The 47,033-nt window shown below is 54.1% G+C and carries 51 protein-coding genes (1 of these 51 running past the window's edge); 46 read left to right on the top strand and 5 right to left on the bottom strand.

Features of this window, described 5'->3' with window-relative positions; translation table 11 throughout:
- Window positions 1-872 precede the first annotated feature (872 nt).
- The 21 genes from PJU76_RS13500 to PJU76_RS13405 all read left to right on the top strand — a co-directional run bounded on the left by PJU76_RS13500 (window position 873) and on the right by PJU76_RS13405 (window position 18,401).
- Window positions 873-2,933 (top strand): ribonucleoside triphosphate reductase, encoded by a 2,061-nt coding sequence (locus PJU76_RS13500; protein ID WP_334212487.1) that lies wholly within the window; start codon window positions 873-875, stop codon window positions 2,931-2,933.
- 19 nt (window positions 2,934-2,952) lie between these two features.
- The gene (gene nrdD / locus PJU76_RS13495) at window positions 2,953-3,165 is read left to right on the top strand and encodes an anaerobic ribonucleoside-triphosphate reductase (protein WP_271779937.1); all 213 of its coding nucleotides are present in this window, start codon (window positions 2,953-2,955) and stop codon (window positions 3,163-3,165) included.
- The gene (locus tag PJU76_RS13490; RefSeq protein ID WP_334212468.1) at window positions 3,131-3,862 is read left to right on the top strand and encodes an anaerobic ribonucleoside-triphosphate reductase activating protein; all 732 of its coding nucleotides are present in this window, start codon (window positions 3,131-3,133) and stop codon (window positions 3,860-3,862) included. Before nrdD ends, PJU76_RS13490 begins: the two co-directional genes overlap by 35 nt.
- Before the next feature lie 17 nt (window positions 3,863-3,879).
- Window positions 3,880-5,061, top strand: a complete 1,182-nt coding sequence (locus PJU76_RS13485; protein ID WP_271779935.1) for an NAD(P)H-dependent flavin oxidoreductase — start codon at window positions 3,880-3,882, stop codon at window positions 5,059-5,061.
- Between the two features lie 473 nt (window positions 5,062-5,534).
- A complete protein-coding gene (locus tag PJU76_RS13480; RefSeq protein ID WP_271779934.1) occupies window positions 5,535-6,218 on the top strand; it encodes a c-type cytochrome in 684 nt (227 codons plus the stop codon).
- 5 nt (window positions 6,219-6,223) lie between these two features.
- Window positions 6,224-7,045: an SDR family NAD(P)-dependent oxidoreductase gene (locus tag PJU76_RS13475; protein ID WP_271779933.1), complete on the top strand. Its 822-nt coding sequence runs from the start codon at window positions 6,224-6,226 to the stop codon at window positions 7,043-7,045.
- Between the two features lie 18 nt (window positions 7,046-7,063).
- A complete protein-coding gene (gene petA, locus PJU76_RS13470; protein ID WP_215848758.1) occupies window positions 7,064-7,684 on the top strand; it encodes a ubiquinol-cytochrome c reductase iron-sulfur subunit in 621 nt (206 codons plus the stop codon).
- 27 nt (window positions 7,685-7,711) lie between these two features.
- Window positions 7,712-8,926 (top strand): cytochrome b, encoded by a 1,215-nt coding sequence (locus PJU76_RS13465; protein WP_271779932.1) that lies wholly within the window; start codon window positions 7,712-7,714, stop codon window positions 8,924-8,926.
- Between the two features lie 22 nt (window positions 8,927-8,948).
- Complete coding sequence (locus PJU76_RS13460; protein WP_064220210.1) at window positions 8,949-9,647, top strand: cytochrome c1; 699 nt, start codon at window positions 8,949-8,951, stop codon at window positions 9,645-9,647.
- Window positions 9,648-9,706: 59 nt separating this feature from the next.
- Complete coding sequence (gene iro, locus PJU76_RS13455; protein ID WP_271779931.1) at window positions 9,707-10,021, top strand: iron oxidase; 315 nt, start codon at window positions 9,707-9,709, stop codon at window positions 10,019-10,021.
- A 275-nt stretch (window positions 10,022-10,296) separates the two neighbouring features.
- Entirely contained in the window at window positions 10,297-10,731 is a 435-nt protein-coding gene (locus tag PJU76_RS13770) for a hypothetical protein (protein WP_408629740.1), read from the top strand.
- A 244-nt stretch (window positions 10,732-10,975) separates the two neighbouring features.
- Window positions 10,976-11,431, top strand: coding sequence for a PH domain-containing protein (locus PJU76_RS13450; protein ID WP_271779930.1), 456 nt, complete (start codon window positions 10,976-10,978; stop codon window positions 11,429-11,431).
- A gap of 9 nt (window positions 11,432-11,440) precedes the next feature.
- Window positions 11,441-12,280, top strand: coding sequence for a bifunctional hydroxymethylpyrimidine kinase/phosphomethylpyrimidine kinase (thiD, locus tag PJU76_RS13445; RefSeq protein ID WP_271779929.1), 840 nt, complete (start codon window positions 11,441-11,443; stop codon window positions 12,278-12,280).
- Between the two features lies 1 nt (window position 12,281).
- Window positions 12,282-12,935 (top strand): thiamine phosphate synthase, encoded by a 654-nt coding sequence (thiE, locus tag PJU76_RS13440; protein WP_271779928.1) that lies wholly within the window; start codon window positions 12,282-12,284, stop codon window positions 12,933-12,935.
- A 2-nt stretch (window positions 12,936-12,937) separates the two neighbouring features.
- A complete protein-coding gene (gene hemL / locus PJU76_RS13435; protein ID WP_271779927.1) occupies window positions 12,938-14,230 on the top strand; it encodes a glutamate-1-semialdehyde 2,1-aminomutase in 1,293 nt (430 codons plus the stop codon).
- Entirely contained in the window at window positions 14,227-14,622 is a 396-nt protein-coding gene (locus PJU76_RS13430; RefSeq protein WP_271779926.1) for an HIT family protein, read from the top strand. Before hemL ends, PJU76_RS13430 begins: the two co-directional genes overlap by 4 nt.
- 61 nt (window positions 14,623-14,683) lie before the next feature.
- Window positions 14,684-14,935 carry a ComEA family DNA-binding protein gene (locus PJU76_RS13425; RefSeq protein ID WP_271779925.1) on the top strand — a complete coding sequence of 84 codons (252 nt, stop codon included), beginning with the start codon at window positions 14,684-14,686 and terminating at the stop codon, window positions 14,933-14,935.
- Between the two features lie 73 nt (window positions 14,936-15,008).
- The gene (gene hemC, locus PJU76_RS13420) at window positions 15,009-15,929 is read left to right on the top strand and encodes a hydroxymethylbilane synthase (protein ID WP_271779924.1); all 921 of its coding nucleotides are present in this window, start codon (window positions 15,009-15,011) and stop codon (window positions 15,927-15,929) included.
- Window positions 15,926-16,714, top strand: a complete 789-nt coding sequence (locus PJU76_RS13415) for a uroporphyrinogen-III synthase (protein WP_271779923.1) — start codon at window positions 15,926-15,928, stop codon at window positions 16,712-16,714. Before hemC ends, PJU76_RS13415 begins: the two co-directional genes overlap by 4 nt.
- Entirely contained in the window at window positions 16,711-17,703 is a 993-nt protein-coding gene (hemB, locus tag PJU76_RS13410) for a porphobilinogen synthase (protein ID WP_271779922.1), read from the top strand. Before PJU76_RS13415 ends, hemB begins: the two co-directional genes overlap by 4 nt.
- The gene (locus PJU76_RS13405; protein ID WP_271779921.1) at window positions 17,700-18,401 is read left to right on the top strand and encodes a TonB C-terminal domain-containing protein; all 702 of its coding nucleotides are present in this window, start codon (window positions 17,700-17,702) and stop codon (window positions 18,399-18,401) included. Before hemB ends, PJU76_RS13405 begins: the two co-directional genes overlap by 4 nt.
- Before the next feature lie 13 nt (window positions 18,402-18,414).
- Here PJU76_RS13405 and PJU76_RS13400 read toward each other — a convergent pair whose 3' ends face one another.
- A complete protein-coding gene (locus PJU76_RS13400) occupies window positions 18,415-19,791 on the bottom strand; it encodes an MFS transporter (RefSeq protein ID WP_271779920.1) in 1,377 nt (458 codons plus the stop codon).
- 208 nt (window positions 19,792-19,999) lie between these two features.
- Between PJU76_RS13400 and rfbA the strand changes: the two genes are divergently transcribed.
- From rfbA to rfbB, 4 genes are read left to right on the top strand one after another with little or no spacing between them, the layout of a single operon-like run.
- On the top strand, window positions 20,000-20,884 hold the full coding sequence (gene rfbA / locus PJU76_RS13395; RefSeq protein ID WP_271779919.1) for a glucose-1-phosphate thymidylyltransferase RfbA: 885 nt from the start codon (window positions 20,000-20,002) through the stop codon (window positions 20,882-20,884).
- Complete coding sequence (gene rfbC, locus PJU76_RS13390) at window positions 20,881-21,429, top strand: dTDP-4-dehydrorhamnose 3,5-epimerase (RefSeq protein ID WP_065413268.1); 549 nt, start codon at window positions 20,881-20,883, stop codon at window positions 21,427-21,429. Before rfbA ends, rfbC begins: the two co-directional genes overlap by 4 nt.
- A gap of 5 nt (window positions 21,430-21,434) precedes the next feature.
- A complete protein-coding gene (gene rfbD / locus PJU76_RS13385) occupies window positions 21,435-22,322 on the top strand; it encodes a dTDP-4-dehydrorhamnose reductase (RefSeq protein ID WP_271779918.1) in 888 nt (295 codons plus the stop codon).
- Between the two features lie 19 nt (window positions 22,323-22,341).
- Window positions 22,342-23,490, top strand: coding sequence for a dTDP-glucose 4,6-dehydratase (gene rfbB, locus PJU76_RS13380; protein ID WP_271779917.1), 1,149 nt, complete (start codon window positions 22,342-22,344; stop codon window positions 23,488-23,490).
- Here rfbB and PJU76_RS13375 read toward each other — a convergent pair.
- The 3 genes from PJU76_RS13375 to PJU76_RS13365 all read right to left on the bottom strand — a co-directional run bounded on the left by PJU76_RS13375 (window position 23,478) and on the right by PJU76_RS13365 (window position 24,533).
- Window positions 23,478-23,921 carry a type II toxin-antitoxin system VapC family toxin gene (locus tag PJU76_RS13375; RefSeq protein ID WP_271779916.1) on the bottom strand — a complete coding sequence of 148 codons (444 nt, stop codon included), beginning with the start codon at window positions 23,919-23,921 and terminating at the stop codon, window positions 23,478-23,480. The genes rfbB and PJU76_RS13375 overlap by 13 nt on opposite strands.
- Window positions 23,918-24,151 carry a hypothetical protein gene (locus tag PJU76_RS13370; RefSeq protein WP_035192126.1) on the bottom strand — a complete coding sequence of 78 codons (234 nt, stop codon included), beginning with the start codon at window positions 24,149-24,151 and terminating at the stop codon, window positions 23,918-23,920. The genes PJU76_RS13375 and PJU76_RS13370 overlap by 4 nt, the downstream gene beginning before the upstream one ends.
- Before the next feature lie 127 nt (window positions 24,152-24,278).
- A complete protein-coding gene (locus tag PJU76_RS13365) occupies window positions 24,279-24,533 on the bottom strand; it encodes a PIN domain-containing protein (protein WP_271779915.1) in 255 nt (84 codons plus the stop codon).
- A 76-nt stretch (window positions 24,534-24,609) separates the two neighbouring features.
- On the opposite strand from PJU76_RS13365, the gene PJU76_RS13360 reads away from it, so the two are divergent.
- The 20 genes from PJU76_RS13360 (at window position 24,610) to PJU76_RS13270 (ending at window position 44,946) form a co-directional block, all read left to right on the top strand.
- Entirely contained in the window at window positions 24,610-24,939 is a 330-nt protein-coding gene (locus tag PJU76_RS13360; RefSeq protein ID WP_271779914.1) for a hypothetical protein, read from the top strand.
- Between the two features lie 150 nt (window positions 24,940-25,089).
- A complete protein-coding gene (locus PJU76_RS13355) occupies window positions 25,090-25,944 on the top strand; it encodes an ABC transporter permease (protein ID WP_271779913.1) in 855 nt (284 codons plus the stop codon).
- 9 nt (window positions 25,945-25,953) lie between these two features.
- On the top strand, window positions 25,954-26,775 hold the full coding sequence (locus PJU76_RS13350; protein ID WP_271779912.1) for an ABC transporter ATP-binding protein: 822 nt from the start codon (window positions 25,954-25,956) through the stop codon (window positions 26,773-26,775).
- Window positions 26,776-26,850: 75 nt separating this feature from the next.
- A complete protein-coding gene (locus PJU76_RS13345; protein WP_271779911.1) occupies window positions 26,851-27,684 on the top strand; it encodes an aldolase/citrate lyase family protein in 834 nt (277 codons plus the stop codon).
- 25 nt (window positions 27,685-27,709) lie between these two features.
- A complete protein-coding gene (locus PJU76_RS13340) occupies window positions 27,710-28,426 on the top strand; it encodes an SDR family NAD(P)-dependent oxidoreductase (RefSeq protein WP_271779910.1) in 717 nt (238 codons plus the stop codon).
- Window positions 28,410-29,513: a 3-dehydroquinate synthase gene (locus tag PJU76_RS13335; RefSeq protein WP_271779909.1), complete on the top strand. Its 1,104-nt coding sequence runs from the start codon at window positions 28,410-28,412 to the stop codon at window positions 29,511-29,513. Before PJU76_RS13340 ends, PJU76_RS13335 begins: the two co-directional genes overlap by 17 nt.
- Before the next feature lie 10 nt (window positions 29,514-29,523).
- Window positions 29,524-30,501: an NAD-dependent epimerase/dehydratase family protein gene (locus PJU76_RS13330; RefSeq protein ID WP_271779908.1), complete on the top strand. Its 978-nt coding sequence runs from the start codon at window positions 29,524-29,526 to the stop codon at window positions 30,499-30,501.
- Window positions 30,498-31,604, top strand: a complete 1,107-nt coding sequence (locus tag PJU76_RS13325; protein ID WP_271779907.1) for a hypothetical protein — start codon at window positions 30,498-30,500, stop codon at window positions 31,602-31,604. The genes PJU76_RS13330 and PJU76_RS13325 overlap by 4 nt, the downstream gene beginning before the upstream one ends.
- 170 nt (window positions 31,605-31,774) lie before the next feature.
- Complete coding sequence (locus PJU76_RS13320) at window positions 31,775-33,415, top strand: glycosyltransferase (RefSeq protein WP_271779906.1); 1,641 nt, start codon at window positions 31,775-31,777, stop codon at window positions 33,413-33,415.
- A gap of 40 nt (window positions 33,416-33,455) precedes the next feature.
- Window positions 33,456-34,727, top strand: coding sequence for a hypothetical protein (locus tag PJU76_RS13315; RefSeq protein WP_271779905.1), 1,272 nt, complete (start codon window positions 33,456-33,458; stop codon window positions 34,725-34,727).
- Window positions 34,728-34,840: 113 nt separating this feature from the next.
- The gene (locus PJU76_RS13310; RefSeq protein WP_408629739.1) at window positions 34,841-35,758 is read left to right on the top strand and encodes a DUF6444 domain-containing protein; all 918 of its coding nucleotides are present in this window, start codon (window positions 34,841-34,843) and stop codon (window positions 35,756-35,758) included.
- Complete coding sequence (locus PJU76_RS13765) at window positions 35,701-35,967, top strand: hypothetical protein (RefSeq protein ID WP_408629738.1); 267 nt, start codon at window positions 35,701-35,703, stop codon at window positions 35,965-35,967. Before PJU76_RS13310 ends, PJU76_RS13765 begins: the two co-directional genes overlap by 58 nt.
- Before the next feature lie 72 nt (window positions 35,968-36,039).
- The gene (gene rfbF / locus PJU76_RS13305) at window positions 36,040-36,807 is read left to right on the top strand and encodes a glucose-1-phosphate cytidylyltransferase (RefSeq protein ID WP_271779904.1); all 768 of its coding nucleotides are present in this window, start codon (window positions 36,040-36,042) and stop codon (window positions 36,805-36,807) included.
- Window positions 36,801-37,877, top strand: a complete 1,077-nt coding sequence (gene rfbG, locus PJU76_RS13300) for a CDP-glucose 4,6-dehydratase (RefSeq protein WP_271779903.1) — start codon at window positions 36,801-36,803, stop codon at window positions 37,875-37,877. The genes rfbF and rfbG overlap by 7 nt, the downstream gene beginning before the upstream one ends.
- 16 nt (window positions 37,878-37,893) lie before the next feature.
- Window positions 37,894-39,210, top strand: a complete 1,317-nt coding sequence (gene rfbH, locus PJU76_RS13295) for a lipopolysaccharide biosynthesis protein RfbH (protein WP_271779902.1) — start codon at window positions 37,894-37,896, stop codon at window positions 39,208-39,210.
- 137 nt (window positions 39,211-39,347) lie between these two features.
- The gene (locus PJU76_RS13290; protein ID WP_271779901.1) at window positions 39,348-40,247 is read left to right on the top strand and encodes a sulfotransferase domain-containing protein; all 900 of its coding nucleotides are present in this window, start codon (window positions 39,348-39,350) and stop codon (window positions 40,245-40,247) included.
- A 23-nt stretch (window positions 40,248-40,270) separates the two neighbouring features.
- Window positions 40,271-42,043 (top strand): thiamine pyrophosphate-binding protein, encoded by a 1,773-nt coding sequence (locus PJU76_RS13285; protein ID WP_271779900.1) that lies wholly within the window; start codon window positions 40,271-40,273, stop codon window positions 42,041-42,043.
- Window positions 42,000-42,479 (top strand): type II toxin-antitoxin system TacA family antitoxin, encoded by a 480-nt coding sequence (locus PJU76_RS13280; protein WP_271779899.1) that lies wholly within the window; start codon window positions 42,000-42,002, stop codon window positions 42,477-42,479. Before PJU76_RS13285 ends, PJU76_RS13280 begins: the two co-directional genes overlap by 44 nt.
- 61 nt (window positions 42,480-42,540) lie before the next feature.
- A complete protein-coding gene (locus PJU76_RS13275; protein WP_271779898.1) occupies window positions 42,541-42,879 on the top strand; it encodes a GNAT family N-acetyltransferase in 339 nt (112 codons plus the stop codon).
- Between the two features lie 3 nt (window positions 42,880-42,882).
- Window positions 42,883-44,946 carry a glycosyltransferase gene (locus PJU76_RS13270; RefSeq protein WP_271779897.1) on the top strand — a complete coding sequence of 688 codons (2,064 nt, stop codon included), beginning with the start codon at window positions 42,883-42,885 and terminating at the stop codon, window positions 44,944-44,946.
- Window positions 44,947-44,960: 14 nt separating this feature from the next.
- Here PJU76_RS13270 and PJU76_RS13265 read toward each other — a convergent pair whose 3' ends face one another.
- Window positions 44,961-45,749: an IclR family transcriptional regulator gene (locus PJU76_RS13265; protein WP_215880348.1), complete on the bottom strand. Its 789-nt coding sequence runs from the start codon at window positions 45,747-45,749 to the stop codon at window positions 44,961-44,963.
- 97 nt (window positions 45,750-45,846) lie between these two features.
- Between PJU76_RS13265 and PJU76_RS13260 the strand changes: the two genes are divergently transcribed.
- Window positions 45,847-47,033 carry the 5' portion of a phosphoketolase family protein gene (locus PJU76_RS13260; RefSeq protein WP_271779896.1) on the top strand. 1,033 nt of this gene lie beyond the right edge of the window, so the window shows 1,187 of its 2,220 coding nt (coding positions 1-1,187); it begins with the start codon at window positions 45,847-45,849; its stop codon lies beyond the right edge, outside the window.

Below are 47,033 nucleotides of genomic sequence, written 5' to 3'. Positions count from 1 at the left end.
GCTACCATATTCTGTGCCATGCGGTAGCGGAGTGGGCTCACTCCCCGCAACGGGAAGGGCATTTCATCATAATTCTCCGTCGATGGAGTATATCCAAGAGTGGCGGTGCATGCCAGCATATCCTCCGCATGGGTGATTTTTCGGCGGAGACGAATTTTTTGATGAAATAGAGACTTTATCACGCCGTAAACTTGCTATATATTTTGTAATATATTGTTTATATAACAGTTTAATTAGATTTTTTTGTTTAAAATTATTATGTAATATAATTTATTAGATGTTTTCTATATGATTTTTATGATGATTTATACGAATACGATTTTTCTATTAATGAAACGAATTTTGGGCGCGGCACCGTGCGCTAGCCGACGGCGAGACGATTGTCGGTGGACCAGGTGGCGGCAAAGATGCGGCGAGCCATGACCGGGGCGCTGCTCTGGCGGTAGGAAAAACGCACAAAACAGGCATGGACCTGGACGAATCTTAACCGCGCTGACAGCCAAGATTCTGCCGGCTTTGATAAAGTTTTCCACAAAAAGATTAAACGGCAGTTACGTGAACTTGTTCGGAATCATGTTTCAGTGGGTCATATAATATATTGTATTAAATAATATTTTGTTGTTACGCGAGGTGTTCCGTTCGGCGTTGGTACTCCACGGGCATGACGGAACGCCCTGGCCAATAAAATATCCACAAAGTTATCCACAGGCTGTTCAGGGTCCTTGTTCCAGAAAATCCCCTGCCGGGTGGGTGCTGGCAGCGGCGGATACAGGATGCTGGCATTGACAAAGGCGCAATATCTGGTAGAAGATACTAAAAAATATATACACATGCTGTTATTGTTATATATTCAGGCTAACCGTCTTTGCTGGATGGAGTTTTTCACCACATGCGGGGGTATCCTAATGCGCAATACAGACTGGTTTACAGCCGCCGGCGTGGGACCGTTGGTAATTAAGCGAAACGGTACAAGAACACCTTTCGACCCAGATCGAATTTGCGCAGCCATCACCAGGGCGGGACGTGCAGCGGGTGAATTTGATGCCAGTGTCGCTGGGCGAATTACGGAAGTGGTTTTGAACAAGTTGCAGCCCCTCGTTATCGACCGTGACCCCACGATTGAGCTGATTCAAGATCATGTCGAATTAACATTGATGGATGAAGGCTTTTACCGCACGGCCCGCGCCTATATCGCTTACCGTGAACAGCATCAACGCTTGCGCAGGGACCGCCTGACTGCGGTGAATGCCGTTTCCTCGGTAAATGAGTACCTGGATCGGGAGGATTGGCGAATCAACGCGAATGCCAATCAAGGTTATTCGTTGGGTGGCCTGATTCTGAACGTCGCGGGGAAGGTAACCGCCAATTACTGGCTGAGTCATGTTTATCCGGATGAAATTGGTGCCGCTCACCGTGAGGCGGACATTCATATCCATGATCTCGATATGCTGGCCGGTTATTGTGCCGGGTGGTCGCTGCGAACCTTGTTGCATGAGGGTTTTAACGGCGTGCCAGGGAAGGTGGAAGCGGCACCTCCCCGTCATTTGTCCAGTGCGGTGGGGCAAATGGTAAACTTTCTGGGCACCTTGCAGAATGAATGGGCAGGTGCGCAGGCTTTTAGTTCATTTGATACCTATCTGGCACCGTTTGTCCGCAAGGATGGGCTTTCCTATGACGCGGTACGCCAGAATATTCAAGAGTTTATTTATAATCTGAACGTGCCTTCCCGCTGGGGAAGCCAGACCCCCTTTACCAATGTAACGTTCGATTGGGTCTGTCCTGAAGATCTTCGGGAACAGGTTCCGGTTATCGGTGGAAAGGAGATGCCGTTTCACTATGGCGACTTGCAGGTGGAGATGGATTTGATCAACCGCGCCTATATCGAGGTGATGAGCGAAGGGGATGCCAAGGGTCGCGTTTTCACCTTCCCCATCCCAACCTACAACATAACCGCTGATTTTCCGTGGGATTCTGAAAACGCCGAAAGACTGTTTGCCATGACGGCAAAGTACGGTCTGCCCTACTTTCAGAATTTCATTAATTCTGAACTCCAGCCCAATATGGTGCGCTCTATGTGCTGTCGGCTCCAACTCGACCTGCGTGAATTGCTCAAACGCGGTAATGGGCTTTTCGGCTCAGCGGAGCAGACGGGTTCCATTGGCGTGGTGACGATTAATTGCGCCAGATTGGGTTACCTCCATAAAAACGATGGCAATGGTCTCTACCAGCGCATCGATGATCTGTTGGCGTTGGCGAAAAGCAGTCTGGAGATCAAACGTAAGGTCATCCAGCGCCACATGGACACGGGATTGTTTCCCTACTCCAAACGTTATTTGGGCACGCTGCGCAATCATTTTTCTACCATCGGGATTAACGGGGTCAATGAAATGATCCGCAACCTTACGGAGGACCGGGAGGATATCACAACGACCTGGGGCCATGCGTTCGCCTTGGAATTTTTAGATTATATCAGGAATCGCATGATCGCCTTTCAGGAGGAAACGGGTCATATGTACAATCTAGAGGCTACGCCTGCGGAGGGGACTACCTATCGTTTCGCCAAAGAAGATCGCAAGCGATTTTCCGATATTTTACAGGCCGGGACTGCGGATAAACCCTATTACACGAATTCTTCGCAACTGCCGGTTGGATTTACGGACGATCCGTTTGAGGCATTGGAACGACAGGAGGCTTTGCAAACCAAATACACGGGGGGGACCGTTCTTCACCTGTATATGGGCGAACGTCTCGCTAGTGCGGAAAGCTGCAAGCGTCTGGTGCGGCGCGCGCTGGAGCGATTCCGGTTGCCGTACATTACAGTTACCCCTATTTTTTCCATCTGTCCGGTGCATGGATACCTGGCGGGTGAGCATCCATTTTGTCCCCTCTGTGATCAGGAACGCATCACAGAAAAGCGGCGGCGTTCTGCGTAACTTATAAAAGGAGAATATTATGTATCCTGAGATGGCCAACGAAAGATCAATAGAAGTTGAATTGAGTGATGACGAAAGGCAACCCTGTGAGGTTTGGACAAGGGTTATGGGATATCATCGCCCGACCTCGTCGTTTAATATCGGTAAGCAGGGAGAGCATTTGGAACGTAAATATTTCATCGAGACCAAGCGTTTTGATGGGGGCGGCGCTCCATCGACGCATTATAATTGACAATAAATCAATGTCATTGCCGACGGTTGCTGGTCTCTCCCAGTTTAGTACGGTAGATTACCCGGGGTATTTATGTGCCGTAATATATACTCAAGGTTGTCCATGTCGCTGTCGTTATTGCCATAATACAAGCCTGCAGCCGGGGCAGGGATCGTCAGTTATGTCATGGTCTACCATCATGGGGTGGCTGACTACCCGCAAGGGATTACTGGATGCGGTAACATTTTGTGGCGGCGAACCAACGGTCCATAAATCGTTGCTATTGGCAATTAAGCAAGTAAAGGCATTGGGATTCAATGTCGCTTTGCACACGTCGGGATTGTATCCACACAACTTTGCAAATCTGCTCCCCCATCTGGATTGGGTTGGGTTTGATGTCAAGTCGCCATTTGCGCGTTATCCCGATATCACACGCATACCAGGAAGCGGTGGCAAGGTAAAAGAATCTCTCGAACGGATGCTATCCAGAAATGTTTCATACGAGATCAGAACAACGATACATAATACTATTTTAAGTAGCGCGGATCTTGTTCTTATGGCCCAGGAACTGCGAATGATTGGTGTATCTCGGTGGGTGTTGCAACGTTTTAACAAGGCAGGATGTGCAGATTTGGAGTTGATTGCCAGTCCCACCACAATAGATGGTGATCTGGTTGCTCGGTTGCGCGCCTATGTACCAAATATATTGGTTAGATAGCGAATGAGGTGGTTGACATGGATTTGCCATACCTAAAGATCAAAGGACGGTCCCTGCTCCCTGTGATACAGGGAGGTATGGGTATTGGTATTTCAGCACATAGCTTAGCCGGGGCTGTGGCGGCGGAGGGGGCTGTCGGAACCATCGCAAGCGTGGAGCTACGGCGTTTACACGAGGATCTGATGCGCCCCTTGCGGCGCCTGAGAGATCCAGCGGCTTCGGCCAAGGCAAACCTGATCGCGTTGGATCGCGAGATCCGGGAAGCGCGCCGGATCGCAGGAAAAGAGGGCTTTATCGCCGTTAATGTCATGCATGCCATTTCTGGTTATCGGGAGCATGTGCTTCAAGCTATCAAGAGCGGGGTTAACGCGGTGGTCGTGGGCGCTGGCCTGCCCATGGATTTGCCAACGTTGGCAGCGGAGTTCCCCAAGGTCGCGCTGATCCCGATTCTTTCCGAAGGTCGCGGCGTTCAACTGGTTCTGCGCCGTTGGATGCGCCAGAAACGTCTTCCAGACGCGATCGTTATCGAGAATCCCCAATTCGCTGGCGGGCACTTGGGAGCTACCAGGTTGGAGGATGTTTCAAATCCCAAGTATGGTTTTGCAAATGTCTTGCCCGCGATCCGCAAACTCTTTGCAGAATTGGGTCTGAAAGCCGACCAGATCCCGCTCGTCGCCGCTGGAGGAATCTCTTCGGTTCAGAAAATGCGCGAGATATTTTCCCTCGGCGGGAGCGGGGCCCAGTTGGGCACCCCGTTCGCTGTAACCACCGAGGGCGATGCGCACATCAATTTTAAGCGTGTCCTGGCCGATGCGACGCCTAAAGACCTCGTGACATTTATGAGTTCGGCAGGTCTGCCCGCGCGTGCAGTGCTTACTCCCTGGTTGCGCCGTTACTTGGGACGCGAGGAAAATCTGCGTGCTTGCGCGAGTCAAGATCATTCGCTGTGCCCAAGTCAGACGGAGTGCTTGGTACATTGCGGGTTCAAGGATGGTAATTCGTCCTCCGGGCAATTCTGCATTGAGGCCCAGTTGGCTGCCGCACAACGCGGTGATGTGCAGCATGGGCTGTTTTTTCGCGGCGCCGGACAGCTACCCTTTGGTCAACAAATTAGGAGCGTTCGCGACCTTGTGGCGACACTGCTATGCGAAGCGGCATGGACAAGCGCAGAGAATCGTATGCCTGCGGTGGCAGTATGACTGAATGGTCATGCCAAAAACGGCAGTGCTCTCTGGGCGCGGCACTATTTTTTGCCAAAATATATCAGAAAATCATAATGTTACTTTATACAAAAACATCTATGGTTCTGGCATAAAATTTGCTTTATCGGTGTCGGCAACCTGGCCTCCGCTGGGATTGGCGCATAAATGAAAGCGTTCGCGTTTTTGCATGGAGAGGTGACGGGATTTGAATACGGTTGCAACTTCATCATGGTTGGTGGATGCGGTACGCAACCATGGTTTTAAGAGAAGCTCTGGTATTAATTTTGTAATCGATAAAACGGATGTATGTATTCGCTAGAAATCTGAATGATACATAGGCAGACAATGTTCATACAATATGATCACGCTGGCGTATTAACATGGGGTTTTATTTATAACCGGCCGATAACTATCGAGAGTCTGCAATAGGAGCTTGGTGGTTGCTGGCCCGATCAACTAAGGTGCCATATATGCTACAAAAAAAACCGTTTTTACCAGCTATTTCCGTGCTAACGATAGCTATGGCCGTGACGTCGGTAGCCTATGGATCCACTCTTGCTAAAACGGCCTCAGTGGCTTCTCCCACCGCTGCCACTTCGTCGGTTACTTCAGGCGGTGTTCCCACGGTGGTGCAGAGCTCTTGTATGGCCTGCCATGGCCTGCAGGGTATTTCGCCAGATGGCGGTATGTTCCCCAATTTGGCGGGGCAATGGAAAACCTACATGTTGCGCGAATTAGACCATTTCAAGGCGCATACACGAGCGGATCCACAATCTCCCATTATGTGGGCCATGGTGGCGCCGTTGACTGCCGCGCAGACGCAACAGGTTGCCGAATATTTTTCTTCCCAGAAGCCCGCGTCAGGACATGTGTATGATCCCAAGCTCGTCGCCGAAGGGAAAAAACTGTACTTCGGGGGGTTGCCCAAGATGCAAATGCCGGCGTGCATGGCATGTCATGGTACAACGCTGGCAGGTCTGCCTCCTTTCTTCCCGATGCTGGCAGGACAGAAGCGCACTTATGTGATCAATCAACTAACCTATTTCAAGTCCGGACAGCGGGTCGCCACGCATAAAGGCATTATGCAGTATATAGCCACCAGATTGGATCAAAAACAAATCGTCGCGCTGGCCGCCTATATAAGGTCTCGGTGAGCGCCATGACTGAAAATGAATACACCAAAGCGAAGGGTGACGGTACTCTGGAAGGGAAAACCATACTCGTAACCGGTGCGGGGGATGGCATTGGTAAGGCAGTCTCCATTGAGTATGCCAGGCAGGGCGCCACGGTGGTTTTGTTGGGGAAAACGAAGCGTAATCTGGAGGGGGTTTACGATGAAATCACCGACTATGGGTACCCGGAGCCGGCTATTCTCGTGGTGGATCTCGCCGATCCGACAGCCGATGCATTTAAAACCATAGGCGCGGCTATTTCCAGCGAATTCAAACAGCTGCACGGCATAGTGCATAACGCGGCAGAGCTCGGGATGTTAACTCCACTGGAGAACTATGAAGGGGCCCTATGGGATCATGTATTTCAGGTCAACGTAAAGTCTCCTGTTCTCGTGACGCAGCAGTGCCTTCCATTATTGAAAGAGGCCGCGTACGCCTCCATCATTTTCACAACGGATGAGTCTGGCGTAAAGCCCAAAGGCTATTGGGGCGCCTACGGGGTGAGCAAGGCTGCCATTTTGCATATGGCGCGCATGTGGGCGATAGAGTATGCCAAAACGAATATTCGGGTGAATATCGTAGATCCCGGACCCTGTAGAACAGGGCTTCGCCTGATGACGCATCCCGGCATGCCGATGAAGCGATATGCGCCTCCCGAAGCAATCACCAGTATCTATACGAGATTAATGGATTGTGACGTGTTGGGTCATAACGGAGAGTTGTTTTATGCCCAAGATTTTATCAATCCTGATTTGGATGACAGAACTGCAAGGGATCTGGCGACCCCTACAATAGAATCCACCAAATAGCATATAGGAACCAATATCATGTCAGACGAAGCGCAAGACAACAAACAAGCTCCAAATATAACACGCCGTCGCTTTCTTACCGCGTTGGTGACGGTATCTGGTGTCGCGGTGGCGGGCACTATCGCGGTTCCCATGGTCAAGTCACTGGATCCAACCGCTGCCGCCGCCGCATTAGCCACTACGACCATTGATCTGAGCCCCATAGAACCGGGCATGCAAATGGTGGCATTGTGGCAGGAGAAGCCCGTTATTGTGGTAAATAGAACCCCGGAAATGCTGGCCTCGCTGGATGAGGCGGAGCAGAAGGGCATATTGAAGGATCCCCACTGTAATATTCCGCAGCAACCCCCCTATTGCAAAAACAAGTATAGGTCACGGGTGGCGGAATGGTATGTCGGTATAAAGATATGCAACCACCTGTGTTGCATACCGCATTACCGGCCCAAAAAAGCCAGTGTCGCGCCGTGGTGGCTCGGCGGATTTCATTGTCCTTGCCATGGATCCATGTACGATCTTTCCGCCCGCGTAATCAAAGGTTCACCCGCTCCTCACAATATGGCAGTTCCTGAATATGACATCGATGTGGAAAAGAAAAGCGTCGTTGTAACCAACATGTATCCGCTCGCGCATTTGTGCTGAGTGTGGTAGCCGATAAAGGAGGCTGAGATGAGTTTCAAAACCTGGTTTGTCAAACGTTCGCCATTGCCGGAGATGTGGCGGGAGCACATGGCTGAATACTACGCGCCAAAAAATTTCAACATCTTTTATTACGCCGGGTCCCTGCTCTTATTGATGGTGGTGCTGCAGTTCCTGTCAGGATTTTTGGTTCTGGCACACTACATACCATCTGTTCGTGATGCCTATGACTCCGTATACGGAATCATGTACGACGTGCATTATGGTTGGCTTATGCAGTATATGCATGTCGATGGCGTCTCCCTGATATTCGTGCTTCTGTATATACATATGGCAAGAGGCATGCTTTACGGCTCCTACCGTGCACCGCGAGAACTCGTATGGGTCATCGGCTATACGATCTATCTGGCTTTTATGGCGGAGGCATTTTTTGGATATATATTGCCTTATTCAAACCTGTCATATTGGGCTGGAACGGTAATTACCTCATTGTTCAAGTCTATTCCATTCATCGGAGAGTGGGTCACCACTTTGGTGCGCGGTGGCTCCGGCATGAGCGGAGACACGTTGGATCGCTTCATGGCACTGCATGTGACGGTGGTGTTTATGGTCATTGTCGGATTGATCGTGTTCCATATTCTTTATCTACACAAAGTCGGTTCTAACAATCCGGATGGTCTTGAGATAAAGGCCAACAAAGGGCCAGACGGACATCCGGTAGATGCCATTCCCTTTCACCCCTACTATTCCGTGAAAGATCTCTTTGGATTCGGTGTATGGCTATTCATTTTTGCGGCGATTATTTTCTATGCGCCGACGGTGCATCATATTTTTCTGGAGCGCACCATGTCCACGCCGGCGAACCCATTGAAAAGCCTGCCTGATGTTACCCCGCCATGGTATTTGTCGCCATTTTACGCCATGTTGCGGGCTATACCGAATAAGAATGGTGGCATTATATTAATGGTGGTGGCCGTAGTGTTCCCATTCATACTCCCATGGCTTGATAGAAATCCGGTGATATCGACGCGGTATCGCCCGATTACTCGTATTATGCTCATTATCTTTTTTGCCAACTTCTTTATGCTTGCCTATCTTGGAGAGCAACCACCGTTGCCTAAATATTTTATTCTGGAGCGAGTGGGGGCGGTTATATATGTGGCATTCTTCATTTTACTGCCATTCGTGAGCAAGTTTGAGCCGACCCGGACACCACCCGCGCGAGTCCGTTTCCATGCCCACTGATATTGCGCAGAGAGGAGGCGTTATGAAAAAGTATGTTGTGTGGGCAGGCATGGCCTTGGGGTTGCTTGCCAGTGCGCCTGGAGCATTTGCAGATAACGGGCCCAAGATGATGGCACCGCATTATACCTACAACGCAAAAACTATAATTGCAGGGGCGAAGTTGTTCGCAACCGACTGTATGGCCTGTCATTCCATTAAATTTATGCGTTACGAGTTTCTGACGAATGATCTGGGCATGTCCAAGGCGGATGTGCATAAGTACATCATGTTGCCGACCGGTTCCAACTATAAAGGGAATATGGTGTCGGCGATGCCAACCGATATGGCGCACAAATGGTTTGGCCTTCCCCCGCCGGACTTGAGTCAAATAGTTCGCTATAAGAGTCAGAACTGGGTATATACCTATTTGCTCTCGTTCTACCTTGATCCCCAGCGCCCATCCGGCTGGAATAATCATGTATTTCCCAATGTGGCAATGCCAGATGTGCTTGCACTGCATAGTGGGTTCGTGAATGAACAAGGGAAGGTGCTTCGTGCGGGTGACGAGTCTCCTCAGCAATTCAAGGAGCAGGTCTCTGACATCGTCGCTTTTTTAAGATTTGTATCTGATCCGTCCGTTGTACAACGGCACGACGCGGGGCCTTGGGTGCTCGGCTTGCTTGCGCTGTTTATTATATTTGCTTATTTCCTCAAAAAGGAGTACTGGAGAGACGTGAAATAAATCACCGTTATTTGGATCTATTACATCTTAATTTTTGTCAATATATAAGGAGTAATATCATGAGCAAGGAACAGAATGGAACCGAAAAACCCCAGAACCCGAGTCGGCGCGATGTCTTAAAAGGCATCGCCATAACGGCTGGTGTAGTGGCTGCCGGGGCAGTGGTCGGGGTAAATCCCATCGGCGCGGCGCATGCGGCTGGAAAGTGTCCAGGAATCACACCGAAGGCTTCCCTGCAATATCAGCCACATCCCAAGGGCAAGGATCAATGCTCTGTTTGCGCGAATTTTATCGCGCCGCACTGCTGCAAGGTCGTGGCTGGATCGGTGGTGCCTGAGGGGTACTGTATGGCATTTATTCTCAAGTCGGCATAAAAACTTATATTGTGTGGCTTCCTCTCCTTCCCCTCTCTGTTGAGGGGGGAGTATTCCATGCGGAGTGGATATTAGTGAGGTGCGGAGCTACACTTGGACCGGTGGGGTTTGGAGGGTGGGAGCAAGGTGCAGCGCCACCACCTGAAAGGCGCCGGAAGCCGTTATAACCGAAAAGGTAGCTCTAGAAAGAAGGAGGTGCGGGGGAGGGCAGGTATTTTGCAATACTTGCGAGCTACCCAGCCTTGGCACAGGCGCCAGGGACTCCGCGTAATATTATGACTTTACGAAAGACATCATGTATTGCGGTAGCGATGGCTGTATGCGCACTGGCTTTCACAGCCCCCGCTTTGGCGGCCGAACAGCCAATGCAAGCAGCTATTCATGAGGGGGGCCAGTTGTTCGCCGCGGCGTCCCTGGGAACTAAGGGTAATAGTTGTATGACGTGTCACCGTGGTGCCGGACGCGTAGAGGGTATGCTCCCAAATGGTAAAAAGATTCCAAGCCTTCTTGGCGCCGCGGCTACCTTCCCTAAATATAATAAACGCGCTGGGAAGGTAATCACGCTGGAGATGCAGGTCAACTCCTGTATAGCAAATGGCCTCGGCGGAATGCCGCTATCCTCCAGTGGTCCAAAGATGGTGGCGCTCGTTAGTTACTTGACATCCTTGTCGCAAGGGAAGCCCGTTGATATCCAAGGCGTGAAGGAATGATCGAAGGTCAGCCCCCCCGTTCCGGGGTGATGGGATCTGAGGGGCTGCTGACGCGGTAAGGCTTAAGGTGCGCCATCGTTGTACCATGCGATACTGCTCATGTTACTAATGGTGGCGCCACCATGGCGTGTATAAAAACGACAACGAAACATCCAAAAAGGTGAGGACGACCTCCTGCTGTTTGTAATTAATCTCTGCTCTATTTTACTTTGGAAAACCATGAGACGGGTTGAGGGAATAGCGTATGCCTGGGCAGCAGAATGGCTTGAAAAATACTTCAGCCGTGGTATTGAACGATGTGAACGTGGCGCCATCTGCTTTGTTAGGTTCGCTGCTAATATTTTTTGTCAGTGTTCCGTTTGTGGTTTTTGGTAACGGGTTCTTGGTAATGGTTGGGGCGGTAATGATTGTCTTGTCATTCATTGATGCGGCGAATATTGCGACATTGATGTTAACCACAAAATGTCTTGTTAACGATGGTAATCTGGTAATGAAATACGGTTTGTCACGGCGACTGAACGTTTCCATGCCGGCGCCGTCCATTCGAGATATAAAAATCAAGCAAACGTGGTTTGGTTCGCTATTCAAATATGGCTCAGTAATCGTTATTGGTGATGATCTGGGAGTTATGCTGCAGTATATAAAAAACCCGTTGGCGGCAATGGAAGCGATTAAAAAATCCATCGGTATATGGCCATGAAAGGCTAAAATGGGCGATGATCCGTTCCGGATGGAATTCCGTTACCCGGAGGCAGGGGGGCCGCCGCCCGTCGTCCTCAGTATCGCCGGCTCTGACCCCAGTGCGGGCGCGGGCGCCCAGGCCGACCTGCTGACCCTGGCCAGCCTGGGCGTGCATGGCTGCACGGCGGTGACGGCGCTGACCGTTCAGGATTCGGTGGACGTCCGTGCCTATACGCCGGTGAGTCCAGAGAATACCGTAGCGCAAGCCCGTGCGGTGCTCGACGATATGTCCGTACGGGTCGTCAAGATCGGGATGCTGGGAAGCGCAGCCATGGTGGCTGCGGTGAGCGCGCTGCTGGCGGATTATCCGCGGATTCCCGTGGTGCTTGATCCGGTGCTGGCGGCCGGAGGCGGTGCGGCCCTGGCCGGGGCGGGATTGCGCGAAGCCTTGGCTGCTCAATTACTGCCACAGGTGACGGTGATGACGCCCAATGGGCCTGAGGCGCTGGCCTTGTCCGGCGCCAGCGATTTGCCCACGGCGGGTGCCTGGCTCAATCGCCAGGGGGCGGAGTGGGTACTGATCAGCGGGGGGCACGGCGAGGGGCCGGAGCTGGAGAATATGCTGTTTCAAGGTGAGGTATTACAGCGGACCTTCCGGCAGCCCCGGCTGCCCCAGCACTATCACGGTTCGGGGTGTACCTTGGCCGCCGCGCTGGCGGCGGGTCTGGCGCGCGGTTTAGCCATGGAAGAGGCTGTGTCGCGGGCACTGGATTTTACCCATGCCTGCCTGCTCCATGCCCATCCGCTGGGGAAGGGACAGTATTTTCCGGACCGGTTCTTTTGGGCGCGCGGGTATCGGGAGGAATAGGATGGCCGGGCAGAAGCCCCTTATTTCCGGACTGTATGCGATCACCGAAGCGCGTCCGATGCCGGAGCCCGTTTTCCTGGCGCAGGCCGAGGCAGCGCTGCGCGGAGGCGCGCGTATTCTGCAATATCGGGACAAGGGCGACGTTGTGGCCGAGGCACCGAGACGGCGGCGGCAGGCGGGGGCTTTGCGGGAACTTTGCGCGCAGTACAACGCCCTTTTCGTCGTCAATGATGATCCTCTACTGGCGCAGGCCATCGGGGCACCGGCCCTCCATGTGGGCGCGGAAGACGCGCCGCTGCCAGCGTTGCGCGTGCAGTTGGGACGCGCCATACTTATCGGCGTTTCCTGTTATGGATCGGTGCGGCAGGCGCAAGAGGCGGCGGCGCTGGGGGCGGACTATGTGGCCTTCGGGTCCTTTTTTGCCTCTCCCAGCAAGCCGCGGGCGCCGGTGATCAGCATGGATGTGCTGACGGCGGCGCGTGCGGTTGTGGATCTGCCGATAGTGGCCATCGGCGGCATCACGGAGGTCAGTGGGGGTGCCCTGATCGCGGCGGGTGCGGATGCCCTGGCGGTGATTTCCGGCATTTTTGGTGCGGACGACGTGGAAGGGGCGGCAAGGCGTTTTACCGCTCTGTTTGGTGACCGTAAGGAGTGATGATGACGCAGACTTCACATGCGCTGTTCAGTGCGGCGCAACAATGCATTCCGGGAGGGGTTAACTCGCCGGTTCGGGCCTTTCGCGGCGTGGGCGGTGACCCGATTTTCATCGACCATGCCGAAGGACCCTTCTTCTGGGATGTGGAAGGCAAGCGCTACATCGATTATGTGGGTTCCTGGGGACCGATGATCCACGGCCACGGCCACCCGGAAGTATTGGCGGCGGTGCATGCGCAGGTGGACAAGGGTCTTGGCTTCGGCGCGCCTACCGCCATCGAGGTGGAAATGGCGGAGCTGGTTTGCTCCCTGGTGCCGGGCATCGAGTCGGTGCGCATGACTTCCAGCGGCACCGAGGCGGTGATGACCGCCATTCGTCTGGCGCGTGGTTACACCGGGCGCGACAAGATCATCAAATTCGAGGGCAATTATCACGGCCACAGCGACAGCCTGCTGGTAAAGGCCGGTTCCGGGGCGCTGACCCTCGGCCAGCCTTCGAGCGCGGGGATCCCGCGCGAGGTAAGTCAGGATACCCTGGTGTTGCCGTATAACGATCTCTCCGCGGTGGAAGAAATGATGTCGCGCTTCGGCTTTGATGTCGCGACCATCATCGTCGAGCCGGTGGCCGGCAACATGGGTTGCGTGCCGCCGGAGCCCGGCTTTCTGGAAGGATTGCGCGCCGTATGCGATCAATATGAGTGCGTGTTGATTTTTGACGAAGTGATGAGCGGATTCCGGGTGGCCGTGGGCGGCGCGCAGGCACTCTACGGGGTGCGTCCCGATCTGACCACGCTGGGCAAGATCATCGGCGGCGGTCTGCCGGTGGGGGCCGTCGGTGGTCCGCGGGAAATGATGGAATACCTGGCACCCACCGGGCCGGTGTATCAGGCGGGGACGCTGTCCGGCAATCCTGTGGCCATGGCCGCCGGACTGACGACCCTGCGGCTGCTGACGGTGCCGGGTTTCCATGAGCGCCTGGCGGCGCAGACGGTGGCGCTCTGCAAGGGCCTGGCCGAGCGGGCGGAGGCCGCGGGCGTGCCGATGCAGATCAATCAGGTGCCGGGCATGTTCGGCTGGTTCTTCGCGGCGCAGCCGGTGCGCGGTTTTGATGCGGTGATGGCCGCCGACAGTAAACGCTACGCCCGCTTTTTCCATGGCCTGCTGGCGCGCGGGGTGTATCTCGCCCCCAGTGCCTATGAGGCGGGTTTCCTCTCGGCGGCCCACGGCGACGCCGAGATCGCCGCCACCCTGGATGCTGCGGAAGCCGTTCTGGCCACTCTCAAGGAGGACGCATGAGCACCCTGTTCACTCGCATCATCAACGGCGAAATTCCGGCGCAGAAAGTGCTGGAAGATGACCGTTATCTGGCTTTTCTCGATATTCGCCCGGTGCGACCGGGGCACACCCTGGTTATCCCCAAGATCGAGCATGATTATATTTTCACGCTGGATGACGAAACGCTGGCCGGTCTTCTGCCTTTTGCCCGGCGTGTCGTACCGGCGCTGGAACAGGTGACCGGTTGCAAGCGGGTCGGGGTCATGGTGGCGGGGTTGGAAGTACCGCATGCCCATGTGCACCTGATTCCCATGAACGCCATCCCCGACCTGAATTTTGCCAACGCCAAAGATATACCGGCGGCGGAGTTGGCGGCGATGGGGGATAAGGTCCGCGCGGCGTTGCGGGGTTAGGATTAGATTGTTGCGGTGGTGGCTTTTGCTAGGGGCCGCTTGCGCGCTTTCGGGGCCAAATGTGGCGTTCGCAGCGGCTAAAGATGGCCCGGCGCTCGTCGACATCAACCACGCCGATAGTGCCCAGTTGCGCACTCTGCGCGGCATCGGCGAGAAACGGGCCGCAGCGATCGTCGCTTTCCGGGCGGCGCACGGCCCTTTTCCCGGCCCGGCCTCCCTGGCTGCGGTGGTGGGTCCCAAGATGGCGTTGTCGCTGCGCGAAAGGGTGGTGGTGAGCGCCATTTCGCAAAGGGTGTCGCCGCCTCGCCCTTGACAGAAAAAACCGCGCTGTTAAGGTGAATAACCTGATTCCATCCCCTGATCATCATTAGAGCCGCCGACCAGATATGCCGCACCTCCTTCGCATTGGTACCCGCGCCAGCCCGCTGGCCGTCTGGCAGGCAGAGCATGTCCGCGCCGCCCTGTTGCGGCAGCACCCGGAAATGACCGTCGAGATCATCGCCATGACCACCAGCGGGGATACGCTTCTGGACGCACCCCTGCATGCGCTGGGCGGTAAGGGCCTCTTCGTCAAGGAAATCGAGGACGCCCTGCAGCAACAGCGGGTGGATATTGCCGTACACTCCATGAAGGATGTGCCGGCCCAACAGCCTGATGGTCTGGAGATCGTCGCCATCATGGCCCGGGACGACGTCCGGGATGCCTTCGTCAGCAACGCCTTTCTCCACCCCGATGCCCTGCCGAAGGACGCACGGGTGGGCAGTTCCAGCCTGCGGCGGCGGGCGCAATTGCTGGAGCGCTACCCCCATCTGCGGATCGATGATCTGCGCGGCAATGTCGCCACGCGCCTGCGCAAGCTGGATGAGGGGCATTATGAGGCGATCATCCTCGCCGCCGCGGGCCTTAAACGCCTGGGGTTGTCGGATCGTATCACCCACCTGCTGGATATTGACCACTCTCTGCCGGCAGTGGGACAAGGGGCCATAGGCATCGAGGCCCGCGGCGACGACCGGCGGACCCGGGAACTGCTGGCACCTCTGGCCGATGCCGACACCCACAATTGCGTGCTGGCAGAGCGCAGCATGAATCGGGTGCTGGGGGGGGACTGCCGGCTGCCGGTGGCGGCACTGGCGCAGTGGCGGGGGCCGCAGATGCTCCTGCGCGGGCTGGTCGCCACTCCGGACGGCCGCCGGGTACTGCATGCCGAGGCGAAGGGCAGCGACCCCGTTGCCCTCGGCATGACCGTCGCCGCGGCACTCGTCGCGCAAGGGGCGGCAGAGATCATCGAGGATGTCCGAAACACATGAACAGCACCGCACTGCAAGGCAAAGGCATCGTGGTCACCCGGCCGCGCGCGCAGGCCGACGAGATGCTGACCCTGTTGCAGGCGCAAGGCGCGCGCCCCATTTTGTTCCCCGCCGTACAGATCGAGGCGCCGGAGAACTGGCAGTCTCTGGATGACGCTTTGCAGCAACTGGTGGCGTATGACTGGGTGATTTTTTCCAGCCGCAACGCCGTCGCTTTTGCCCTCAGCCGCCTGCAGAGTCGGAACCTGTCCTGGCCGGCGGGGCCGCGTATCGCGGCGGTGGGGCGGGAAACCGCCAAGGCGCTGCGTGAGTTTGGTCTGCAGGTCGACCTGGTCCCCCGGAGGTTCAGCTCCGAGGGGTTGCTGGAAAGCCCGGAGCTGGTGGCCGTGCAGGGACAGCGCATCGCGCTGTTTGCCGGTGATCAGGGCCGGGAGTTGCTGGAGAAGGCGCTGGGCGAGCGAGGTGCGGTCATCGACAAGGTATTATGCTACCGGCGCGGCCTTCCCGGCGCCAATCCGACGCCATTATTGCATGCCTGGGCGCGCGGCGAACTGGATGCCGTCACCGTGACCAGCCCGGAGATCTTCAATAATTTCTATCAGATGGTGGGGGGGCTGGGCCAACGCTGGCTGAAGAACACGCCCATCATCGCCATCAGTCCCCTCACCGCCGACGCCGTCAGCACGGTCGGCCTGCCCGCCCCCTGGATTGCCCCGGAAGCCAGCGTGGCCGGCATGTTGGCCGCGCTGATGGCATGGGCGCAAGGTCTGGAGCCCATTGCATGAACCTGCTCAATCTGCCGTCCCGCCACGAACCCCGCCGCCTGCGGCGCCATCCGGCCATGCGCCGGATGTTGCGTGAGCACCATCTGAGTGCGGCGGATTTCATCCTGCCGGTCTTTTTGGTGGAAGGCGACGGCGTCCGTACGGAAATCTCCTCCATGCCCGGCGTTTTTCGCCACAGCATCGACTCGGCGCTGCAACTCTGCGCGGAGGCCGCGGCGCGGGGCGTCTCCGGGGTGCTGCTTTTCGGCGTCGTTGAAGATCATTGCAAGGATGCCACCGGCTCCGCCTCCTGGGCGGCGGAGGGGCTGGTACAACGCGCCATTCGCGCCATTCGCGCCGAATATCCGCAACTCCTGATCATTGCCGATGCCTGCTTTTGCGAATATACCGCCCACGGTCATTGCGGCGTCCTGGATGCGGGCGGTGATCGTGACGATTACGCCACCCTGGAAAACCTGCAACGGCAGGCCATCTCTTATGCCGAGGCGGGAGTGGATATCGTCGCTCCTTCCGGCATGGTGGACGGCATGGTGATGGCTATCCGCGAAGCGCTGGATGCCGCGCAGCACCCGCAGGTTGGCATTCTTTCCTACGCGGTCAAATACGCCAGCGCTTTTTATGGTCCTTTCCGCGACGCGGCGGACAGCGCGCCGCAGTTCGGGGACCGCAAAGGCTATCAGATGGACCCGGCCAATCGGCGTGAGGCGTTTCGCGAGATGACGCTGGATATTCAGGACGGCTGCGATATGGTGATGGTGAAGCCCGCCATGGCTTATCTGGATATCATCCGTGACCTCCGCGAGCGCTGCGACCTGCCGGTGCTGGCTTATCAGGTATCCGGTGAATACAGCATGCTGCAGGCCGCCGCCCGGGCCGGTTGGCTGGATCTGCAGAGCAGTGTCCTGGAATCGCTGCTGGGCATCAAAAGAGCCGGGGGCGACGCCATCATCACCTATTACGCCCTTGCTGCCGCTGACTGGTTGGGATGAAGCCGTCGCGCCGCGTATTTGCCGCGCTGCCGTTGTCCTCCATGGAGTTCTTCGCGCCGGTATCGGAGGTTCTCTTCCGGATACGCTGGTTTGGCGCCGCCGCCCTGGTCGGTACCATGCGCGTCCTGCGTTTGCGACCGGAAGACCTCGATACCCTGTTCCCCTGGGTCTTGCTCTCCATGGTCATCAACGTGCTGGTCTGGCTCGTGTTGCTGGGAGGGCTGGCGGGAACCCTGCCGGAAAAGCCCCCGGTCAGCTCGCTGGTGGAGGTTTCGTTAACGCCGAACCCGCTCCGTCCCCGGATTGCCTCGCCCGCGGTACCCGTGCCGCGCAGCCCGGATGGCATTCTTCCGGTCCGTCGGGAGGGCGCGCCGTCAACGGCCTCGCCGGCAGCGCGGGCAGTCGCGTTGAATGCCTATCTGAAGGACTGGGAAGGCAGAATCATGGCATTGGCGAAGAAAAACCTCTTTGCGGGAGGGCATCCCGTCCTGCCTCGGGGGCGTGTCGTGGTCGCCGTCACTATCGCTCCTGGCGGGCAACTGATGCAGATCGAGATGTGGCAGGGAGCAAAGAACGTCGCGCTGGTAAGCGCCGTCGATACGATCATTCGGGAGGCGGCGCCTTTTCCGGCTTTGCCCGCCATCTGGCAGTCCCCGCCTACTCCGTTGCGTATAGTGCGGACCTGGAGTTTTGAGTAGAAAATCCATGCAATCAGGGCATTGCCACCCGATCGTGCACGCGTTCCAGGTCTTCCAGGCTTTTCTGTCGCGATTCCACCCCATAGATCCGGGTGACGAGCATCCCCAGCAGGGCCACGATGGCCATGACCACCAGGACTAAGGGTATTCCCCAGCTTTTTTCAAGAACGGGAAACAATACCGCCGAAATGAAGGCACCCAGGCGGGAAATCCCCGTCGCCAATCCGGCCGCGCTGGCCCGCAACTCCGTCGGAAAAATTTCTACGGCGAGCGCAAACACCGTTACCGAAGGACCGATGCCCACGCCCAGGGAATAGACCGCGGCACCCGCGTAAATCCCGGCAATCCAGCCATTCCAGGAGCACAGCGCGAATAATCCCAGCCCGAGGGACATCAGGGCAAAGCCGGCGCTTTGCAAGGGAATCCGGCCCCAGCGGTCGAGGCGGGAGAGAATATAAATAATGCCCAGAGCGGAGATCAGCACAAAACCGGCGTTGATGGCGGCGGCGGCCCCGTCACTGCCGGCCAACCCGTTGCTGCGCAACACCATGGGAAAATACAGACCAATGCCCAGACCCACCACATCCAGGCAAAACCAGGGGAAAATGCTGAGCACCAGTCGGCGCAGCCAGACTCTATGCAGCAGCACCCGCCACGGCTGGCGATGCCCCTGAAAAGCCGTCAACTGCGTGCCGAGTTCGGCGGACGTGTACTCCGGGTAAAGCCGGGCCAGGGCCGCACGGGCCGCGCTGGGATGCCCGTTACGCGCCAACCAGCGCGGCGATTCCGGGAGGCCGCGCCGCAACCACAGGAGAGCGAGCGCGGGGGCGGCCGCGCTACCCAGCATCCAGCGCCAGGATGCGGCGCCGGTAAACAGCAGGGCCCAGCCGACACCGGTGGACAGCAGAGCGCCAACATACCAGGCCAGGTTTACCCGGGCGAAACGATTTCCCCGGTTCGCGGGCTGGCTGTATTCCGCAACGATGGTGGCCACCAGCGGATAGTCGAGGCCGATCGCCAGGCCGGTCAGAAAGCGGCCCAGGAAAAGTATGGAGACATCCGGGCTGAAGGCGCTGACCAGAGCGCCGATGACATAGAGGAATATGTTGGGGAAAAGCAGTTTGCGGCGACCGAAGCGGTCGGTGAAGACGCCGCCCGCCAAGCCCCCCAGCAAAGACCCGAGTAACGCCATGGCCATGAGCAGACCGGTTTCGGTCGCGTGCAAATGCCAGGCGCTGTGCAACGGGAGCAGAACCACGGCCATAATGCTGAGATCGTAACCGTCCAGCAGCATCCCCAGCATGGCGGCACCCAGCGCGTGGCCGCGCTGCCTGTCCACTCCGGGCCGGTTGCGGATGTTTGCGGTGGACAGGCCTCCCTGTCTGTTCATGGTGATCCCTTGCTATGTTGACCGGACAGAGGGGCTAGCTTATGCGTTGAAGTGCCACCGCTCAAGCCGGGACAACCCCGATTCTGCCGGGCTGGCATCACCAAGGTTGCCCCGGCGCGCCCGGCCACATACAATTGCCGCGACAGCAACAAGGTGATAGGCAACGTATCCCCGTCCATTGATGAATTCTCTCACTTGAGGCCGCGCAATGCATCGTAAAGGGATCATCCTCGCCGGCGGATCCGGCACCCGGCTCTATCCGCTGACCCAGACCGTCAGCAAGCAACTCATGCCAGTCTATGACAAGCCCCTCATTTACTACCCTCTGGCGACCCTTATGCTGGCGGGTATCCGGGAGATGCTGGTCATCTCCACCCCCGACGATTTACCGCGTTTCCGCCAGTTGCTGGGAGACGGGAGCCAATGGGGCCTGTCTTTCCAGTATGCGGAGCAGGCACGCCCGGAAGGGCTGGCGCAAGCCCTGCTGATCGCCGAGGCGTTCCTGGCCGGGCGCCCCTCGGCGCTGGTGCTCGGCGACAATATTTTCTACGGCCACGAGATCAGCACAACGCTGCAGGCCGCCAACACGCGCGCTACCGGCGCTACCGTCTTTGCCTACCATGTCGCCAACCCGCGCGCCTACGGCGTCGTCGAGTTCGATGCCGACGGCCAGGCCATCGGCCTTGAAGAAAAACCGGAAACTCCGCGCTCCTCCTATGCGGTGACCGGCTTGTACTTCTACGACGGCGACGGCAGCAGGATGGCTCGGGAAATCCGCCCCTCGGCACGGGGCGAGCTGGAGATTACCGACCTCAACCGCCTCTACCTGCAGGAAAGGCGTCTGCAGGTAGAGGTGCTTGGTCGCGGCACGGCCTGGCTCGACACCGGCACGCACGCGGATCTGCTCAATGCCGGCCAGTTCATCCGCACCCTGGAAGAACGCCAGGGGCTCAAAGTCGCCTGCCCCGAAGAAATCGCTTACCGCATGGGCTATATCGATGGCGCAACCCTCAGCCGCCTCGCCGTCCCCTTGCAAAAGAGCGGCTACGGCGATTATCTGTTGCGCGTTCTCAGCGAAGGACGTCAGCCATGAACATTGAAGCTCTCGCCATTCCGGAGGTTTTCCTCATCACCCCCAGGGTTTTCGGGGACGCCCGGGGGTTTTTCATGGAAAGCTGGAACCGGCGCGCCTTCGCTGATGCCGGACTGGATCTCGACTTCGTGCAGGACAACCACAGTCGCTCCCAGCAGGGCGTGCTGCGCGGGCTGCACTACCAGATTCGTCAGCCCCAGGGCAAGCTGGTGCGTGTCGTGAGCGGCGCGGTTTTTGACGTGGCCGTAGATCTGCGCCGATCCTCCCCATACTTCGGACAATGGGTTGGCGCCACGCTCTCCGCCGAAAATCAGCAGATGCTCTGGGTGCCCCCCGGTTTTGCCCACGGCTTTTATGTGCTCAGCGAGTCGGCCGACTTTCTCTACAAAACCACGGAGTTTTACGTTCCGGAAGCGGAACGTTGCGTGCTCTGGAATGACCCGGATATCGCCGTGGACTGGCCATTGCTGGCCGGTAATCCACCCCTGCTGGCCGGTAAAGATGCCGCAGGACTCGCTTTGTCCGCGTGCGAGACCTTTCCATGACGCCCATGGCCGGAGAAGCTGACCGATATCGCGTGCTGCTGCTGGGCGCGCAAGGCCAGGTAGGCTGGGAGTTGCAACGCAGTCAGCCACCCTCAGTCATGCTGCGTGCCCTGGGACGCCAGGATTTGGATATTCGTGATGCCGACAAGCTCCGTGCGGCCGTGGAAAGTTTCCGGCCCGACTGCCTCATCAACGCCGCCGCTTACACCGCCGTGGACCGTGCCGAATCTGAAGCCGATATGGCCTATGCCATCAATCGCGATGGCGCCGCCCACTGTGCCCTGGCCGCCCAAGCCTGCGGTGCCCACCTGATCCATCTTTCCACCGACTTTATCTTTGATGGCGCGCAATCCACGCCCTACCAACCCGGCGCACCGGCGGCGCCTCTCGGCGTCTATGGAGCCAGCAAAGCCGCCGGTGAACAGCAGGTACGGGAAATCCTCGGTGACGCCGCCCTCATCCTGCGCACCGCCTGGGTCTATAGCGTCCACGGTAGCAACTTCGTCAAAACCGTGCTGCGTCTTCTGGCCGAGCGCGACGTGCTACGGGTCGTGGGCGACCAGATCGGCACCCCGACCTGGGCCGCGGGCATCGCCGGTGCGCTCTGGCGCGCGCTGGATCACCCGGATTTTACGGGCATTCAGCACTGGACCGACGCGGGCGTGGCCTCCTGGTATGATTTCTCCGTGGCGATTCAGGAAGAGGCCGTGGCTGCGGGACGCCTGCAGCGCAGCATCCCCATAGAGATGATTCCAACGAGCGGGTATCCCACCCCCGCCCGCCGCCCGGCCTATACCGTGCTCGACAAGTCCACCAGTTACGCCACGCTGGGACCCGCGCCCCACTGGCGGGCGGCGCTGCGGCAGATGCTGGCCGAACCCAAAGAAGCCTGATTCCAATAAGGAGCACCCGATGTCCGTCACCGTTGATCCTATTATAGACAAACGCCTGTTGGTCACCGGTGCTGCCGGCTTCATCGGCGCCAACTTCTGCCACCACTGGCTGCGCAAGCATCCGCGCACTACGCTGGTGGCGTTGGATGCCCTCACCTATGCGGGCAATCGCCATAATCTGGAAGGGTTGGAGCAGCACGCAGGGTTCCGCTTTGTGCAGGGCGACATTAACGACGCCCCGCTGGTCGAGCGGCTGATGACCGACCATCACCTCAACGTCGTCGTCCACTTCGCCGCCGAAAGCCATGTGGATCGCTCCATCCACGACCCTGACGCCTTCATCCAGACCAACATCCTCGGCACCCATAATCTGCTGCGGGTGGCCAAAAGCCTCTGGCTGGATGGTCCGCAAGGCCGTATTCCCCACCGTTTTCATCATATCTCCACGGATGAAGTCTACGGCACCCTCGGTCCTCAGGACCCGCCTTTCCGCGAAGCGACGCCCTATGCACCCAACTCCCCCTACGCCGCCAGCAAGGCGGGAGCGGACCATCTGGTGCGCGCCTATCAACATACCTACGGACTCAGCACCACCACCAGCAACTGCTCCAACAACTACGGACCGTATCACTTTCCCGAAAAGCTGATCCCCCTCGTCATCGTCAACATCCTGCATAACAAGCCCCTGCCACTCTACGGCGATGGTCGCCAGGTTCGCGACTGGCTTTATGTGGAAGACCATTGCCGGGGCATCGCCGCGATTCTGGAGCAAGGCCGGGAAGGGGAGAGCTACAACATCGGCGGCTGCAACGAATGGGCCAATATCGACATCGTCCTGCTGATCGGTCAGATCATGGACGAACTCTTCGCGAGTGATCCCCGGTGGTTGCAGGCCTACCCGCATTCAGCGGCGGCGCAGGGCCGCAAAAGTACCGACCTGATCCAGCATGTGCGCGACCGGCCCGGTCATGATCGCCGCTATGCCATCGACGCCACCAAAATCACCCGCGAATTGGGGTTTCAACCGGCCGTGGATTTCCCCACCGGCATCCACCAGACCATCCTCTGGTACCTGGAGCACCCGGAATGGTGGCGCGCCGTCATGGACGGAAGTTACAGGCAATGGCTGGAACGACAGTACGAGGGTGATGGGCATTATCGCTCATAGCCATTTTTAGAGGCGTAAAAATCCTCCAATAAAATGATGCGCCCTTCTCTTTGCGCCTTAACAAAATATCGCCGATCGGCGGTAACCAGCACAGCTTCGGGATGAAGCAAAGCCAGCGCATGATACAAGGTGTCAAAAAGATGATGCCCGTATCGCCGGGAAAGGTCGATGGCCAGCGTATAGAGTTCCGGCCCTTCGGCAAGCCGGAAATCCAGCCGCAACAGATCTTCCATATCCTCCCGGGCAGTATCGGGTTTTTCACGCGCCAGCACCGCGGCCATTTCCGCATAAAAGTGCGGCGGTTGCACGGCCTCCGCAACACCTGACAGCGTTTGCTCCAACAAGGCTATGGCCTGAGGGACGTGGTCTTCTTCAGCCCGGAAACGCAAAAACCATTTGAGTGCGACACTGGCATCAATGACCCATATCACGGACGGTCCCTTTCCCTCGCCTCCCGGCACTCGGCCGTACTCACTATCGGCGCGGACTCGCGACGCTCCAAAATGCGGGTAGCGGCTTGCCGTGCGCGATCCTTACGCTGCGCACGATCCACCGCCTCACGCATTAACGCAGCGATAATGGCGCTTTTGTTTTCTTTGCAAAAGGTCGTATTAAATGCAACTTTCACATCCTCGGGAACACTAAAATTGACCGTGGCCATCTTGAGCACCATTGTTGAAAAGTTCAACAACCACTATAGGTCACCTCTTGCTCGGGCGCAACGTATGCCTAAAGGATCCTCATGATGGATGAGCGAATCGACATTCGCTTGCCAGCGCTTCCCTGCATTATCGACCATAGCCATTTTTTAAAGGATTGATGGGCCAGACGCCGAGAACGGATTGGCCATCCTGCATATTCTCTGTCAGAAGATGCGACACCCCCGCTTCCTTGACCGTGGCGATCAATAAAGCATCCCAAAACGAGAAGGAGTGCTCAATAACCAGTGACATAGCAGTGGATAGCGCAGCAGGCGACGCGGTCACTGTCGGGAAAAGAACCATCCAGTCGTGTACCTGTTGAGCGGCGTCTTTAGCCGGCATTCCGTAATGGCTGCTGGAGGACACCGCCGGTAATAGGCATTGACCCGCCCCGCCGCAGCAAGCACAATCTTCGACCATGCAGACCAACACCATCGCTCCGTCCAGCGCCCCCGCCGTCGGCTTTGCCCGTTACTGGCAATACCGCGATTTGGTCGCCAAAGACCTCAAGGTGCGCTATCAGGGTGCAACACTGGGATTTTTGTGGTCGTTGGGCAACCCCTCACCCAGTTCATGGGCCTCTTTCACGCGTTGCTCTACGCCGGCACGATCCTTTTTTGCCGCAAGGCCCGTCATCTGGTCGAAGACCTCTGATGCCCCCCGCCGTCCTCGTCGAGCACGTTCGCAAGGGGAATTTATCCTCTTTCACCAGCGCAAGCGCCGCAGCCACTTTCTGGCCGGTGGGTGAGTGTCGTGAATTTTACCGGTGAGCAGAGGGAATGTTTGGACTGCTGGGAAACAACATCTCGAGCAATATTATGCAGCCAAGGACTTTTCATGGTATTTTACAACCAAGCACTTGGCCACTATAGTCATTCTATGAAAAGCGAATTTGAACATGCCTATATTTGACGAGCACGTGGAGAAGGTGCAGCATAACAACATAACTATTGTGCAAAAAAGAAATATTTTAACTGTCGCGATCCTTGATCTGATAAACAGCCTCAAGTCTTGGCGACTGTGGAGCTTGCTTGGCTGGATAGAGATACGGCAACGCTATGCGCGCTCTAAAATCGGACCTTTCTGGTTAACTATTAGCATGGGAGTAATGGTGGCCACTATTGGAGTGGTTTACGGTGGACTCTTTGGGGAGAGTCTTAGTGGTTACCTACCCTCATTATCTATCGGTATGGTGAGTTGGTATTTTTTTGCCGGTATTATCAATGAGGGCAGTTTATCGTTTATCGCTAGTGCGCAATATATAAGGCAGGTACCGACTCCGCGGTTGATTTACACCCTGCAGTCATCTTGGAGAAACGGGGTGATTTTCGCACATAATTTTATCATAATTATAATAGTATTATCTATTTTTGGTGTTTCCAATTGGCTAACGGTTCCTTATTTTTTTCTGGGTTTTGGCTTATTAATATTAAATGCCATTTGGATGGCTATTGTATCCGGAGTGCTTTCCGCCCGTTTCCGCGATCTACCTCAAATTGTGTCTTCCGTTATGCTCGTCGCCTTTTACATAACACCAATCATGTTTCGTGGTAAGATGCTCTCGGAAAAGCACCCATGGCTGATTAAATACAATCCCTTTGCTTACCTCATAGAGGGGGTGCGTGAACCATTAATGGGGCAAATTCCTGATCTGCATATTTGGTTGGTCTCGGGGATTATGGCTGCGTCCGGATGGATTCTGGCACTTCTGTTATTAGGTCGCTATCATAGTCGCATACCGTATTGGATTTGAGGCGTTTATATGGGTACATTAAAAGATCCTGACAACTTATCCATGGCACTTAGAGCAGCAGCTCATCCAAAATGCGCGTCTATTATACTGGAATCGGTAAGCATGGATCTGCCAATATATGATGTTTCAGGACAATCACTGAAAAAAAGAGTGCTTCGTATGGGGCGGCGAAGCCACATTGCTGAAGATAATTCTGGTGTTGTCGTTATACCGGCACTTCGGGAAATCAGCCTTCAACTGAAAGCAGGGGATCGTCTTGGTCTTATAGGCCATAATGGAGCTGGTAAGAGCACTCTTCTTCGTGTGCTCGCAGGTATTTATGCTCCAAGTAAGGGAAGTATACAGATATGTGGTAAAGCAATTCCATTGCTAGATATCGGCTTAGGAATGGATGAACAATCGAATGGATGGCAAAATATTCGTCTACGTGGCCTCCTGCTTGGTATGACCGATTCCGAGATCCGTCGCAAGTTACCCGAGATTGCGGAATTTACCGGACTAGGTGACGCTTTGGATCTGCCGATCAGAACTTACTCAAACGGCATGCGTCTACGCCTAGCGTTTTCTATTTCCACAGCAGTGGATGCAGAAATATTAATCCTAGATGAGGTCCTTGGGGTGGGTGATCAGGAATTCCAAGCTCGAGCAGAGGAACGCCTACGTTCACTACACCAAAGAGCAGAGATCGTCGTATTAGCTATGCATGCCAATCAAACCATTCGCGATACTTGTAATAAAGTGATGTGGTTGGATCACGGCCAAATCCGAATGCTCGGACGCACCTCAGAGGTATTGACAAAATACGAAAATTCAGGAATATGCAGTCACTAAAATATTCAAGCTATCTTGAGGCAACGATGGCGAATACTGTGCCAGTATTTTTTCTATGTTGAGGAGATTTCGCAAATGAACAAGCTTGAAAGAAAAATGACAGACATCCTTAAGCGTGGGAAGAACGAACTTGGTTACGTTGGGGTGAAGGCGGAGTTTGAAGCGGAAGGCACACGCACCGATGAGTTGCTACGGCTTATTGAAATAACGCGCAAGGCAGATCTGAATGTCGGACTTAAGATCGGTGGCTGTGAGGCTATGCGCGATCTGATCGAAAGCAAGCAGATCGGGGTTGAATATATTATCGCGCCAATGATTGAAAGTGAGTACGCTCTAACCAAGTTCATTGATGCCAAAAATAACGTATACAACGAGGATGAACAGAAAGATACCGGATTCCTCTTTAACGTGGAGACTCGCAGTGCATTTGCGATCTTGCCAGACTTGGTGAAAACAGCGGCCCAACCCAATGGGGCAAATGGTATAGTGTTCGGTCGTGTCGATTTCAGCCTCTCTATGGGCTTAAGCCGCGATGAGATAAACACTCCGGAAGTTACTGCGCGTTGTATAGAGTCAGCAAGGGCTTGCAAGAAAAATGGACTGGAGTTTGTGGTTGGCGGCGGAGTATCCATAGATGCTTTGCCGGTGATATCGGAAATAAATAAACACCATTTGTCCCGCTTTGAGACGCGCAAAATTATTTTTTCTGCTGAAGATCTGGGCCGTGCAGATGTTCGCAAAGGGCTGCTGGAAGCGGTTCATTTCGAGTTGCTCTGGTTGCTCAACAAACGTGAATATTACTCAGGTATTTTGCAGGAAGATGTCAAACGGATCGAAATGCTGGAAAAGCGGTGGCAAGTGCTTTCCGGTGAAGAGTCTTCCATACTGCCAAACACGTTGACATCCTGATTCATCTTTTAGGTCTCTGATTCCCATGCAGGAACTCCAGAAAACTCTTCTACTCTTTGGCGCCAGCGGTGCCATAGGCAGCACTCTCTCCGAGCTATTTTCTGCACGAGGCTGGAGGGTGGTTGGCGTTTCTCGTGTTCCCCGGGGTGAATGGCAAGCCAACCAGATGTGGATTGTTGCCGATCCGGTTGGTAGTATCGAGGACGACGCCATATTCGATGTGTATGCGCCATATCAAGCTGTCTGCTGGGCGCAGGGGGCCAATCTGAGCGACAGCGTGTACGATGTAGAGGAAAGAGAGCACCTACTACTTTATCAGACTAATTGTTTGTTTATCCTTGCCACGCTCAAACGGCTTCTGCAGCGCCACTTGCTTGCTTCACCTGCGCGTTTGTGTATTGTTAGTTCAATCTGGCAGGATTTGGCACGACAGAACAAGCTGTCTTATGCCATGACCAAGTCGGCACTGCGCGGCCTTGTACTTTCAGCGGCTGCCGATTTGGCCGCTGAAGGTCATCTCGTCAATGCTATTCTTCCAGGAGCCATGGATACGCCCATGACGAGACGCAATCTCACATCAGAACAGATCGACAAGCTAACGGGAAGCACACAGTTTGGTCGATTACCCCAACTAGAGGACGTATCTAAGCTTGCCTACTACCTTTGCTCCGAAGAGAACACGGGAATTACTGGTCAATTTATCGCCGCCGATCTTGGATTTAGCCATGTACGCATCCTTTGATATTGTCTCACAAATTAAGCCATATAGGGTTTCTATTGGCACGAATCTGTTGGATGGGAATGCGCTAGGCGCACGGGAGCGCCTATATTTATGTGACAGGATCTTCGCGAAACGACTCGAGTCGTGCGGTTGCCGCGTCATCGCCATTGATGCGACGGAACAGGTAAAAAGCCTTGATCAGATGTCCGATATTATCATCAAAATAAGAGAAGCCGGTGCTACGCGTAAAACTCTCCTCGTTGCTGTCGGTGGCGGGGTTGTTCAGGATGTTGCTACATTCTGTGCCTCTATTTATATGCGTGGTATTCCTTGGGTATATTTACCCACTACATTGCTAGGCATGGTGGACTCATGTGTAGGCGGGAAATCGGCTATCAATGTCGGGCCATACAAGAATATTGTCGGTAATTTCTATCCTCCGCAAGAGATTCTGATTGACCCGGTATTGACAGACACTCTGGATACTGAGCAAAAAGTAGCTGGGCTATGCGAGGCGGCAAAAATCTGCTACGCCCGTGGGGATGATGTTTTTAGCCACTATCTTGCCCTCCAGCCCGGTCTGAACATGAAACAACAGGAGTTGGCAAAGCTCATTGAGTTGAGCCTCCTGGCAAAAAAGTGGTTTATCGAAATAGATGAATTTGACCAGAACGAGCGCCTGCTGCTGAATTTCGGTCACACCTTCGGACATGCGCTCGAAGGCGCGACGCACTTCCGAATCAGCCACGGGGTTGCTGTGGGAGTAGGGATTTTGGCGGCTATTTACCATGCGCGGATTATTTTTGGCGCGGATGGGGTTCCCGATCGCGCGATAGTCCTGGAAACGCACATCCGCTTTCTACTCGCACAGGTCGCAGACCTCCCAGGAGTCTTGGCAACCATGGATCCGGATGACCTGTTTGACCGGTTTGGCGCCGATAAAAAACATTCCTCTTCCGCATACAGCATCGTCGGCTTGGCGCATGACGGATCGCTGAAAATTTATAAGCTGCCCCACGGACAGGAAAGTAAGGCGGCGATCCGTCAAATATTTGTGGCGATTAGCCAGCCGGATTTCCTCGGCGGTTCTTTCCCAGAAGCCCGGTGACAGGCCCGCCATGCTAACCTTTACCCCTACAACCGCGTCCGCCTTGCGCGATGAGGATCGCCGATTCCTCATCACCGGCGTTACTGGCTGGTTAGGCCGCGCATTGCTGGAGATGCTTTCACGCGCGTTGGGTCCTGAGCTTGCCGAGCGGGTGATCGTGTGCGGATCGAGGGCGCAATCCATCACCATCCTGCAGGGCCAGATTCTCCCTGTCGTTCCTCTCTCCGAGGGGCTGGCATTATTGGGCGATCAACCGGTCTGGGTTTTCCATTTCGCTTTCCTGACCAAGGATCGGGTTGGATGCATGTCGGAGCAAGACTATATCAGCCGTAACCGGAATATTTCAGATATGGTTGCCGGTATAATGAGTTCTCCGCAGGTTGACGGGGTCGTGTTGGCATCTTCCGGTGCCGTGTATGACTACCTATCGTCGACGCATCGTGACCGGGATGCCAACGTCTACGGGATGTTAAAAGCGGAAGATGAGAAACGCTATGGAGATATATGCGCTAACCGTGGCGTACGCTTTATAGCACCGCGCATTTTCAATATCAGCGGCCCCCATATAAACAAGTTTGATGCTTATGCCCTATCCGCCATCATCGTGGACGCACTGCGCGGTGAGCCTATCAGGCTGCGAGCGAGCAGCCATGTTTATCGGTCCTACTTCTACATAGGAGACCTCCTAGAACTGGTGATGCGCCGCCTTCTGGATAGAGGTCCTGACTTTTTTACCTCTACATTCGATACCGCAGGTGATGAAACGGTGGAAATTGGCGAACTCGCTCTGCGGGTATGCCAAGTATTAAACCGGCCCGGCGCCATGGTCATCCGCCCAGAACTGGACAGTTCTCCAGACGACCGCTATGTGGGTAACCCAAGCACCATCCGCACCATGCTTCATCAGTACGGGATAGGGCCATTACCCTTTGACAGGCAAATATCCGCAACGGCGAACTTCATCGCTGAATCCTTGAGTATTGAATGATGCAACAAGGGACATCAGATAGCGTAGCTAACGAACGCGAAACCGTTGGGGGCCTTTCTTCGCTATTACTACCGGAGAAGAGACACCCTTACTATATTGTTGCTCCGCGCTATGTCCGGACCTCAGCGGGTATCAAGGCACTGCATCTCCTCTGTCATGCCTTAAATCGTCTAGGTGAACGCGCCTATCTCATTACCCATCCTTATTATCCCCCCGCTTATTCGACGAATCCGGAACTGAATACTCCGCTACTTACTCAGCGAATTCTGGAATTTGATTTCGAGGCTGGATTGGCACCCATTGTAATTTATCCCGAAACCATACCTGGAAATCCATTCCACGCACCATTTGTGGTGAGATACGTACTTAATTTTCCTGGTTTGCTGGGCGGAGATGCTACTTATGGAGAAGATGAATTTTGCATTACATACTCAAAGCATCTTGCAGAATCAGTTGCTGATTCAAAGCTAACCCTTTTCATTCCTGTCTCTGATCCTCGTGTTTTCTACCCTTATCCACGAGTCCAGAGGAGAGGTAGTTGTTTCTATGCCGGAAAATATAAATATCATCACGGCGGTAAACTATACGAGGTTACCAACAATAGTGTCGAAATCACTCGCGACCAACCAGATTCTCAATCACCAGATCAGATCGCCGACCTCTTTCGGCGCTCAGAGGTGTTCTACACCTATGAAAATACAGCCCTAGCTATAGAGGCATTACTGTGTGAATGCCCCGTAGTATTTCTTCCAAACCCATATCTTGACCAGATCATTGGGATTGAAGAACATGGTTGGGATGGAATAGCATGGGGGACTGCTGATAGCGATATTGACCGGGCAAAAAGCACAGTTTATACCGCAAAAGAAAACTACCGTAGGTTCTATGCCATTTTTTCGAAGATGCTCCAAGAGTTTATTGCCAGAACACAAGATATTGCAGATAATAGGCCATATCGGGAGTCTATGATTGTGCCACAAATACATGCCTCAAACTTTTTCCTAAGATTAGGTGAGACATTCGAAATGGGTTACAGTATGTTACTGAATAAAGGCGCCTTAGAAACATCGAAACGTGGCATAAGAAAGATACTAGGCAGATAGGGGCCACTAATATTTATAATCAATTAGTTATTATGCAAGTATGTATATTCAGACGATAGAGAATATACTAGGTGCACATGCTGTGGCGTATATCGACTGTGTATAGGTTCGACAACATCTTACTATAGTAAGCGTTCACGCAAAGCCAGCCTAATGACAAGGAAAAAACAGTGGACAAGATATTGACTATATTTATCCCCTCATACAACAGATCAAAGAAACTCGATATTGCTTTACAATCTATATTTTATGCAATAAATAGCTCTTCTTTTGGGAGCTTGGTTGAGGTACTCGTTGTTGATGATTATTCGGAAGAAGATATATTTGGAGTTATTCGCAGGCATAAGGAGAAAGGCAATAACGTGAATTTCAGATGGCACAAGAAGAAATGTGGTGTCGCTGAAGTGGCGATGCTCAGGTCTTTGGCCTTTATTAATACGAAGTATGCATGGTGTATTGGTAATGATGATAGCATTATCTCAGACGCACTGGATCACTTGATACCTATACTTATAAATTCAACCAGTTCTTTTTTCTTGTTAAACTTCTTTGGCAAAGAAGATGATGGCTCCATATACGAATACTTCTCAAGTTCAAAAAAGGAAATACAATTTGCAACAGGAGCCCAGTTTTTCTATAATTTTGGATTCGCAACATCGACAACAACATTTCCATGTCTTTGCTTTGATGTCAATTATTTAAAAAGAATAAACTTAGAGTATATATTGTCTATTTCTCCTATATATAGCCACACATCAGCATTTTATTGTGCCTTTTATAATTTGCAATGCTCTTTTATTCCCAAGCCATTGGTCATATTCAATCATAACGAAATGGAAATGGAGCATGAAAAACTAGAAACTCGCAACAAAGTATTTAATAAACCTTCGTTGTATCATGCATGCGTAGGATTGGGGAAGCATCTGGAATACATGTCCCTAAAAACAGGCTGCGATTTAAAACAAATTGCAAATTCTGCAGAAGATGAAATTTATAAGGACTCAAAAAACATAAAGAAAACAATAACAATTTTTTTTATTTTTGCGTTTGCAATACAGCAGATGCGGCATGAGGTTAAAAGTTATAATAATTTCAACAATAATTCTTTTTATCTGACGGCTGAAGATGTTGAATTCTTAAGGTACATTTTTATTGACTCTGGGCATGGCGATCTAAGCAATTTATTTCTTTTGGCGCGGGGGATATACTGTAGTAGTTTCATAGAACCAGAAGATAAATTGAACCTGTTACAGTCAATCGCAAATAACTCATTTAACCTGGAAAGAGAGGCATACAATAAATTCCATGCTCACAGATGCAAAATTGATTATGTGGTTTACGGACAGAGAAATGGAATTAAATATCTAACTACAAGCGAGCCAAAAAAGAAAAGGTTGAACATGGGCTTGGTGCACTGCAGAATGCCTACGCCACAAGAATTAAATTATTTTTGTGGAAAATATATTGCGGCATGTGAACTAAATGATATCTCTAGATTCGTGATTTCTGATCTAAATTTTATTTCAGAAGTAACAGAGCACGACGTCGTAGTATTTAACACATGTTATAGTAACGCGGATTTTTTCAAAATCTTTTCCATAGAGGTTAGAGCCCATGACGCGCCAAATGATCTCACAACTTGGAGAAGGCGAGACTTGAGATTGGAGGAATTGATAGAAATTGTTAACTCTTCTACAACTTCCGGTAATAGCTTGTTGTTATTTCGGACGGGATGGCTCAACGATTATTATGAAAATAATGGCATTGACAACCCATCAATAGAATTTATTAATTACAATCCATTTGGATAAGTCGTCACATTGGCTTGCAATAAAGGGGATAATTTATATTATGTTGGATTTTAAAGGTCAAGAACCACGCATTAAAATTAATGCGCATACATTGAATGGGTTAGAGGATATTATATGCAATCAAAGAAATATAATTCCTGCAGAATCAAATCCATTTTACATCGTGACTCCAGCATATACGCGCATCTCTGCTGGCATAAAAATCCTTCATGCGTTATGTCATTATATTAATATGATTGGCGAACGAGCATTCATTGTTCCACACCCGCTAGTTTTAAAGAGTGACCGCCATTGGCCATATTTTGCACGATTTTCGGAAAACGAAATTTTAAATCATACATTAAACACTCCACTACTAACGCGGGATATAGCGGAACACCACTACAAAAATGAACTTACTCCAATCTGTATTTACCCTGAAGTATTTGACGACCCAATTGAAGCCCCTTTTATAGTAAGATATATACTAAATTATCCTGGTTTATTGGCTCCTAAATACCATGTTCCACATGATCATATGGTTGCCTATAGCCATAGGCTGGCACAACATGTAAATACACCAGAAGTTTTGCATCTTCCTGCCGTCGATATGAATTTCTTTTACAATAAACCCAGCGCCAGATCAGGAACATGTTTTTATGCAGGAAAGTACAAGGAGATTCACGGTGGTGATTTAACTATTTTGCCACAGAATAGCATCGAAATACTGAGAAGCGATAAGATGTCTAAAGAGGAAGTTAGAGATATTTTTTGGCAGAGTAAATTACTCTATTGTTACGAAGATACAGCTCTAGCAATTGAAGCCTGCCTGTGTGGATGTGCAGTAGTTTTTGTGCCCAATGCACACCTTAAACAAGGTGCGATATCTTCCTTTGAGGTTGGTGACGATGGTATGGCTTGGGGAACTAGCCAAAGAGAAATCCAGCGCGCATTGACTACAGTTCATAAAGTAGAAGATAGAATTTATGAGTTATATAAAAACATCCCAAATAATATCTCAGAATTCGTGCGACAAACTAAAAGACAGGCAATTAATATGCCTTACAATAAACGAGTTAAAATCCCATATGATGTTTTGCAGGTTTTTGTTCAGCGTGACCCCATGCCCACCGCCATTGAAGGCGTAAGGCTCAATGATTTGCCGCCGATCACTTCTTTTCCTCACACCAAAGAATTTTTTGAGAATTTTGTATTCTTGATGTATATGTTATCACCCACATTTGTTCGTGGTATAATAAAACACGTAATTCCACACAAGCTTTTACCTTTTGTAATTCAGGCTATAGTCAAAAAAAAGATGTCAACAAGCTAATGGCGATGTCATTTACTGGTTATATATTTTTTATAATGCATTATTCAGCATCTCATGCATCACACCCCGTGTTGAGGTAGGGTTGCCGTGTTGTATCCAGCCATAAGGACGATATGGAACTGCCTGCCCTAAATATGATGAATCATGCTACTAATAAGGATGATCTAATTCGTTTTCTTCTCGCGGAGGAAGCGGAATTGAAGTCACGCATCGTAGCGATTGAAGTCTGCTTGGCCAAAGACAGTTATAACTCCAGCAGGCCGCCTTACTCAGATGGTTTATGTAAACACATACCTAAATCCCTGTATCGGGCGGGGCAGCACTCCAAGGGCGAGCAGAAGGGCTCCGCGCCGGAACGGGTTGCCGCATCCGATCATGAGGTCATACATTTTTTGCCCATAGCTTGCGATGCATGCGGTAATACTCTGGACGAGGCCTACTTATCGGAAGCCTATCAGGTCATCTTCGATGAGACCAGTATGCGGGCCGCTGACAAATTCCACTGCTTGTATGCGGCAGCGACACAAACCTTGGCTTGGATGGGCATTCGTACCGGCCGTGGTCAGGAGACTTTCGACGCTTTTGGTTTGCTGACCAAATTCCAAGGGAGCACCATCCATAATAGCTGGACGCCTTACCGGAAATATGAATGTCGTTATGTCCTGTGCAATGCCCACCACCTGCAGGGGCTGACACTGATCCATGAACTGTACGGTCAACGCTGGACGAAAAATATGATCGACCTGCTTGTTCCCGCCACCGAGAAGAGGCCATCGTCAGCCCGCACAGCGAAGACCGGATGGTCCCGATTAACGCGAGTTATACCGCTATGTCTGTTTGAAAGCGACCTGACTAATCCGCTCAAGAAACGCAAGGATAGCTCCGCGCATCAGCGTCAATCCTATCCGATCAATCTGTTGCGACGACTGCACGAACATCGCGAAGCCGCACTGCGTTCCTCTTGGGTCTGGAGGTGCCCTTCACCAATAATCTCGCAGAACAGGCGGTACGGATGCCTAAGACCAACCTGAAGATCTCAGGCTGTTTCCGGACCGTTGATGGGGCTGTCGCCTTCTGCACGCCTTGGTTCAGTTTTTTCAGGGGGAAACTCCGCTGCCCGCCATGGGGTAACTGTACCTCTGATGAATGGTTACGTTATAATTTACCGCTTACAAGAACGGCAGTTGAAATTGTGATCACATTTTTGACGCATTACTTGCTGCCATTATTTTTGTTTTAGTGTACTTTAATAAGCTTGTCACCCAATGTTTTGGGTATTATCTGATTTATTCTGAGGAAGCTTGGTGAAACTATGAAATGCGTAATTCTTGCCGGTGGACTTGGTACCCGGCTGAGCGAAGAGACGGTGCTCCGTCCCAAGCCAATGGTGGAGATCGGTGGTAAACCGATCCTGTGGCACATCATGAAACTCTACTCGCATCACGGCGTTAATGACTTTATCATTTGCCTAGGATACAAAGGTTACGTCATCAAAGAATATTTCGCCAACTACTTCCTGCATATGTCTGATGTGACATTCGATATGACTACCAATCAGATGGAGGTTCACCAGAACAATGCGGAGCCATGGCGCGTTACCCTGGTGGACACCGGCGACGATACGCAGACCGGGGGACGCTTGCGTCGGGTGCGCGCTTACCTGAGCGATGATCCGTTTTGTTTGACCTATGGGGATGGGGTCGGGGACGTGGATATCGGCAAGCTGGTTACATTCCATCGTTCCCATGGCCGCCTTGCGACAGTGACTGCCACCCAGCCGCCAGGTCGTTTTGGGGCCTTGGAACTGATGGACGACGCGGTGACCAGCTTCAGCGAAAAACCCCATGGAGATGGGGCCTGGATCAATGGAGGGTTTTTCGTTTTGTCCCCACAGGTGATTGATGATATCCAGAGTGATGCTACGCTCTGGGAACGCGAACCTCTCGAGGGGCTGGCGGCCAAGGGTGAATTGCGTGCATTTTTCCATCAAGGGTTCTGGCAACCCATGGACACCCTGCGTGACAAACAGCACCTGGAAGCACTTTGGCAGAGGGGTAAGGCGCCATGGAAGCAATGGTAAACTCATCTGAGTTCTGGCGGGGGCGGAAGGTTTTCGTCACCGGGCATACCGGCTTCAAGGGGGGATGGCTCAGCTTGTGGCTGCAGAACTTGGGAGCCCAGCTTGACGGATACGCTTTGCAGGCACCAACCAACCCCAGCCTGTTTGAAGCCGCTGCGGTGGAACGCGGCATGCGCTCGACGATCGGGGACATCCGCGATGGTGAAGCGCTCACTCACGCAGTAGCAACTGCCCAGCCGGAGATTGTGTTTCACCTCGCAGCGCAACCACTGGTACGCTATAGCTACGCCCAACCTGTGGAGACCTTTGCCAGCAATGTCATGGGTACGGTACATTTGCTTGAGGCCGTGCGGCGAACCCCATCGGTACGCGCTGTCGTCATTGTCACCAGCGACAAGTGCTACGAAAATCAGGAATGGCCATGGGGATACCGGGAAATCGATCCGATGGGGGGTTATGACCCTTATAGCAGCAGTAAGGGTTGTGCGGAATTGGTGGTTGCGGCATATCGCAACTCTTATTTCCCTCTGGATCGTTATTCGGAGCACCAGGTTGCTGTCGCTTCGGCCAGGGCCGGCAATGTCATTGGTGGTGGTGACTGGGCAGAGGATCGGCTTGTGCCAGATATCCTGCGCGCGGTATCTTCCGGCGCTGCCGTCCGCATCCGCAACCCGCGGGCCATCCGTCCCTGGCAACATGTGCTGGAGCCCTTGTCTGGTTACCTGTCACTGGCGCAACGACTTTGGGAAAAGGGTCCAAGTTTCGCCAGCGCATGGAACTTCGGCCCATCGGAGGACGATGCGAAACCGGTCTCTTGGATCGCCGATCACATAACCCATCAATGGGGAGATGGCGCAGGCTGGGAGACGGATGGGGGTGAGCAAGTTCACGAAGCGCACTATCTCCGACTCGATTGCTCCAAGGCGCGGACCGAGCTGGGTTGGCACCCGCGCTGGGGCTTGGGAAAGGCGCTAGGGCAAACCATTGCATGGCATAAGGCCTTTCTGTCGGCGGACGACATGCGGATCGTGAGTCTGGAGCAGATTCACCATTATCAGGAGCTTCCTTAAAAGGTATGGACACACAATGAACGAATCACAAACTCAACTGAGAGCGCAAATTTTGGAATTGGTCGAGCGTTATGCCGCGATGACTGATCAGCGGATCTTTGTGCCTGGCGACTCTGTTGTCCCTCCTTCAGGTAAAGTGGTTGGTGCTCTGGAACTGCAATACATGACCGAGGCCGCCCTCGACGGATGGCTAACCACAGGTCGTTTCAACGACGCCTTCGAGCAGCAACTGGCTAAATTCCTCGGTGTTCGGCATGTGCTAACCACCAATTCCGGATCGTCTGCCAACCTATTGGCCTTGGCTGCGCTTACTTCACCCAAGCTCGGACCTAGGGCACTACGCCCAGGCGATGAAATCATCACCGTAGCGGCGGGATTTCCAACAACGGTCAACCCGAGCATTCTCTTTGGCCTGATTCCGGTATTCGTTGATATTCATATCCCGACCTACAATATCGATCCAGAAAAAATAGAGGCCGCGATTAGCCCAAAAACCAAGGCCATTATGATCGCCCACACGTTGGGCAATACTTTCGATCTATCTGTCGTGACCGATCTGGCCAAAAGGCATGGGCTCTGGCTGGTGGAAGATTGCTGCGATGCGCTTGGATCGACCTACCAGGGGCGGAAAGTAGGTACCTTTGGGGATATTGGGACCTTGAGCTTTTATCCGGCCCACCATATCACCATGGGTGAAGGCGGCGCAGTTTTCACCAACGACCCTCAACTCAAAACCATTATGGAATCCTTCCGAGACTGGGGTCGGGATTGTTATTGTGCGCCGGGTAGGGACAACACCTGCGGAAAACGTTTCGCATGGAAACTCGGTGATCTGCCGTTTGGATACGACCACAAGTATACCTATTCCCATCTCGGCTTCAATCTCAAGATTACTGATATGCAAGCTGCGTGTGGTCTTGCCCAACTGCAACAGGTTGAGAAATTCATCCAAGGGCGGAAAGACAATTTCCACTTTCTCAAGCAGCGGCTAGCAACTTGTGAGGAGTATATTATCCTCCCCGAAGCAACTTTGCATTCAGATCCGTCGTGGTTCGGTTTTCCGATTACGTTGCGCGACAGTGCGGAGTTCGATCGTGTAGATTTGCTACGTTATTTGGACGCCCATAACGTTGGGACACGATTGTTGTTCGCAGGCAACTTGGTACGGCAACCCTACATGGCTAATCGAGTGTATCGTATCTCCGGGAATTTGGAGAATACGGATATAGTCATGAATCGTACTTTTTGGATCGGGGTATACCCTGGACTGAGTGAAGAAATGCTGGATTACGCAGCAAATCAGATTGAACTGTTTCTAGGCGTTGGTTTCTGACTGGTCATATGGATGGTGGCTATCCATACGGCCAGTCAGAAAGGTTGTGCTGGTAGTATGCGAGACGTCCGCATGGGAAATATGGTGTTTATGACTATTCATGTGTTCATTTCTGTGTCGAGGTAGGGATGGTTGCCATGAATCATAATTTTGTTTCTTATATTCATTGGGTTCGCAGTTTCTTGGTCGCAGACCTAAAAAAGCATCTGTCGGCTTGCGGCATGTGTCCGAAAATTGCTAGAGCAGCCTTGCCTTGCCAGGCCAGTATTCTTGGTGGCGGAAAAGCAAAAGATCTTGTTGAGAAAGTACTTCTTCCAGGTAATATGGATTCGATTATCATTAATACAATGCCAAAATCAGGAAGCGTTTATATTAATGCCGTTCTTCAAGCAGGTCTTGGTCTATCCCCTGTACAAATCCATAATATGTATTTTCCAGATGATGTGGTAAATATCAACGCGCTTAAAGAATGGGCGTCTGGCGCACAGATTACTCAAGCCCACCTGTCGTCAACTGAATTTAATATTTGGCTGCTCGGGAGTTTCGTCGACCGGATGATTATCCATGTTCGGGATCCGAGAGAAGCAACTCTGTCGTGGGTGCACTTCATTAGCCGTATGTATCGGGAGAATCCATTTGAGTTGCTTCGGATTCCTTATGTGCATCCAAAATATTTTATGGATTTAACTTTTTCGGAGCGCGTTGACTGGGCCATTGATCACCATTTACCAATTCTTGTCAGATGGGTTGATGGCTGGATCAAATACTCACAGAAAGATCTATTCGAGCAACCCTTTCGGGTGTTGTTCACGACCTACCCCGAGCTTGTCAATGAAGAAACGGCGCTGTTTGCGAAGATTTGCGACTTTTTCGATATTCCTAAAGGGTCGTTTGTCCATCCCAATATAGACAAGTCCGAAGCCGTGTATTTTCGAAAAGGGCAACCGGGCGAGTGGCGCAATGTATTTTCCGCTACTCAGCGCCAGCGGGCGACAGATTTGTCTAAATCTATACTAGCCCACTTTGGCTGGCAGTAATTTATTTGATATCGGGGAAAAATATGCGATATAGCGACCTTCTTGCCGACTGGCTTCAGGACCTTGGTTATACGCACTGCTTTTTTGTGGCAGGCGGTAACATTATGCATCTGCTTGCGAGCATCAGCGAACGCTTTACCTGCATCCCTGTCGTGCATGAGGTAACAGCTGGTATCGCTAGCGAGTATTTCAATGAAAGCAGCACCAAAGGGCGCGCTTTTGCATTGGTCACTGCTGGCCCCGGATTGACCAATATCGTGACCGCTATCAGTGGCGCATGGCTGGAAAGCCGCGAGTTGCTTGTTATTGGAGGTCAGGTAAAAACTGAGGATCTGCGCCGAAGTGCCTTGCGCCAGCGGGGTATCCAAGAAATCAACGGCGTAGATATCGTCAAGCCAATTACTGTTCAGTCAGTGCTGATGGATCACATCCTTGATAAAGCCGAATTTTCCCGGATTGTGCGGGCTGGGAGCACGGATCGTAAGGGTCCTGTATTCATTGAGATCCCGCTGGATATACAAGGCAGAGATGTAACCCCGGAAACGCTTGTCATACCGGCCACTACATCATTGAACGCTTCGCTCCCAGAGATTACCTGCGAACAGATTGCGCAACTCATCCTCGACATTCGGTCCGCGACCCGGCCGATCCTGCTGATAGGAGGTGGTGTGCGCCGCGAGGTGACACATCGGTTGTGTGACGCCTTTAACAGGATGGGTGTGCCGATCATGACCACTTGGAATGGCGCGGATCGAATAAGTGCTGACCATCCCTTATACTTTGGGCGTCCCAATACTTGGGGGCAGCGTTATAGTAATATCCTACTCCAGCAATCTGACCTTTTGATTGCCCTGGGTACCCGACTGGGGATGCAGCAAACAGGTTTCAACTGGCAAGAGTTTATTCCGGTTGGAAGGATTGTCCAGGTGGATTGCGATAAGTCTGAGTTGGAGAAGGGGCATCCCAAAGTGGATGTCCCCCTTCATGGCGATGCAAACACGGTCATCGAACAATTAGCTGCGGCGGATCTGGGTGATCATCACGAATGGGTTGGCTACTGCCGTATGGTCAAGGAAGAGCTACCCTTGGTTGATGCCATCAATAAGACGCGAGAAGGCTATGTTTCTCCATACCTGTTTGTGCAGAAACTATCGGAACTGTGCGGTAATGACGATATAGTAGTTCCATGCAGTAGTGGCAGCGCCTTTACGGTAATGATGCAAATCTTTGGCCAGAAGCGGGGTCAAACCATTGTGACCAACAAAGGGTTAGCCTCTATGGGTTATGGACTGGGAGGGGCAATTGGGGCCGCTCTCGCTCACCTTGATCGCCGGGTTGTTCTGGTGGAAGGTGATGGCGGTTTCTCGCAGAATTTACAGGAGTTGGGCACGGTCTCCATAAACCAGCTAAACCTGAAAATATTTATCTTCGATGATAACGGCTATGCATCTATCCGGATGACACAGCGCAACTACTTTAGTGGTAGCTACGTCGGTTGCGACTTAAAGACAGGGTTAGGATTGCCCAATTGGATCAAGCTATTTGATGCTTATGATATTCCAGTAATATGTATAAATTCCGAGTTCGAGATGAACGATAAATTCGTTGAGATGTTTAATCAACATGGACCTGCGGGATTTATAGTTGCCGTGGATCCAAATCAAACATACTTCCCTAAAATTACCAGCAGGGTAACAAAAGACGGAGGCATGGAATCCAACCCATTACACCGTATGTCGCCGGATATCCCCGATGATTTATACCGGTTGGTGGCACGTTATATCAGTGATCAATAATTATTTTATGAGTGCTTATTTTTCCCGCTTTAACGTTTTGTTAATAGGCGGATTTCAGTGGTTATTCTTTATAAACCTGTTTGTCTCTCCAATATGCGCATTTAATTTTTTATTTTCTCCGCTTCATTATGTATACGGCAAATTACCGTATACAGGAGGTGAAGTTATGTCTGCTGTTGCCCGATTTGATTTAAAAATGGATGCAGAGGAAAAGGAGGTTGTCTCCCGCGCTGGGGCTTTAGTGGGTACCACGATGGTCGCATTCGTACGCACGGCGGCCAAAGAAAAGGCACGTACACTGCTAGATCGGGAGTCCCGCATCACGATGTCAGATCGGGATTTTCAGGCATTCACGATGGCGCTTGATGGAGCATTCACGCCCAATGCCGCGTTGCAAAACGCGATTGATTTCGCGCGCAAGGCTCGGCGTGCTTGAGGAGTAATGCTTTGATCCACAGCGCCATAACCGCTCAACTTTCACCTCTGGCGTCGGCGAGTTGGACGAATATCTTCATCGCTTCGCCGTTCAACAAAGCAAGAAGGGTATTGCCGTGGTGCGCGTGCTGGTCGACACGGACATGCCAAAAACCATTCTAGGCTATTACGGTTTAAACGCCGCTCAAGCTGTACATTCGACGCATCATGGTCTTGGACTGGGGCGACTCCTCATGGGATGTGTCGTTGCACGCTGTTTAGAGGCCCGCAAGCATGTGGCCGCGTATGCGCTTGTGGTCGATGCGCAGGAGGAGGAAGCCAAGGTGTTCTATGCGCATTATGGATTTATATCCTGCCAGGATAACCCGATGATCCTGTACCTACCGCTTGGCGCGAGCTGATACATGACGGAGAGGAACGGCTTGGATCAAGTTGCGGTATATATCATCTTGCTCAACTGGAACAGCGCCGCCGACACCCTGCGCTGCCTGCGCGCATTGACTCTGTTGCGCGGGGTACAGGCGCGGGTGATGGTGGTGGACAACGGCTCAGAACCTGCGGATCTGGAACGGCTGCGTTCGGGCATCGCCCGCTGGGGCCTTGCGGTGGAGCTGGTGGAAACGGGGGAGAATCTGGGCTTTGGCGGCGGCTGCAATGTCGGGATGCGCCTGGCCCTGGAGCGAGGGGCGGAGTTCGTCTGGCTGCTCAATAATGATGCGGTGCCCCACCCCGAGGCCCTGCAGGCGATGTTGCGGGTGATGGCGCGGGATGGGGAGGTCGCGGCGGTGGGCTCGGTGATTTATGACCTGGAGCGGTCGGAGCGGGTGCAGACCTGGGGTGGGGGGGGGATTTGGCGCTGGGCGGGGGTGGCGCGGCATCACCGTCGGCTGGTGGCGGCGCGGCGTCTCGATTATCTGACGGCGGCCAGCATACTCTTGCGCCGCGAGGCGCTGGAGCGCACGGGTCTCTTTGATGACGATACCTTTTTCATGTATTGGGAGGATGCGGATCTGTGCTTTCGCCTGCGCGCGCAGGGCTGGAAGCTGGCGGTGGCCGGGGACGCGGTGATCTGGCATCAGCGCTCGTCCAGCCTCGGGCACGCCAATCCCCTCAAGGATTATTATGTCACCGTCTCCTCCCGCCGGTTTTTGCGGCGCTACGCCCCCAGGCCGCGCCTGGCGATGACTCTGGGCGCGTTGGGGCGCATTGCGCGGCGCCTGCTCCGGGGCCGGTGGCGCAATGTGCGGGCGATGGTTTCCGCGCTGTGGGACAGGCCTTACGACCTGTCGTCGCCCACCGCCGTGGGCGTAGCCTCCCAGGGTGACGGGCCGCTGCGCGTGGCGGTGGAGGCCACCATCCTCTCGGGGCGGCTGGCGGGGATCGGGCATTATACCGCCGCGCTGTGTCAGCAGCTGGCCGCGGATGAGGGGGCGACTCTGGCCTACTTTACGGCGCGGTCCTGGGCGCGGGAGCCGCCGCGGCAACCCGGCCTGCGCATTCCCCACCCCTTGCAGTGGCGCAAGCGCATTCCTCTGGGGCGGGAGCTACAGTTTATCTTGCAGGGGCGGCAACTGATCCGGCTGGAACGTTTCTGGCGGCCGGATCTGATCCTGGGGCCCAGTTTCGTCCTGCCGCGCGCCAAGGCGCCGTCTGTCCTGGTGGTGCATGATCTTTCCCATCTCCGCTATCCGGAGGTCCACCCGCCGGCCCGTGTGGCCTTTTTGAACCGTCACTTGCGACCGGCCATGGCGCGCGCGGGGGCCGTTCTGACGGACTCGCGTTTTACGGAAGTGGAATTGTTGCATTACTTCCCGGAGGTGGCGGGGCGGACCCATGTGGTCTATCCCGGTATCAGCGGGCGTTTCGCTTTGGCTCCGGCTGCGGAAGTGGAAACGGCACTGGATGGGATTTTGCTGGGAGATGAGCGTCGCTTTTTCCTCTTTCTCTCCACCCTGGAGCCGCGCAAGAATCTGGCGGGCTTGCTGGCGGCCTACACGGCCTTGCCGGCTGCCATCCGTAGGGCGCACCCGCTGGTGCTGGTGGGGCAGATGGGCTGGCAGGAGACTAATTTCGCCGCAATCCTGACGGGGATGTTGGCGCGCGGCGAGGTGCGGATGCTGGGCTACCTGCGCGACGAGCTGCTGCCGGCGCTCTATCGCCGCGCCCTGGCGCTGGTCTACCCGTCCCTCTACGAGGGCTTTGGTCTGCCCCCCATCGAGGCCATGGCCACGGGCTGCCCGGTGCTGGTGGCCAACGTCAGTGCCCTGCCGGAGGTCTGCGGCGATGCGGCGCTGTATTGCGACCCGCTGGATGTGCGGTCCATCACCGCGGCGATGCGGCGGTTGGCGGAGGATGAGGTCTTGCGCGCCCGGCTGGCGGCGGCGGGGCCGGCGCGGGCAGCGCTCTATACCTGGGAGGTGGCGGCGGCGCAGGTGCTGGCGGTGATGCGGGAGGTGGTGTCGCGTTAACTCATTGGTGGCTGTCATAAAGCCCCCATATCCAGCGTTACCGTCTGTCCCTGCAATCGCGTATCTATCCGCCGCGCGGCTTCCTGCAACAGCGGTACCCAGCTTTCCTGACGGCGCTCAATGGGTGCGGAGATGCTCAGTCCGGCATTCCAGGGCAGCGGCCCACGGAGCAGCACCCCAAGGCAGCCGACGCCGATTTCCGCCTCTTCATTATCCAGCGCATAGCCGCGCTCCAGAGCCGTGCGGGCGTCCTTCCAGAGTGTCGGGATGTCCTGCAGGGTGTGTACGGTGAGCGCCGGTAAGTGGGTGCGGGTGGCATAACGCTCGACCGCCGCCTCACCATTCAGCGCCAGCATCAGCTTGCCGACGGCGGTGGTGTGCAGGGGCGCGCGACTGCCAATCACCTGCTCTACCCGCATCATCCGCGACGAGGTGGCGCGCTCCACATAGACGACTTCGTCATCCTGCTGAATGGTGAGGTTCACCGTTTCCTGCACCTGATCGCGCAGCCAGGCCATGATGGGCCGGGCGATGGCGCGCAGGTCGCTGCGGCCGTGGGCGAGTTGCGCCCAGTCTTGCAGGTGGGGGCCGAAGCGGTAATGGCCGACGGCGTCCCGGGTGAGCAATGCGTTGTCCTGTGCCGAGGCGAGAATGCGGAAGGCGGTGGAGGGCGCCAGACCGGTCACGGCGGCGAGTATCTTGAGGGGGGCGTTGCCGCCCTCCGCCGCGAGGGCGTCCAGCAGGGCGCGCAGGCGGTCGATGACCTGGATGGAGGAGTTTCTGTCGCTGGCGGAGTCTGACATGGAATATTCCGTATGGTGGAAACGATACCCTATTGCGGAATCATACGGTCTTGCTTAGAGTGGGTGCAATCTTTTTTTGTCACAGGATCATTGCGCCATGACCGCTCAAAGCACCTTGCCTGCCAATGCTCCCGCCTTCTGCGCGGGTATGTTCCACTTTGGTGAATCGTGGCCGAATTTCGCGGAGTATGGCCGCAGTGCCGCCATCGCCGCCGGCCACAAGGCGGTTCCCCATCCCGCGGCCAAGGAAGCCGTCTACCAGACCCTGCTCATGGCCGACGCTCTGCGCTACTGCACCTTGCAGATCTGCGCCGCCAAATCCTCCGGCCATCCCGGCGGCTTTGCCTCCAGCGCTGAAGCTTATGCGGCGCTGGTGATGCTCGGTCATACCAACATCGTCACCGAAGTGGGCCACCACGCCCCCGGTTTCTACAGCGCCATGTTCCTCGACAGCTCGCTGGAGGACATGGGTATCCGCGACATGAATGACATGATGGCGCGCTTTCGCGAGCGGCATGGTCTGCTCGGCCATCTCTCCGGCGCCATCCCCGGCCTGCTGGCGCCGGCGGGTCCATTGGGGCAGGGGCAGCACTTTGCGATGGCGGGTGCGTTGCTGCATCCCGGCACCCTCTTCCCGGTGACCATCGGCGATGGCGGTTTCGGCGAGCCGTACGTGTTGAGCGCCATGAAGCACTTCCACTTTGCCTATCCGCGGGTCACCAATTACCTGCCGGTGCTGGTCTGGAACGGTTTCAGTCAGGAGCATCACTCCATGGTCTCCCTGATGACGAATGACGAGATGATCGCCTACTGGCGCGCCCATGACTTCGACGAAGTCATCCTCGTGGATGCCAGGGATTTCGACGACGCCGGTCAGGAAGGGGCCTATGTCGACTCCGCGCGCTTCTCCTTCGGCCAGCGTCTGGCCTTTATGGAGGCGGTGCTGACCGGTGTGGCCAGGGCGGCGGAGCACGCCCTGAGTGGTCGTCACAGCGCCTTCATCCTCAAGCAGTTGAAGGGTGCGGGTGTGCATGTTTCGGGTGCCAAGTCCCACAATCTCTATCCCAAGGACACCCCGGAATCGCCGGAGATCAAGACGGCGCTGGAGCAACGTGCCCTGAGTCCGGAAGCCTGGGCGCTGGTGCGGGAGAACTTCGCGCGGGCCGGTGGTGGTCCTGCCGCCAAAACGGCGGTGACCGAGCAGGTGCTGGACATCGCCCGGCTGGATGACTTCCCCATGCAGGATTTCAATGTCGGCGAGCAGGCTGTGCCCGCCACCGCCAT

Source organism: Acidithiobacillus ferriphilus, from assembly GCF_028215975.1.
In the GTDB taxonomy this organism is placed as follows: domain Bacteria; phylum Pseudomonadota; class Gammaproteobacteria; order Acidithiobacillales; family Acidithiobacillaceae; genus Acidithiobacillus; species Acidithiobacillus ferriphilus.
This window is presented reverse-complemented; position numbering and strand designations above follow the sequence as displayed.

Excerpts from the sequence above, each read along its gene's own strand:
- PJU76_RS13500 (WP_334212487.1), top strand. The coding sequence starts at position 873 with ATGGAGTTTTTCACCACATGCGGGGGTATCCTAATGCGCAATACAGAC.
- hemL (WP_271779927.1), top strand. The coding sequence starts at position 12,938 with ATGACGCAGACTTCACATGCGCTGTTCAGTGCGGCGCAACAATGCATT.
- hemB (WP_271779922.1), top strand. The coding sequence starts at position 16,711 with ATGAACCTGCTCAATCTGCCGTCCCGCCACGAACCCCGCCGCCTGCGG.
- iro (WP_271779931.1), top strand. The coding sequence starts at position 9,707 with ATGAGCAAGGAACAGAATGGAACCGAAAAACCCCAGAACCCGAGTCGG.
- PJU76_RS13280 (WP_271779899.1), top strand. The coding sequence starts at position 42,000 with ATGATTTATACCGGTTGGTGGCACGTTATATCAGTGATCAATAATTAT.
- nrdD (WP_271779937.1), top strand. The coding sequence starts at position 2,953 with ATGTATCCTGAGATGGCCAACGAAAGATCAATAGAAGTTGAATTGAGT.
- PJU76_RS13430 (WP_271779926.1), top strand. The coding sequence starts at position 14,227 with ATGAGCACCCTGTTCACTCGCATCATCAACGGCGAAATTCCGGCGCAG.
- rfbD (WP_271779918.1), top strand. The coding sequence starts at position 21,435 with ATGGCCGGAGAAGCTGACCGATATCGCGTGCTGCTGCTGGGCGCGCAA.
- PJU76_RS13325 (WP_271779907.1), top strand. The coding sequence starts at position 30,498 with ATGATGCAACAAGGGACATCAGATAGCGTAGCTAACGAACGCGAAACC.
- petA (WP_215848758.1), top strand. The coding sequence starts at position 7,064 with ATGTCAGACGAAGCGCAAGACAACAAACAAGCTCCAAATATAACACGC.
- PJU76_RS13270 (WP_271779897.1), top strand. The coding sequence starts at position 42,883 with ATGACGGAGAGGAACGGCTTGGATCAAGTTGCGGTATATATCATCTTG.
- PJU76_RS13400 (WP_271779920.1), bottom strand. The coding sequence starts at position 19,791 with ATGAACAGACAGGGAGGCCTGTCCACCGCAAACATCCGCAACCGGCCC.
- PJU76_RS13355 (WP_271779913.1), top strand. The coding sequence starts at position 25,090 with ATGCCTATATTTGACGAGCACGTGGAGAAGGTGCAGCATAACAACATA.
- PJU76_RS13285 (WP_271779900.1), top strand. The coding sequence starts at position 40,271 with ATGCGATATAGCGACCTTCTTGCCGACTGGCTTCAGGACCTTGGTTAT.
- PJU76_RS13770 (WP_408629740.1), top strand. The coding sequence starts at position 10,297 with ATGACTTTACGAAAGACATCATGTATTGCGGTAGCGATGGCTGTATGC.
- PJU76_RS13465 (WP_271779932.1), top strand. The coding sequence starts at position 7,712 with ATGAGTTTCAAAACCTGGTTTGTCAAACGTTCGCCATTGCCGGAGATG.
- PJU76_RS13485 (WP_271779935.1), top strand. The coding sequence starts at position 3,880 with ATGGATTTGCCATACCTAAAGATCAAAGGACGGTCCCTGCTCCCTGTG.
- rfbA (WP_271779919.1), top strand. The coding sequence starts at position 20,000 with ATGCATCGTAAAGGGATCATCCTCGCCGGCGGATCCGGCACCCGGCTC.
- rfbC (WP_065413268.1), top strand. The coding sequence starts at position 20,881 with ATGAACATTGAAGCTCTCGCCATTCCGGAGGTTTTCCTCATCACCCCC.
- PJU76_RS13475 (WP_271779933.1), top strand. The coding sequence starts at position 6,224 with ATGACTGAAAATGAATACACCAAAGCGAAGGGTGACGGTACTCTGGAA.
- PJU76_RS13290 (WP_271779901.1), top strand. The coding sequence starts at position 39,348 with ATGAATCATAATTTTGTTTCTTATATTCATTGGGTTCGCAGTTTCTTG.
- PJU76_RS13310 (WP_408629739.1), top strand. The coding sequence starts at position 34,841 with ATGGAACTGCCTGCCCTAAATATGATGAATCATGCTACTAATAAGGAT.
- PJU76_RS13405 (WP_271779921.1), top strand. The coding sequence starts at position 17,700 with ATGAAGCCGTCGCGCCGCGTATTTGCCGCGCTGCCGTTGTCCTCCATG.
- PJU76_RS13345 (WP_271779911.1), top strand. The coding sequence starts at position 26,851 with ATGAACAAGCTTGAAAGAAAAATGACAGACATCCTTAAGCGTGGGAAG.
- PJU76_RS13480 (WP_271779934.1), top strand. The coding sequence starts at position 5,535 with ATGCTACAAAAAAAACCGTTTTTACCAGCTATTTCCGTGCTAACGATA.
- PJU76_RS13315 (WP_271779905.1), top strand. The coding sequence starts at position 33,456 with ATGTTGGATTTTAAAGGTCAAGAACCACGCATTAAAATTAATGCGCAT.
- thiE (WP_271779928.1), top strand. The coding sequence starts at position 12,282 with ATGGCCGGGCAGAAGCCCCTTATTTCCGGACTGTATGCGATCACCGAA.
- PJU76_RS13265 (WP_215880348.1), bottom strand. The coding sequence starts at position 45,749 with ATGTCAGACTCCGCCAGCGACAGAAACTCCTCCATCCAGGTCATCGAC.
- PJU76_RS13415 (WP_271779923.1), top strand. The coding sequence starts at position 15,926 with ATGAACAGCACCGCACTGCAAGGCAAAGGCATCGTGGTCACCCGGCCG.
- PJU76_RS13450 (WP_271779930.1), top strand. The coding sequence starts at position 10,976 with ATGCCTGGGCAGCAGAATGGCTTGAAAAATACTTCAGCCGTGGTATTG.
- rfbH (WP_271779902.1), top strand. The coding sequence starts at position 37,894 with ATGAACGAATCACAAACTCAACTGAGAGCGCAAATTTTGGAATTGGTC.
- PJU76_RS13350 (WP_271779912.1), top strand. The coding sequence starts at position 25,954 with ATGGGTACATTAAAAGATCCTGACAACTTATCCATGGCACTTAGAGCA.
- rfbG (WP_271779903.1), top strand. The coding sequence starts at position 36,801 with ATGGTAAACTCATCTGAGTTCTGGCGGGGGCGGAAGGTTTTCGTCACC.
- rfbF (WP_271779904.1), top strand. The coding sequence starts at position 36,040 with ATGAAATGCGTAATTCTTGCCGGTGGACTTGGTACCCGGCTGAGCGAA.
- PJU76_RS13335 (WP_271779909.1), top strand. The coding sequence starts at position 28,410 with ATGTACGCATCCTTTGATATTGTCTCACAAATTAAGCCATATAGGGTT.
- PJU76_RS13340 (WP_271779910.1), top strand. The coding sequence starts at position 27,710 with ATGCAGGAACTCCAGAAAACTCTTCTACTCTTTGGCGCCAGCGGTGCC.
- PJU76_RS13365 (WP_271779915.1), bottom strand. The coding sequence starts at position 24,533 with ATGCCGGCTAAAGACGCCGCTCAACAGGTACACGACTGGATGGTTCTT.
- thiD (WP_271779929.1), top strand. The coding sequence starts at position 11,441 with ATGGGCGATGATCCGTTCCGGATGGAATTCCGTTACCCGGAGGCAGGG.
- PJU76_RS13360 (WP_271779914.1), top strand. The coding sequence starts at position 24,610 with ATGCAGACCAACACCATCGCTCCGTCCAGCGCCCCCGCCGTCGGCTTT.
- PJU76_RS13370 (WP_035192126.1), bottom strand. The coding sequence starts at position 24,151 with ATGGCCACGGTCAATTTTAGTGTTCCCGAGGATGTGAAAGTTGCATTT.
- PJU76_RS13330 (WP_271779908.1), top strand. The coding sequence starts at position 29,524 with ATGCTAACCTTTACCCCTACAACCGCGTCCGCCTTGCGCGATGAGGAT.
- rfbB (WP_271779917.1), top strand. The coding sequence starts at position 22,342 with ATGTCCGTCACCGTTGATCCTATTATAGACAAACGCCTGTTGGTCACC.
- PJU76_RS13460 (WP_064220210.1), top strand. The coding sequence starts at position 8,949 with ATGAAAAAGTATGTTGTGTGGGCAGGCATGGCCTTGGGGTTGCTTGCC.
- hemC (WP_271779924.1), top strand. The coding sequence starts at position 15,009 with ATGCCGCACCTCCTTCGCATTGGTACCCGCGCCAGCCCGCTGGCCGTC.
- PJU76_RS13490 (WP_334212468.1), top strand. The coding sequence starts at position 3,131 with ATGGGGGCGGCGCTCCATCGACGCATTATAATTGACAATAAATCAATG.